Source organism: Longimonas halophila (assembly GCF_002554705.1).
Lineage (GTDB): Bacteria > Bacteroidota > Rhodothermia > Rhodothermales > Salinibacteraceae > Longimonas > Longimonas halophila.
In genome coordinates this window covers 403,379-461,049 of record NZ_PDEP01000001.1, presented here as the reverse complement: position 1 = coordinate 461,049, position 57,671 = coordinate 403,379, and the positions used below count along the sequence as shown (strand labels likewise).

Genomic DNA, 57,671 nt, shown 5'->3' with positions numbered 1-57,671 from the left:
CGTCGTCGGGGGGTAATTCCACACCGCTAACTTGTTTACGCACCAGACGTTGCCAGGCGTACACGCCAAATAAATCCTTATCTCCACTCGTCTATGACCGCTACATCAAGTTCTTCTTCGCGTAGGCTCACCCTTGTCCTAAGTGCCGATGACGCGTATGCACGTCCGCTGGCCGTGACGGCATACTCTGCACTGGTCCATCTACACCCTGACTGGTCCGCCGACGTGTATATTATCGATGGCGGTATTTCAACCGAAAACCGTGCTCGCATCGCCCGAATGGTTGAAGAAGCCCCCGCACCTGCGATGCTTCACTGGCTAACTTCCGACCATGAACGAGTACGGGACTTACCTGTGGTTAACGAATGGGTGAGTACCAGCGCGTACTTACGGCTCTATTTACCAGACTTGCTTCCTGAAACGTGTGAGCGTGTCATCTACTTGGATAGCGACATGCTGATCACGTCCAGCCTGTCAGCACTCTGGACGGAGCCGTTCGAGGGGGCTGCGCTCTGTGCTGTTCAGGACTATTTTATCCCCTATGTGTCATCAAAATGGGGGCTCAACTATTATGAGACGCTCGGTATGGATCCCCGTACGCCATACTTCAACACAGGTCTTATGGTTATTAATCTTGCGCATTGGCGCGAGGAGGGGACCGGACAAGCAGCCCTTCATCATGTCCAGCGGTATCGTGACCAGCTCAATTTTCATGACCAGGAGGGGCTCAATGCCGTGATTGCTGGAAACTGGAAATCTCTCGACCCTGGCTGGAATGTGTTTGTAACGCCCAAAGACGTCAAGCACCTCCCGCCTTCCACCATCCGCAGTGCGCTGTCAGCCCGCCCGCGGTTGCTTCAGGATGCTCAGGTCCTGCACTTTGCAGGACATGCAAAGCCCTGGACGTTGCACGGAACGTATCATCCCATGCAGTACCGATGGTATCGATACCTGTGGAAAAGCGCCTGGCATGCCCCGTTAGAGCGGTGGCGTTCGGTTGTTGTATTTGCTTTGCAGCATGCATGGGGCTGGACTTCTCACCATGCCCGCACCTCTACACGCCCAATTCGCCATTGGCTTCGATCTCATCTGCCGAATACGCTGCGTGTCGCCCCTCAAAAGTAGATGCCCCAAACGAAGGACTCAAAGCTGCATCTTGCGTAAGCCCGAACAGACCCGGCGCCCAGGCAGACGGGGCTCAACACCGCTGCCTCAAAGATCGGGATTGCCCTCTTCGCCTTAGCACTGCATCGCATCCTCTCATCCCCGGTGGCGCGCCGCCCGCGACACGTTTTCCTGCGCCATCTAATCCACGGTTCGTCCTTTCCAGTGAATCGCGCCGAACACGCCGTGCAACCCGGCCCCGACCACGTAGCCCAATTGCAGCAACGAGGCGGGAATGTAGGAGCGCATCAGGTCGCGGTGACCCACGGTGTGCGATGCCGGAAGCAACAGAAGCAGGTCGGCCCCCATCTTGGCGAGCAGTCCGGTTACGGCAGGCTGAGAGAGAGCGTCGGGGTCGGTAGCGCCAACCAGGCAGACGCCCAGCAAGACCGCGTGCACTACGAAAATGCCGAGTGTGCAGAGCCAGGGGACTGCATGGTAGGAACGCGTGGCATGCGCCCAGCGCTTACGCTGCTGCCAGAATGCCGTCCACGACGACGCCGGAGTTGTCGTTACACATGCCGTCTCGTGCCACACGTAGCGTACCGAGTCGTCAGTCCGGTACGCCACATGCTGCAGGAGTAATTCATCAGCGGCCAGATGCGCAGCGATCTGCTCATCCGGAAGCGCCGCAATCAGCGACCGATGCACCGCCATGTTGCCCCCATTGCAGATCGTGGGCCACCCGAGTCCGGCCGTGCCTGCGCCATACGCGTTGAGCCCCAGGAACTCCAGTGCCTGAAAGCGCTCTATCCAGCGCTCAGCGTCCACGTCGTAGCGGACCGGGCCGCACACCACAGGCGTTTCTGCCGTGCAGGCACGGGCCAGCGTAGCCGCCCACGACGGCGACGGCACGCAGTCGGCATCCAGGACGAGGACGACGGTGCCGGTAGCCTGCTCGGCGCCGTATGCCACGGCGGCTTCTTTGCCTGCGCCCCACGCATCGGGCAGCGTATGCACCTGGTGAACTGGGTCCGCAGCCTCATCGCCTCCTGCCACAACGGCGGTGCGCAGGCCGCGTTGGGCGCGTACAAACGTCGCATCGTTCGACTGGTCGTCGACCACGATGATCTCCAGCGTGGTGTGTGCAGGCAGCGTCTGGTTCTGCAGCGCATCGAGGCAGTGGGGGATCGCATCGGCCTCGTTGCGGGCCGGAACGACGACAGAGAGGCGGTTGGGTAGTGCGCGATCAGGTAGGGCGCGGGCACTGCGCATCCGCCCGTAGGCCAGGGCCGCCATGCCCAGTCCGTAGAGCGTGCACACCCCCCCAACGATCCACCAGAGCAGAGAAACCGTCATGCAGGCGAAGAAGACTCGTTTGTAGACGACGAAGGCACCGCCTCGGCCACCGAGACGGCGGTGTGCTGAAGCGAAAGGCCCCGCACGAACACCGCCCCAACCAGCGAGGGCGCCGCGATGTTCAGTGCAAAGATCGAAAGTGAAGCATTGAGCGCCGCTGCCGGATCCGCCCCAAAGAACGGCAGAAAGAACACCGCTGCCCCCTCACGCACGCCCAGATCCATGAGCGTGGGCGAGGGCAGCAGGTAGCGGATGTAGTAGGCCAGCGCTGCTCCCGCCGCGGCTCCGGTGAAGGCAACGGTAGCATCAAACGCCTGCACGAGAAGTGCCATCTGCCCAATGAATACGACGTAGCGAAATGCCGCCCACGCCGTGGCACCAGCCACTTGCCGACGCGAGAGCCGATTCAGAAACGAGAGGTGTGCACTCCATGCCACCCACCGCTCCGGCAGCCGCTTTGCGATACGAAGCACCTGCGTAGGCACCAGCAGTCCCAACGTGACAACCGTGGCAAACCCGATGCCCCCGCCCAGCACTACGCCCCACGACACGCCCCAACCCACCTGTGTGGGGAGCATCCCGCTGTACCAGCTTGCGGCCAGTACAGCGGTGCCCATCCACAGCCCAACCACCAGATCAATGAGGCGCTGCAACAGCACGGTAGCCGTTACCGACCATTTGTTGGGATACGACACGCTGAACGCCCGCCCGGCATACTCACCCACACGTGCCGGGGTAAAGAACCCAACCGCAAAGCCCGCCATCACCGCGCGCCACATGGTACGTGGGTTGAGGTTGGGCATCAGCGGTGCCATAAGCACCCGCCATGTGCGGCCATCAGCCCACAGGTTTGGGACCACCATGAGCGCGGCAAGCATCAGTAGCCACGGATTGGCGGCCTGCGCCGTGGCCCAGATGGAGGCCGGATCGACGAACAGGACCAGGTAGCCCACCACTGCCACTGCAAGCACGGCTTTGACAACAGTGGAAAGATGGGCGCGCAAGTTGGGCATGCAGCAGGCAGTCCGGCGGCGATTATCGATACGTGCTCCCTCCTACGGCAACGCGTCTTACGTGTGCCGATGCGACGAAGCACCAAGCTATGTGCGCTGCGGTTCAGGCAGCCCATACACAGCCCGTGCATTCGCGGTGGTCTGGGTGGCAATTTCGTCGAGCGTGTAGTCAGTGACGTCGGCCAGATACGTGGCCACGTGGCGCACGAATGCAGGCTCGTTACGGTTGCCCCGCTCGGCCTGTGGGGCCAGATACGGCGCGTCGGTCTCCAGCACGATGCGCTCCAGCGGTATGGACTGCAGCATCGCGTCGTGGTCGCTGTTTTTGAACGTGGCAATGCCGCCGATGCCTACGTAAAACCCGAGATCCCACGCGCGCTGAGCCGTGGCAGCGTCGTCTACAAAGCAGTGCAAGATGCCGTGCAGGCGCTCGCCCTGTGGGTGTGCCGCGCGTTCCTCTTCCAGAATCGTCAGCACATCGTCGGTGGCCTCCCGGTTGTGGATCACCAGCGGCAGTTCCGTTTCAATGGCCAGACGGATGTGCTCTCGAAAGAAGTGCTGCTGGCGATCGTCGAACGAGCGGTCCCAGTAGTAGTCGAGTCCACTCTCGCCAATGGCCACGACCTGCTCGTGGGCGCACCACTCGGCCACCGTTGCCATCGCGTCGTTGGAGGCGTCTTCTGTAGTAGACGGATGCAGCCCGGTCATCGCAAACACGTCGGTATTTGCTTCCGAGAGGGCCACCGCCTGCTCAATGGAGTTGAGGTCAATGGCCGGAAGGACAACGGCTTCTACGTCCGCGTTTCGCATGCGGGTGAGCACGGCGTCGCGGTCGTCGTCGAAACGGTCGAGGTAGAGATGAGCGTGCGTATCCACAAGCATAGAATCGGCGGAAACCAGCAATGAAACAGTGAAACGGTGCGGGGCTGCATATCCACGTGCAGAGCGGATGCAACTTCGCGTGTCGTTGTATATACTGTAGATTCCGAGGTTGCCGCCTCGTCATCGCTTCATGCACCTATCCACGAACTGCTCTATTTCCGTGGCTTTCTGGCTTGCCTTTACATACATGCTGCGCACTCCTGCACGCTGGCTGGGATGCAGTGCGATAGCAGTGGGCGCTGTGGGGCTTCTGCTCGTTGGCAGTGCTCCGGTGGCCCAGGCGCAAGACGTACGCGTGCGCATCTTCGACCGGCTTTCGCCGCGTCAGGTGGAGCTGGTCAGCTCCCGCCGCATCCCGGTGCACACGAGTCCCGAACGTGCGCCGCTCTTTCACATCGAACCCGGGTCGATTGCACAGCTAAGCCTGTACCGAGGCGATGTGCGCATTGAGCATGGGTCGCATCGCATAGCTGCATCGACACTGTACCTGAACGCCCCCTCGCGCGCAGCAACGACCATGCGTACGGCAGGCGCACAGCGGTCATACACCGGTGCGTTCGAGGTTCGCCCCGACGGCGAGACGCTGGAGGTTGTGAATGCGGTGCCGCTGGAGCAGTATGTGGCCAGCGTGGTGGCCAGCGAGTATGGCCTTGACGACGTAGAAGGGGCCAAAGCCATGGCCGTGGTGGCGCGTACCTATGCCGTGCGGGGCAGCGACAAGTTCGACGGCGCGTACACGCATGTTGACCACACTATCTCGCAGGTCTATCGCGGCCTGTCGGCCATCACCGACGCCTCGCGAGCGGCAGCGCAGGCCACAGAGGGAGAAGTGCTTACATACAACTCGCACCTTATTGAGGCGGTGTACTTTTCGAGCAGCGGCGGCCACACCGCCAACAACGAAAACGTGTGGGATGCCAGCGAAGAGCTCCCGTATCTGCGTGGACGCCAGGATCCGTACGACTCGGTGGCCCCGCATCATACGTGGCAGACCTCCGTCAGCCGGGCGGCTGTACTTCGTGGGCTGGAGCGGCAGTTTGGCGGGTCGGTACGCGGGTTTTATCTGGGCGATGCATCGCCCAGCGGGCGGTTGCTGACGCTGGAGCTGCTTCGTCCCAGCGGAGATCGGGAGTCGGTTGAGGCGGGTGCGTTCCGCCGGGCCGTAAACCGGGCCGCGGGTCGCGAGGTGCTGCGTAGCACGTGGTTCGAGGCTCGGCGCCAGGGCAGCCGCTACGTGTTCGACGGACGCGGCTACGGGCACGGGGTGGGCATGAGCCAGTGGGGCGCTCATGGCATGGCGCAGGCCGGGCGCTCCTATCGCGACATCTTGGCGTTCTACTACCAGGGCGCCACGCTCACTCAGCTCGACAACGCCGAGCAGCCCCCCGCCCAGCTTGCGCTTGACGAGACGGATCCTGAAGAGCCGCCCCCCGCTTCATCGGCTTCTACCCGGTCGCGCTCGGGGCGTATTGGGTGGTAGCGGCGAATACAAATTCGGGCTGCCCCGCTCAGGGAGCCCCCTGTGCCGACACATCCAGCCCTACCGCTATCAAGTAATCGGTCCCCTCAATGGTGCGCACCGCCCCGTTGAGCATGCACGGACGCAGCGTCCCGTCTTTCGCCTGCAGACGCGCCGCCACCCCGAACTCCGACTGCTCCGCAAACACTGCATTGACCGCTTTGCGGATACGCAGGCGGTCGTCAGGGTGAAAGAGATGCGGCAACGCAGAGCCCGCCAGTTCGTCGTCGGTGTAGCCGGTATACCGGCGTAGCGTCTCGTTCCAGGTGCGCGCATGCCCGGCGTGGTCAGTCATGTAGAAAAGCGCCGGCATGGCGTTGCGTGTGGATTCAAAGCGGCGCACCTTGGCCAGCAGTTCTTGCTGCACCCGGTAGCGCTCGGTGATGTCTTTCATCGCAAACACCACCTGCGACGGACGCTCGGCTCCTGCGGGCAGATGGGCCGCGTTTAAGCTCAAATACCGATGTCCCTCATCGGGCCACGTCACTTTGCACCGAAGATCCTGGATCGGCTCGTGCGTGTCGATCACGTCGCGGAGAGGAGTGCGGGTGCCATCCTCTGCATCTAACGGCTCCATGCGCCACCCAAGCTGCTTGTAGCGCCAGGCTCCCACGCCATGCGGCGTGTCTTCGGCCTCGTCGGTGCGCTGTAGCCCCAGCAGCAACTCGGCCTGCTCGTTCGCATAGGTTACGCGGCCCTGCTCATTCACAACAGCGATAGCAGCCACATCGGTCTCCAAAATAGCCCGCAAGAGGCGGTCGGTGCTGCGCAATCTGGCTTTTTGGGTCGCTGTTTGGGTTACATCGCGCACGGTAAGCACACGCGACACCCCTGCAGGTCCGCGCACCGCCTTCACATGCACCCGCATTACAGTATCATCAGACGGCGGCCATGCAATCACGGCATTGGCGCCCGGTTCGGGCAGCTCGTCAGCAAACGCACGGGGGAGCACGGCCCCTTGCTCAATGGTCTGATTGGGAAAGAACGCGTGGGCCTGTTCGTTGAAGTGCTCAATCCGATAGGTGCTATCTACCACAAGCACGGCCCCATCTATGTGATTCAGGAGCCCGGTAGGCACCTGTGACGGAAGGGCAGTTTTCTCCACCGCATCATCTGATGGAGGCACATGCCCCCACACCGCCGCCAGCATACACGCGGCTCCCAGCGCCGGAATGGCGCCTATCATATCGTTAACAAGCAGCAGCTCATTGGCCAGGTAGAGCACAGAGCACAAGGGATTGATGGAAGAGAATATGGATAACGGCACAGATACAAGGCGTAACGGTTGATCGATGTCTTACGTTGTGCAGGGTCGTACGGCTGATGTGCCAGAGGCGTATACTTTCCCCCAATTTTAGTTTTCCCCTCTGTGCACTGCCCGTCTACGAAGGGGCATCTGGCTCCGCCGGTGGTATCCACACCGACACGGTCGTACCCACCCCCCGTTCAGTTTCAATAGCGACCGTCCCATCCATCACGTCTACCAGCCCCTGCACAATCGCCAGTCCCAGCCCGCTGCCTTCATGCGGACGCGTTGCTCCATCGGCGGCCTGGGTAAACGGCTCGGTCGCATGCGGCACGTAGTCGGTGGGCATGCCCTGCCCGGTATCTGCAACAGAAAGGCGAACACCTGCGTCTTCCATGTCGATCTGCACCGTAATCGTATCGTCTGCTCCGGTAAAAGCTACTGCATTCTGCAGCAGATGCGTTGCAATCGCCGTCACCGCCTGTGCATCGAGGCGCATAGGGGACGCTGTGGCGGGCGCCGTCACGCGAATTGCGGCGCGGGCGTCCGGCTCAACCTTGCGAATCGCTGTGCGCACGGCCTCTTCCACGTCTGTGAGTGTGGGAGTTAGCGTATATGCGCCGGTGTCGAGCTGCGAGAACGTAAGGATGTTATCGAGCGTGCGGAGCAGACGCTGTCCTCCGTTTACGATATGATCGGCAAACCGACGGGGCGGGTCCTCGTCTTCGGCCAGAATGCGGGCATACCCAATCATGGTGGTGAGCGGCGTCCGAATTTCGTGGCTCATGTTGGTCAGGAACGATGTTTTGAGCGCGCTCATGCGCTCAGCCTCGCTGCGGGCTTCATCGGCTTGCTGGCGCGCCTGGCGAAGGGCCTGCTCACGCTCACGCTGCCTGGTGATGTCCAGGCCCATACCTGCGAGGTAGGGCGTATCATCGACCGTGAGCGAGGCTGCGGTGAACACGTATGGCGTAGCGGTGCCCTGCTGCGTGGTTAGCTCCACTTCAAGCGTGAAGCCGGTGCCGTCGGCAAGCGACTCGTGCACGGCCTCTCGGACTCGTGAAGCATCGGCAGGCACCACGAGATCCGCCAGTGTGCGGTGGGCTAACTCGTGTTTGGTGTATCCGGTAACGGATTCGAGGGGAGCATTCCACCGCTGATGCCGTCCCTCCGCATCCACCATAAAGAATAAACCGGGCAGGCTGTTGATGGCCGCGGTGAAGAAACGCTGTTCGTCTTTGAGCTGCTGTGCCGCCTGATGGCGTTCGGTGATATCTTGCACCGAAAAGACGACTTGCGGTACGTCGCCGGATGCACCGAGCGGTGCAGCGTTCAGCAGAAGGTACTTACGGGTGCCGTCGGGCCAGGTGATGGCGCAACGCATGCCCCGAATAGACGTGCCAGTAGACAGCACATCGTGGAGCGGGGTGGTCGTTTCTGCGTCAATGGGTGCAAGGGTCCAGCCAATCTGGTTGTAGGTCCACGTGCCGTGCGAACCACTCTGCAAGCCCAAGATAGATTCGGCCTGCTGGTTTGCATACGTGATGGTTCCATTTGCATTTACCACGGCCACAGCAGCTACGCTGGTCTGCACAATAGCGCGCAAGAGGCGGTCGGTGCTACGCAGTGTGGCTTTGGCGTGCTGAAAGGCGGTGGTGTCGTGGAGCGTGAGCACGCGGTACAATCCGGTAGCGCGCCGCACGGCACGCACCCGAATATGGAGGGCGGCCTGCTCGCCCCGCGGCCAGCGCACCGAAGCGGGCTCGCTGCCGTCGGGCAACTGCTCCACCAGTGCGTGGGGCAGCACCGCACCGGACTGCAGTGTGGGCGTGTTAAGCAGCCTGCAAGCTGCCGTGTTGATATGCTCAATGCGGTATGTGCTGTCGACCACAACAAAACCCGCCTGTAGCGCATCGACCCACTCAGCATCGATTGGTTGAGGCGCCTGTGACTGAGCACGATTCCGCTCGGGATTCTCTGACTCGGGACTCCCTGACTTAGTATCTCTCGGTTCAAGGTTGCTGGGGAGGCCAAGAGATGCAAACCTCGTTTGCGTTGCATGCTGGAGCCAACGCCACAGACGGTCCCGAAGCAAGAAGCCGACAATGAGAAGCAGCCCTACTGCCCCTCCAAGCACGCCCACGCCCCACCCGCTGAGCACATGCTCCAAGAGATCGACCCATACCCCAAACCGGGCGACAAGCACAAGTAGGTATGGCATAATAGCAACGCAGGGGGTGCAGAAGAGAATCGCTGCTTCGACGTTCGTATCGAGGCAAGAGGCCCATACATGTGTCCTTATACGATGCAGGCCATCAAACCAGTCGCGCGGAACTGTTACGAATCCTGTATCTCTTTCGGCAACGGTGGGACGCGTGAACGGTGCTTAGAAAACGCCGTATCTGTGTCATGGGTCTTGGTTGTGCAGCCGTGCCTCATCCCGCCGAAGCGCTCAGCCACAGGAAAAGAGCCGTAGCAAGCGCCAGCAGCACCGCCCCGCCTATTACCATGTGCACAAAACGAATACGCGGCATCCAGTCGGCGACTGCCCCTTCTTCTTCAGATACTTCTGCACCTCCATTTTCTTCCTCCGAAATACGCTCTTGGGCCGTTTCGGGGGATGCCCCGGCGCTGCCTTCTCCATTGCCTGACGCAGCCTCTTTGCGTGCGTTCGGCTTGGAGGGGCGCTCGTTCGGTGACGTTTGTGGGGGAGCCAGTGTGTCATCGGGCAACACATGAAAGGCACGGAGTATGCCGCGCGCCTTGCGCACATCGCGGTTACGCACATATAGCACGGCAGGAGGGACGTTGCGCTGCGTTGAACCGTCGTCTGCGCCCCCCTCCTCATGGTCTGTCTCCGTCTCGAAAACAACCCACAATCCGGCAGCCTGCAAGCGCGTCTTGGCCTGTCGTGCATCGCCCAGGGCGGCATACCGGCCTAACGACGTACAGGCCGACGATGCATCAAGCGATGCTCTGTTCGAAGATGGACTGCTGGTGGCGGATGTCTTCACCATGGGATTCAAACTGTTTGGAGGCTATACGTCACGTGGCAGATGTATCTGCACTGGACTATGTTAAAGCAAAGTGGGGTCAGACACCGAAGCGGTCCGCGTCTGGAGGCACGCCCGCACCGAACGCATTCGGCACACGTTCTCCAGCTACCCGAATTCGTATCAATGCTGTGTTACGTGGCCTAATCCATTTCCACCTGGGCAATGTGCGCATGACGCACAGCCAGGCGCCAGCCCTCGTCGGTCGCCTCCCACACATGCGTGTAGCGTCGATGCACCGTCTGGCCTGCATGAGGGGCTTCGTTACCGTCGGGGCGAACGGACTCGCTGCCCATCACAACAGCGCGGTTGCCCTGCACACGAATGGTATCGCGCGTCTGTGCATAGTGGCTGTACGAGGCAATGCCTGCCTGAAACACCTCCAGCACGGCTTGGCGATTAGGCACGACAACATTGCGCGGGGCATTCACTATGAAATCGGGCTGCCACAACTGCTCCAGCGTCTGCAGATCGCCCTCTACAATCGCCTGCCGCATCTCTTCTTCTGCGTTGCGCACCGCCTCAACCGCTTCAGACGAATCCTGCGCGCGGGTCGTGGACGGCGCAGCGCCGGTTGCGAGAATTAAGAGCAGCAGCATCCACGCCGCCTGATGAGTACGATTCCTCATTGATGGTATGTTGCTTTGAAATCGGTTATTTCGAAGGTGCACATGGCACGGTACCATGAACTACAACTGTACCGCCTACAACGGCACGATTGATGCCTTGCAAGCTACAAAAGCCAAATGAGAGATGCAGCCGTTCTGCGCTTCCACCCTACGCATCAATCAGCCCCACATGTAGATCCATGACGTTAGTGCCTGTGGGTCCGGGTCGATACAAACTGTCGACCTGCTCAAAGAAGGCGTAGCTGTTGTTATCAGTCAGGTGGGATTCAGGGGATAGCCCCTGCCCCGATGCGTAGCGTAGCGTATGAGGCGTGACCCAGGCTCCGGCAGCGTCGGTGGGCCCGTCAATGCCGTCGGTCCCGGCGCAAAGCAGCACAGCAGGAGCCGATTGCTGCGCTAACGGACGCACTGCCGCTAATGCGGCTTCCTGGTTGCGTCCTCCGGTGCCGGTGCCTGTTACCTGCACGGTGGGTTCGCCGCCCCACACAAACGCACACCGCCCGTCTACCCCGGTAAGCTGCTGCGCATGGGCGCGCCCCACTGTGCGGGCTTCTCCTTTCATGAGCGTGTTGGACGTGCGGGTTGTGTATCCACAATCCGCCAAGTGGGAGGCGGTAGCGGCACGTGCATTTTCATTGCTTGCAATAACGGCAGTATGGGCACGGCGGAGCCGCTCGTCGTCTGGAGCCATAGTTTCGGGATGCTTACCTTGCACGCCTTCTCGCAAATAGGTGCGAATCGTAGACGGCACCTCTGCCCACACCTCGGCGCGCTGGAGCACGGCAACGGCATCAGCATACGTGGTCGGGTCGCCCACGGTGGGCCCACTGGCGATGGTCGACAGGTCGTTGCCCGGCACGTCCGAGATGGCCTGGCACCACACACGAGCCGGGTGGGCAGCAGCCGCCAGGCGTCCACCGCCCACCTGCAGCACATGCTTACGCACCGCGTTCACCGCGTCGATGGCACATCCGCTGCGCAAGAGCAGCGCGTTGAGCCGACGCACCGCCTGCATGGACACGCCATCGGGGGGATACGCGGTGCATGCCGATCCGCCGCCCGACAGTCCGATTACCAGCACGTCGCTGCGCGTGCACGCCGATGCCATGTCGAGCAGGAGCCGTCCGGCGCGTGCACTGGCGTCGGTAGGATGCGGATGCCCCGCCTCCACCCGACGCCATGATGCCGGAAGCGTGTCTTTCTCGTGTGTGTCATAGCCCGCAGGCACGATGATGAGTCCGGCATCGGCTACCTCTTGAGCCGCCCACCAGCGTCCCCACGGCGCGGCAGCCTTTCCAATCGTAGCCACAAACACACGCGGTGCCTGGCGTGCTCGTTCAAGCAGCGCTCTGCTTCGGTCGTGCTGCATAAGCGTTGACGGATGCACCGCCTGTACGCCTGCTTCAACGGCCACCCGCGCATCACGGATCAGCGTAGTTATTGACATAGCAACGGTCCTCTTTGATCAGGCAACGAACACGCAGATATCGTGTATGCATCTACGCATCCCTCTTTCCGGTTCCCTTGAACATCGATTGACGCCTCATGTCGACTTCGCTTCCCCCCTCGGCGGTTGGACGCCTGCACGTTATTACCGATTTTCGTCTGCAGCAGCGCTTTTCGCACGCAGATTTGGCTGTTCGTGCCATTGCAGGCGGAGCCGACACCATCCAGTTCCGCGAGAAGCACGGCGGCATCCGCAACCAGTTGATTGCCGCTGAGCGCGTGCAGTCCGTGTGCGAGACGTCTGACGTTCCGCTCATCGTGAACGACCGCCTTGATGTGGCTCTGGGCGTGCGTGCTCGGGGCCTGCATGTAGGGCAGGAGGATATCCCGGTGGCGATGGCGCGCCGCGTGCTTGGCCCCGCTCCTGTGCTGGGGGCCTCAGCCTCTACGATTGCACAGGCCCAACAGGCCGAGGCTGCTGGGGCCACGTACATCGGTTTTGGCCCCATCTACCCGACCCGCTCAAAGGCCAATGCCGGAGCCACGCAGGGGCTGGATCGGCTTCGGGATTGCTGCGATGCAGTGACGTGCCCGGTCATTGCCATTGGAGGGATCACGCACCGGCACGTGGAGGCGGTTCTGGACGCAGGAGCATACGGCATAGCGGTGCTTTCGGCTGTGGCTACCGCCGCGAACCCCCGCCGCGCCACACGCCGCCTCCGCCTGGCTATCGACGAGGCGCTGTAGGTTGCTGTGCAATCAGGGGGATGAAGGACGACTCTGCCCTGACGCCTGGACATCTCGGATCGCTGCAGCCAGTGCATCGGGCGTTGGAGAAGCAGCTACCGCCTGGACCGAGGCGCCTTCGTCGCGCAGCGCGGCGGCGGTGGTGGAGCCGATGGCAGCACAGGCGTAGGCGTCGAGCGCGTAGCCGGAGGCCCGCACCGCTTCGATGCCCGAGGGGCTAAAGAACGCCAACCAAGCAGGCGGGTCCGGGAGCGTGATGTTGCTTCGCAGGCGCGTGCGGTAGACCTCGACCTCGTCGAACACCTGTCCGGCTTCTACGAGTGCTCGCGGCAGCGTATCGCGCCGCCGGTTTCCAGAAAGAAACAGCAAGCGTCCTGGCGCATCCGCCACAATGCGGTCTGCAAGCGCTGCTGCATCTCCTGCCTCTGCACCAGTTGGCTGCCCTCCCCATTCCGACACCGCCCCTGCGGTACGCGGTCCAACCACGTACGTTGGCTTATTGGCCCACGCGGCGTAGAGCGGATGATCTGGGGGAAGTGCTTGCCTCAGTGCCTGCACAGCGCGCGGACTGGTACACACGAGTGCTCCGTAGGCCGCAGCGCGATTCAGTAACACCGAGAGCGTTGGCGGCGGGTCGATGTCAAATGCCAGCACCGGCGTGCACTGCACTGTGGCCCCCTCGCCAGCAAGCGCGTGCTCGTACGGGTCGGGGGTGCCACGCGGATGCCGAAGCAGAACGACAGAGTCAGCCATCATGGCACGCGGTAGGATAGAGAAGCACGAGTCAGGAGAATTCAGAGGTGCGAATGCCATCGAGCACTTCGGCGCCGCCCACATCCAACAGGTCTTGGGCAAGCTCGGATCCCGCGGCTCTCGCCTTGTCGAGCGGGACTGTTCGCCGATCACGGAACGACTCGCTGCCGTCCAGCGCGGCCACGCATCCGTCAATGACAAGCTGGTGGGCTGCATTGAGACGGGCCCAGGCCCCCGTAGGCACCTGGCATCCGCCTTCAATACGTTTCATAAAGCTGCGCTCTGCCGTAACGGCTGTGGCCGTCTCCAGGTCGTGCACCGTGCCGCGCAAGAGGGTGCGCAGTGCGCTGTCTTCGGTACGACACGTAATTCCGAGCGCTCCTTGTCCCACAGCCGGCACCATGATGTCGTGGGGAATAACCGTTCGGATGACATCGCCCCGATCAAGACGTTCAAGCCCGGCTACGGCCAGGACCATGCCGTGCCAGTCGCTTTCGGCCAGGGTTTCGAGACGCGAATCCACATTGCCGCGCACAGGCACCACGGTCAGGTCCGATCGCCATGCCAACAGTTGGGCCCGACGGCGCAGCGAGGCCGTGGCGACGACTGCACCTTGGGGGAGGTCTTGTAGGGTTGTTGTTGTATCAGGATGACCGACGAAGGCATCGAACGGCGATGCTCGCTGCCCCACCGCCGCCAGCACGATGCCACTGGGCAGCCGCGACGGTAGATCTTTGAGCGAGTGCACCGCGCAGTCGATTCGCCCATCGAGCAGGGCCCGGTCGAGCTCTTTGGTGAATACCGACTCATCCCCAATCTCTGAGATGGGCACGTCTTGCACGCGGTCGCCGCGTGTTGAGATGCGTTGCAACGTGCTGTCGTGGTCGTGGCGACGCAGTTGCTGCTGAATGCGGCGGGCCTGCCACAGCGCCAGGGCGCTGCCACGCGTGCCAATAACCAGCGGGGCGGAGTCAGACATACAGTGGGGATCAGGAGTGCGGAGAGCGGAGAAGAGCGCTGATTTCGTCGGCGGCATCAGACATAGCCGCTTCGTAGGGACAACGCGGGGCGGCCTCGTCGGTTGCGGACGCGGGTTCGGTCGGGTCTTCTCCGTTTGCACGGCTTGCGTGGCGCGGGCGGTCGGAAAGCGACGGATGGCCCCCTGCCGAACGTTCAGGGAGTATCTCGTCCGCTTCGTGGTCGTCAGCACGGGTGAAGAGCGCATGGAGCAGCTTGATGCCATGCACAAAGTCGATGCTATCTGGGTCCACGTTCTTCAGGCGCACAATAGGCACAGCCAGCAGCTTCTGCATAATAGACTGCGTGAGGCGCTCGACCTCTTCGCGGTCCATGCTGTCGATGCGATGCGCATGGCGTTCGACTTCTTTGGCTCGAATGCCCTCGAACGTGTGGCGAATGGCCTGGATGGCAGGCTGTAGCGCCTGCTGATGGAATACCCACGTCACAAAGTCACTGAGCAGCTCTTCGCAGATGGCCTCTGCGTCGGGGACTTCGGAGCGGCGCTGTGCATGCACCTCGGCGGTCCAGGCTTCGAGTGCATCCATATCGCGCACCGTGTAGTCCGGATGGTCGTTAAGCGTTGGCGCCACGTTGCGCGGCACCGCCACATCAACGACAAGCGCTGGGAGCGGCTTGTATGGACGCGCAGGCGCATCATCGGATGCGAGCACAGGGTCCGGGGCGCCAGTAGCCACAATCACCACATCGGCCTCTTGCAGCGCGTCGTAGCGGCCACTCCAGTCCACCACCGTTGCGTCATGCTCAGCCGCAAGCGACTGCGCCGATTCGTGGGTGCGGTTCGATAGCACAACCGATTCGGGCGCATAATTCGTGAGCGCGTGCAAGGCCAGAGCGCCCATTTTACCGGCTCCCAGTACCAGCACATGCTGACTTTCAAGGTCGGAAAAGCCGTACTGGGCGCAGAACGACTCAGCCATGGCCACCGCCGCTGTTGAGATCGACGCTGACCCGCTTGCGAGTTCGGTTTCGTGCACCACCCGCTTTGCCGCTCGGAAGGCGGTATGCATGAGGCGATGCATGAGCGAATGCACGCTGTCGTGGTCAATGGCGCGCTGGTACGCTTCTTTCATCTGCGAAAGAATCTGCGCATCTCCCAGCACAACTGACTGCAGCCCACTGGCTACGTGAAGGACGTGCCGAATGGCCGCCTCGTCTTGCACCATAAACGCATCCCCCGAGGGCCACGAGTCCCGTCCAGCTGCCTCGGCTAATACATGCTGGATGTGCATGCAATCGCGGAAACGGCCGTAAAGATATACCTCGGTACGGTTGCATGTCGAAAGCAGCACAACCTCTGCATCAGAGCTTAGGTCGAAGCGCTCATACATGCGATCCTGGTCTGCGGGCGATGCTCGAAACGCCTCCGCAACAGCTACCGCCGACGAGCTATGGTTAATGCCGAACGCGTAAAACGTCATGCAACAGGAGTGTGGATAGAGTACAGAAGATGGTATAGATGACAACGGTCTTGGAAAAAACCAGGTTCAATAGGCCGGGGTGAATAAAAAATGAACGGGCATATATAATGTGTTTTTTGGTGATACATGCCTATGGGCTGCCTTATTCAGGATTGCAGGGAAAGCATGGGCAGGATGTAGCCGTCCCGCCCCTGCACTCAAATTATCTGCGTGTACACCCTGAAAGTAGACCACTGTATGCGCCAATGGATGAGTTCTTTAGGTACTAACTATGCATCTTCGCAAGTTCAGTTGGCGCATGCATGCATACACAGGAGCGTTGTATGTTGGGAAGCAACAGAATAAGCCGGACCAACCGGCTCCAAGGCCTACGCAATGCAGCATTCGTTACCCAACTCGCTGCACATACGCTGGGCTTTGCATCCCCCAACGCATTGACCCCCTGACTCCTATGAATCGTATACTTAGCACGGTCGGCCTTTTCCTGGGCTTGTCGGCCCTTGTGTCGCTGCTTGGCATGTTCGCCGACGGAGCAAACATCTCGTTTTGGGCTACCGGGTTCAGCGTTAGTATTATTTTGGTCTTGTTCTGGGCCCCTACATACCTTTATCTGCTGTCGCGCCAGATGAAAGACAGTGCGCAGCCGCAAACAGATGCATCCCCCGTTCTGGCGTGGCTCAGCATTATTCCGATTGCCGCGTTTGCGGTCTTCTTGTTCAGCGTAATGCAGATTATCCTGGGCGGCGTAAACACGAGCTGGATAAACATCGGCATTGGGGCCTTCGCTGTTGCTGCAATTACCGCGCCGATCCTCATTTTCATGCGTGGATTGCGTACGTATCAGCAGATGCCTGCTCCTGAAGAGGCCGAGCCGTTTATTGAAGAGGAGGCTCTGCCGTTCTCGCTGTCGGACCTACCGAAAGCCCCCGAAGACGAAAAGGAGCTCGACTGGCCGTACACGGACGAGCCCGATGCCTCGCGCTCTGCGTCCCCAGACGCGCCCGAACAGGCTATGCGATAAGCAGCTTACATCTGCCCCCGTCGTTGAGACGCGCGACTATGCTTCGTTCGCCTCATTGTTGGCGGGGGTACGCAAGGTAAGCACCGGACACGAAGCCATGCGCAGCAGTCGCCGGGTGGTACTGCCTAAAAGTAGCCGCTCAAGCGCCGAGTGGCCACGCGTTGCAATGACGGCCAGTCCAATGCCCTTTCGCTCGATAAGGTCGAGCACCGCGGCAGCAGGTTCGCCCTTCTCAATGTGGATCTTGTGCTCAACGGAGGGACCGTCGGCATGATCGATCATGTGCTGAAGCGCCGCCCGGCTGTTGTCGACGATTTCAGAAGGCATGTCTATCGTCCGAAGTCCGGGCAGCCCGGTGTCGCTAAATAGCGGGACTGTCCGCGACTCGGCGACAAAGACCAGATGCAATCGTGCTCCGAACGCTGCTGCCAGGTACCGAGCATGCGCATACGCCTGGTACGACGGCTTCGAGAAGTCAATCGGGGCTACAATGTCGCTTAGCGGCTCGCTCGCCCCCATCCACGGTGCGGTTTCAGCTACGGCAAGCACCGGGCATGGGGCCTCCTCGATCACCTGGCTGGCTACCCGGCCCAGCGCATATGCACTGCGGTCGGTCTGCCCGCGACTCCCTATCACGATCAGATCGATGTCGCGCTCGGAAGCATATTCGTTGATTGTGGCCGACACATCGAAGCTGAGCTGCATCGACACATGCGTGTTTACCGCAACCCCTGCATCATCGGGCACCATCTCGACCAGCATCGACTGCGCCTCCTGCTTGATTGCACCTCGGAGCGCATCGGCCCGTTTTTTCGCGTCGTCAACGCCATACCAGCCGGGCTCCAACTCGTCTACCACATGCAGAATGTGAACGGTTGCGCCAAAGGTATTTGCAAAGCGCAGGGCCTGCTTCAAGGCCGACTGAGAGGCGTCAGAAAAGTCGGTGGCAATGAGGATGTTTTCTATGGTCATAGCGTGGTAAAGTCAAGTCTACGGTAGCAGTGAATCTCCTCGGCCAGCTTATGCGGGGAGAATAGAACGGCTGTTTTCTTGCAACGTAAGCACAGGACATGGGGCGTGCCGTACAATACGTTCGGCTACGCTGCCCATGAGGAGCCGGTTAAGGCCCTGCCGCCCGTGCGTGCCCATCACAACCCAGTCGATCGACTCGTCGGTGATGGTATCCAGTATTTCTTGCGGCGGGTAGCCCACCCGAATCTCGGCCCGCGCGTGCTCTACCCCCACATGCTCGGCCAGCAGGTCGGCCAGAGCGGTTTCGACGTTGGGACGCACCGCTTCTGCATCTACCTGTTTGGGGGCCATGCCGTAAGCCATGGGCAGCACAACCTCCTCAATGGCATGCATCGCCACGATTTCGGCCCCATACGTAAGCGCCAACTCGCGTGCATGCTTGAGTGCTCGCTTCGATGCATCCGAAAAATCGATAGGCACCATAATGCGCCGTACGGCATCGGAGGGGGCCGTTTCGAGGGCATTGCGCACCGTGCAGACCGGGCAAGACGCCTGCCGCACCACTTCTTCGGCTACGCTGCCCAGCAGCATGCGGTCTACGCCGCGCCGCCCGTGTGTACCCATCACAATCAGGTCGGCAGGGGTTTCTTTAGCATACGACAGAATGTTGGTGCCTGGAGCCGCACCTTCTTCTTGTACCTGCACAATTGCCAGGTCGGCGGCGGCAAACTGACTGATGCCCGCATCTTGTACCCAGGTATTAAGCGTATCACCGTCAATCGGGTAGCTATCACGCAACTCCTCAAAGTTGTGCTGGTGGCGGCCTGCTACGTTAAGCATGTGCAGCTCAGCATCGTGCCAGTTTGCAAGCGATGCCGCGTATGCAAACGCCCGGCGTGCGCCTTCTGAGAGGTCGGTGGGATGCAGGATGCGGTCAATGGCAAGCATGGGGCTGGGGGCTAAATGAATATATGAAGGAGGTGCGAGCGTAGCATCAAGAAGGTCACTTGAGCGACCTTCCTACGCTGGTTCGGCGGCCAGCAGGCTCCGTCCGTGTACTTTTACCGTGAGTACCGGGCATGCCACATGGCGCACCACTTTTTCCGTGACGCTGCCGAGTTTAAAGTCGGTCCCCCCGGTACGCCCATGGGTGGCCATGGTAATCAGGTCAACGCCTTCGTCTTCAGCCACTTTAGGGATGACACGCGACGCCCGTCCCACATCCACGCGGGTACGCACCGTAAGGGCTTTGTGCTCAGGCGTATGAAGCGCCTCGTTCACAAAGCGATCGAGCTTCGACTGCGCTTTGGTCTCAATGTCGGGATCAATGTCGTGCACCGATTGCACACCCCCTACGTAAAATGCCGGGTGCAGCGTATCTTCAAGCACATGATGCGCAAACAGGTCGGCATTTAGCAGGTGTGCAGCAGCGGCGGCGTGGTGCAGCGCCTCACGCGCATGCTTCGAGAAATCGACGGGCACGCCAATCGTGCGCACTGGAGCCGGGGCGTCGGCCAAGTCAGTAGAGCCGTCTCCGCGCACTGTGAGTACGGGGCAAGAGGCATAGCGCACGACCTCCTCCGACACGCTGCCCAGGATCATGCGACGCATGCCCCGGCGTCCGTGCGTGCCCATCACGATCAGGTCAATGTCGTGATCATCGGCATAGTCGAGAATGGCGGGAGCAGCAGCCACGTCGCGCACCACCGCCTCCTCAAGTTCCATCTCGCGGTCGGTCATCGCATCGCCCTGTAGATGGCGTAGCCGCTCGCGCAGGCGCTCCATGGTTTCCCGCTCACCCTGTACCGTTTCCTCATCCAGGGTTTGGTGTAAGACTTCGGCATGCACGACATGCAATGTTGCTCCTGTGCGACGGGCCCAATCAACCGCGTACTGCACAGCACGATTTGAGGTCGAAGAGAAATCGCGAGGAACGAGAATCCGGTCAATGTCAAGCATGCCAATGAAGCGCCTTATGACACAATAGACGAATGGTACGTTATAGCCTCATGATAGTGCGTAGACTCCTGTTTTGCAATAGGTGAGGCCGCTGTTATCCCGTGCTGTGTCGTGGGGGATTCCCCGACTGGACGTGTGGGTCGATTGCTTCGGTATGTTCATTGGCCTTCGTCTGGTCCACGCTCCACATGCACCTGTACCAGCGCGGCATGCCCACGCAGCACCGGTCCCTGCTGCACCGTGCGGTCTACCGGCGCGCAGGTGTGCACGGTGTCGGCGGCGAACGCTTCGCGGATCTCGCGCTCATGCACATACCGGTCGGGCTTCGACGGTCCGATGCGGTCGTATGCGTCGCCGCCGTGCCCATCGCGAAACCACAGTCCGATGATTGCGCCCCCCGGACGCACCGCTGCCCGCAGCTGATCGTAGAGCCGGATGCGCTCATCCGGCAGGAGTTGTACGAAGGCAACGACAGCCGCATCGTAGCGGCGCTGGGGCGTCCACGTGCGCACGTCGGCATGAAGCGCGGTAGTGGCGATGCCGTGCGCGCTCGCGTAGGCCGCCGCCGTGTCGAGCGCATGCGGTGCAAAGTCGAGCACCGTCACCTCAAAACCATGCTCGTGCGCCAGGGGAAGGGTGTTGCGCCCATCGCCGCCTCCTACATCCAGCACAGAAGCCCCAGATGGAAGACTGCTCAGCGCATCCGCCAAGAACGGATCGGGGGCGGTGCCAAAGAGGCGATCATGCGCCTGGTAGCGTTCGTCCCAGAACGCCGGCTGGCTACTGGCGCGTGAGCTACTGTTTTGGGGGGATGCAGCAGGATTATCCGGCATGAGCAGGAGTAGATGCAGATTCGGCAAGCGATTCGGCTCGATCGATGAGGGCCTCAATCTCGCGCAGTCCCTCTTCCCAGAACGCAGGATTCGTAAGGTCTACGCCCATGCGCTCCATAAGGCGATGCGGCCACTCGGATCCGCCTGCTTCGAGCACCGACAGATAGCGGTCAGCGAATCCGTCGGGGGCGTCCTGGTAGCGGGCGTGGAGCGCCAGCACAAGCAGTTCGCCAAAGGCATAGGCGTAGACGTAGCCCGGCGTGTGCAGAAAGTGCGGGATGTAGCTCCACCAGTGGCGGTAATGATCGCCAAGCGTCACACTGCCGTCGAACATGGCGCGCTGGGTCTCCATCCAGTGCGCAGAAAAGTCATCAGCCGAAAGCTCCCCCTCGGTGCGGCGGTGCGTGTGGATGCGGTCTTCGAAGCGGTTCATGGCCACCTGACGGAAGACCGTGGCCATAGTGTCGTCGATCTTGCTGATGAGCAGCGCCAGCTCGTCTTCGGGCGTGTCTTGCGTCTGCATCAGCTCCTGGAAGACAAGCATCTCGCCAAAGACGGAGGCGGTTTCGGCGGTGGTCAGCGGTGTGCTCTGTTGCAGCGCGCCCTGCCCCCGCGCCAGGTACTGATGCACGCCGTGGCCCAGCTCGTGCGCCAGGGTCTGCACATCGCGGGCCCGCTCGGTGTAGTTGAGCAGCACGTATGGATGCGCACTCGGCACGGTGCTGTGGCTGAACGCCCCGCTGCGCTTGCCCTCGCTCAGGGCCGCGTCGATCCAGTTTTCCTTAAAGAAGCGGCGCGCTACGTCGGCCATGCGCGGGTGGAAGGTGCCATACGCATCCAGCACAAGCGAGCGGGCGCGGTCCCACTCGTATGTGGTGGTGGCCTCTTGGATAGGTGCGTAGCGGTCGTAATCGTAGAGCGTGTCGAGACCCAGGAGCTTCTTTTTGAGCCGGTAGAAGCGCCCGGCCAGATCGTAGCGCCCGGTTACCGCGTCGATGAGCGCCTCGACCATCTCGTGCTCCACCTGATTCGACTCGTTGCGCGACTGCAGCCAGTGATCGTAGTCGCGGAGGCGGTCGGTGGAGGCTTTGTCGGCCAGCACGGTGTTGAAGACGAAGGTAAGCGGACGCTGCAGTTCGGTGAGTCCATCGGTGAAGGCCAGGGCCGCCGTGCGGCGCGTGTCGCGGTCGGGCTCGTAGAGATTGGAGAGAATTTCTTGCTGCGAGAGCGCCTCGCCGTCAACGGTGTAGCGCTGATCGCCGAGGGTTTCGTCGAAGAAGCGCGTCCAGGCGCTGTGGCCGGTCACATTTTTCTCGGAGAGCACCTGCTCCTCGCGCTCGGTGAGCACGTGATCGGCGCGAGCATGCTCCACCTCCAGGTAGTGTGTGTAGGGGGCCAGCGCGTCGTGCTCCAAAAGCTGGGCGACACGCTCGTCGTCAACACGCGTCCACTCGACCTCCACAAACAAGAGCTGCTGCTGCAACTGCGCATACTGCTCGCGCACATGCTGGAGCAGGGCCCCACGCTTTTCGTCGCCGGTGTTGGTGGCCCAGCGCAGAAAGGCGTAGGCATGGGCGCGTCCGGCGCGGTCGAGCAAGGTCTCGTACGTATCGAGCAGTTCGGCAAGCGCCGGGGCCTCACAATCTGCGATCTGTCCGCGATGCGCATCGGCAAACGCCTCTGCATCCGCCTGTAACGCCTCCATATCAGCGCGTAACGCATCGGGGGTGGCATAGAGGTCGCCGAGTTCCCACTGCACCGTATTCGCAGAATTCGTACGTTGTGCCATGATCAAATTGAGCGCCTAAAGATAAGCATGGTTAGATCGTCCCCACCAGGGTAGTGATACACAACGTTTATTGCTACGCTTTGTTGATTGGTTTTTGAGATTGACTTCTTTTTCTATGGTTTCTGAAATGACTTCGGTAGCGGACTGGAACGCTGCGCGTGAGGCGTCTTTTGAATATCCTGTGTTGGTGTACAAGCACAGCGCTACGTGCCCCACCAGTGCCTGGGCGCAGCGCAACATTGACACATGGAGCGATGACCATGCCGACTGGCCGGTGTACCGCGTTACGGTGCAGTCGTCGCGCCCGGTATCGAACCAGATTGCAGAGGATTTAAGCCTGCGCCATGAAACGCCTCAGGCAATCATTGTGCATAACGGCAAGGTGGTACAGCATCTGAACCACAACCGCGTGTCGCCAGATCGCCTCTCCGATGCCCTCCACAAACTTGACCTGCCCGCGTAATGGATATGCGTCTTTTCTCTACGGTACATCCTTTGCGTGCTGCAGTCCCCACATGTCTGCTCGCCCTCCTACTTGCTATGGGGGGATGCGGAGGCGATACATCCGACCGCATTGACCCCGCAGAAGCCCCGCGGATTAGCGCCCCAAGCGACACGGCCCAGGGCTACCCGTCGATTGACGAGTCGGCCCTCAACGATCCGTTTCCGGCCCCTGACCTGACGCTCACCACGTTGGAGGGCGAAGAGATTGCGCTGCGCAACACCGAGGGGCCCGTCGTGCTCAACTTCTGGGCAACGTGGTGCCCCCCGTGCCGCAAAGAGATTCCGGATCTCATTGATCTCCAGAACGAGTACGGCGATCGCGGGCTTACGCTCGTCGGCGTTTCGCGCGATCAGGAGGGCGAATCGGTAGTTACGCCCTTTGTAGAAGACATGGAGATCAACTACCCAATTGTGGTCGAAAAGGACAACCAGCTGGAGGAGACGCTCGGCACGGTGTACGCCCTGCCCACGACCGTGCTCATCAGCCCTGAGGGCCAGGTCACGCACAGCGTCATGGGCCTGTTCGACGTAGATTCGCTTCGCGATCAGCTGGATGCATGGATCGACGCGGAAGAGGCCGTGGCCGACCGGTCGTGAGGGTTGAGAGAGGCAAACGGAGTAGTCATACCATCTGCGCTTAATCATCATACAGGTGTTTGCAATCGGTGAGCGACGAAACTCGCCTTTATGTCGCCGGGGACGCAAGCGGTCCCCGGCTATGGGCTGCAAATCCTTAGCCCGGGATCAGGAGCGAAGCGGATATCCCGGGCGGCCTCCAACCTAACGTGTACATCGAAGTCTCGCACCTGGTATCAGGCGCTAAGTAATTTCATGCACACGGGATTTTTCCACCGAGCCGTCCGCTACCGTCATGCTGAACGCAGTCAGTGAAGCAGCTCAGGTCACGCGGTCAGAGGGCCTACCTCATAGACGCGCGATGGGCGCTCCAGCGGGAGGCGTGATTCCGAGCGTGCAAGGTCAGCGTTGAGATCCTTCCCTCCGACAGTCGTCGGAGGTCAGGATGACCTGCCGATGAGGGCTCTTCAGTATCAGGGGATTCCCAAGCTGCATGGCGAAGACCGTATGCTGAAGGCAGCAGTCCCTTAACAATACAACCACTAACCCGGTTTAAACCGTGTGGATATGTGGAGGCGAGAATAGCTGATACGTTATTCCCGTTCAGGCAGATATCGGTACACGGTGTAGTTTTCTTCGCTGTATAGGAATAGGTCGCTGGAATTGCTGACTACTTGCTTTCCCTTGGCAGGCAAGGCGATCGAGTTCAAAATTTCGTTGGCGGTCCAGTCATAGATGTAAAGATTATCCAGCGAGTAAGAGCCGTTGCGTCCGCCCTCTCCTTCCAACAGTTTTGCCAAACGTGTAGGCTCGTTGGGAACGCCTGCAGTATTATGGAGCAGCAGATCTACTTCCCCAGGAGGGACAACTGCCCGCATTCCGCTCTCGCTCTGCGCACTGGATGCGTTCGAGCGCACATCGCTCACATCTTCGTAGGTAATCGTCTGGTTATGCGCGTTGGAATCGAGAGTGTATACCACATGCATGGGCATGTACTGCGCGCTAAACACCGCGTGCTCATCAGAGGTCGTGATGTGCCCCGCTTGCAGAAACGGATTGGGCCCGAAGACGTCATCTATATCCAGTTCGTCTCCGCCGAGCGCAATCTCACGGCCTCCATCGGTGGGCAATCGTACCATGAGCTTATCAGGCGCATTGAGCGTTAGGGCTACCAGGTCATGGCCCGCTGCTTTTATCCGTGCAGGTATTTCTGCAAGTTGCACTGTTTCAACCCCTTCAAACTGGGCTGCATTTAGACGGAGCACACGCGGGTCGTTGGGACGCGTAATAAAAATACGGTTGTCTGGGCTTATAGCCAGACTGAACATCTGCTCGGCTTCTCCAGGCCCTTCTCCTCTCGGAATGCTGATTTGATGGGCTAAGCTATCCGCATTGAGATCATACACAAACACCTGATTTTCATACATTTCGATCCAGGCAAGATACCGGTCATTGGCATCGAAACTTGCATAAAGACCATATTCGCTCAGTTCAAGATTTGGAAGCGGCTCCCAGGTACCCTCGGAATGCACCTCGCTGGCCTGCTGCTCAGTACCACAGGCGGCGAGCAGCAGGCCAACCACAATTATCAATATTTTTCGACTCAACATGCGCGTCTTTTATCGTTTTGCCTCAGTTTAATACAACCCCTCATCACGCACTACTAAGGAGTCACCGTAACTGGCTGACCGAGATAAAAGACGATCTTATTTTCATAAACTTCAGCCAAGCACCAGTCTTCTGCGTCTGGGCAATCTGGTGATGACATTCGCACGTCTGATGATTGAACTGCTGCACAGCTCGTTGAAACCATTGTTTCCCCGGCTTCATGGCCACTAATACTTGCAACAGTCACGAATAAAAGAAGACCGAATAATACACTCGCCACACGAATCATAGCGGTTATGCACTTTGAGAGGATTATAATGAAGTGCGTACGAAGATGACTGATCATCACGCACTCGCATTTACCCCCCCAATCTAATTTTCAAGTCGGAATTGCAACTTATTCGTAACGAAGCACGGGAAGTAGCCCTTTTCTTCAACAGCAAAACGCTCGACCCTCCACATAGTGTGGCAGTCGAGCGTTTTCGTTCAGCACAGCCGACATGGTAGCGGGGCGTGCTATTCTTCTTCCTCTTCGCCATTGCCTTCGCGGCGGCGCATATAGTCTTCGATGCTGCCCACCACGATGCGCGTCTCTTCGTCGACTTCGACATCCTTCACGTCGCCCGCCCGGATGAGCTTCTTGATCTTCTTCCGGTCGATCTGTTTCAGGATGTGGCGCGCTTCCGTACGACTTACCACGTCTTCGCGGTAGTCTTCAGCAAACGACCGCAGGAAATCCAGCGAGTCGTCGGTCAGCGTGATCATGCGCACCTCCTCGTTTTCGTCCGAAAGGGCCCAGTCTAACTCTGCATCAATCAGGTGGCGGTCAATCCACCGCACGATGGTCTGCTTCGAGAGCTGTACATCGTCGGAGAGTTCATCCAGCGGGATGGTCTGCACGTTCTGCGTCATGGAGCACGTAATCCGTAGGAGCGTAAAGTATAAGCTATAAGCAGCCGCATCCTATGAGGAACCGTGTAATTTGTTCCGTTATTTCCTGTGGAGAAAACGGGAGCCGTATGCATCCCAATAGCAAAATGGGGTAGAGCAGGCAGGGCATGTCTATCATACCTCTGGAACGACTTTACCTGTACTGAAAGCCTTCCCTGGGGCGAACAGTCCCCCACTCGCTCCTACCGGAGACGTCCGCGCCGGGGCACTCCCAGTCTCCGGCTACAGGCCCATTCCTTTCGTCACTTAGCATTAGACCGTTACTCGTGTGCCCATTCGGGCTTCATGCGCCTTCATTACGCTGATCAAGACTTCGGTTCCAGCTCGGCTTTCAGAGCGGTAAGGGTATGTCCAGGCAAGCGCAGAATGCCGCCAGGGGCGTACTTGGTCTGCGCAGTAGCCAGCCCTTCGCGCAGCTCTGACACCACCGTCCACCGCACACAGGTCTGCTGCAGAGCGTCCTTTTCGGGCAGATGCACCACCTGCTGATCCTCGCCCTGGTTCATAACGATGAAGAACGTGTCATCCCGGATGGCCTTGCCGCGGCTGTCTTTTTGCACCAGCGTGCCGTGTAAGATAAACCCGAAGGTGGTAAGGTGGTTGTGATCCCAGTCTTCGCTCTCCATCTCGCGCCCGTCAGGATGCCACCAGATGGCATCGCTCACGTTTTCGTCTTCCGGCCCGCTTAGGAAGTGGCGCCGCCGGAAGCTCGGGTGTGCTTTACGAAAGTCGGTGAGTCCCTTTACAAACTCCAAGAACTTCTCCTTGCGGGGCGTCAGGTTCCAATCGTACCATGTGGTTTCGTTGTCCTGGCAGTATGGGTTGTTGTTGCCCCCACGCGTGTGCGAGAGTTCATCGCCTCCCAAAATCATGGGCACGCCTTGCGAGAGCAACATGGTGCTCATAAGGCTGCGCTTACGGCGCTCGCGGCACGCCAGCACCACCGGATCTTCGGAGGGCCCCTCTACGCCGCAGTTCGTACTCAGGTTGTGGTCGTGGCCGTCCTGGTTGTTTTCGAGGTTGGCTTCGTTGTGCTTGTGTTCGTAGCTTACGAGGTCTTCGAGCGTGAAACCATCATGCGCAGTCAAGAAATTGATGGAGGCAAAGGGGCGTCGGCCTGAGCGTTCGTAAAGATCGCTCGATCCGGCCATACGGGTAGCAATTTCGCCATTCAGTCCGTGGTCGCCGCGCCAGTAGCTGCGCACCGAATCGCGGTAGCGTCCGTTCCACTCGGCCCACTGCCACGGAAAACCACCCACCTGGTAGCCACCCGGCCCCACGTCCCATGGTTCGGCAATGAGTTTCACCTGACTGATAACCGGATCCTGCTGAATAATTTTGAAGAAAGGCGCCAGCATGTCAATGTCGTACAGCTCACGGGCCAGCGTTGAGGCCAGGTCGAACCGGAACCCGTCAACATGCATTTCCTCGACCCAGTAGCGCAGGCTGTCCATAATCAGCTGCAGCACGTAGGGGTCGCCCGGATCGAGCGTGTTGCCGGTACCCGTGTAGTCGATGTAATAGCGCGCATCGTCGGGGTTCACCTTGTAGTACGTGCGGTTATCGATCCCGCGGAGCGACAGCGTGGGTCCAAGTTCGCTGCCTTCGCAGGAGTGGTTATACACCACGTCAATAATGACTTCGAGGCCCGCCGCATGCAGCGCACGTACCATCATCTTGAAGTCGCGCACCGCCGAAACAGACCCATTGCTTGCATACGATGGCTCTGGTGCAAAATAGCCTAACGTGTTGTATCCCCAGTAATTTGTGAGGCCCTTTTCAACGAGGAAGTGGTCGTTCAACTTGGCATGTACAGGTAGCAGTTGCACCGTTGTTACGCCAAGGCTCTTGAAGTGGTCGATCATCGGCTCGGACGCCAGCCCCAGATAGGTGCCACGCAGCGCAGGAGGCACATCGGGGTGCCGCTTGGTAGCGCCCTTCACATGCGTCTCGTAAATGATCGTCTCCTCCCACGGAATGCCGGGCGACTGGTCGCGCTGCCATGCAAAGGTCTCCTCGACCACCGCGCCAAGCGGCGCATAGGGGGCGCTGTCGGTTTCGGAGAACGAAAGATCGCCGTGGTCGCTATCCACATCGTATCCGTAGAGGCTGTCGTCCCATTGCAAGGGACGTCCAATGGCTTTGGCGTAGGGGTCGAGCAGCACTTTGTTTGGGTTGAAGCGATGTCCATCCGCTGGGTTGTACGGGCCGTACACGCGGTAGCCATAGAGCTGACCCGGACGCAGGTTCACGATGTAGCCGTGCCACATCGGACCGGTTTGCTCGGGCAACTCGAACACATGACTGGGGGCGCCATCCGACGCGTTCTCGAACAGCAGCAGTTCTACTTTTTCGGCATGGGCGCTGTGCAGCGCAAAGTTAACGCCGATGCCATCCCAGGTGGCGCCGCGTGGATAGGGCATGCCCGCGCGAATGCGCAGCCCATCTTGCACACGCTCTTTCTCGCCAGGCTCAGGATGTGAACTCGTCTGTTGGTACATACGTCCTGCTCGTAATCCGTAAAACATCAATTCCGGGTGCAAGGCTCTAAGGCCGTGCCCCAACTATCTTGCAATCCATATGCCACAGGCTCTAATCATGACGCAACTGTGGACCTTTGGTGTATGGAGCGATACGGCATAGCGCAAACACAACATGCGCGTTGACGCACGAATGAGATACGCAGCTTCGACACTCCTATTTAGCGTTTTTGGCTCACGCTCTTACCTCCTTTGACGGATGCGCGTGAGCACATACGTTCATTATGATAGACATGCCTCTCCACTGCGTGTACTATTTTCCGAAGAAATCGGAAGGCTCTGCATCCACAATGAAATGCAGGTAGCTGGGCAAGTGGCTATACATCGCATGTGAGTCGGAAGCAGTGGGTTTGCTTACCGACTGGTCAGATAGAAGCGGTAAAGCGGCCAAACGCGCTGTACGGCATCGAGTGCTTCAGCAACAAGCTCTGCTCCCCATTCCAGCACCTGCTCACGTGGCATGAAGCGGCGCAGCCAAATTCCATCGGCCTTGAGGACGGCCTCGGGGAGGGTGTCGAGCGGATCGGTGTGCGTGGTGGGCGTTCCGCTTCCCGAACGATAGTAGAACCGCCACCCGTCGCGCTGCAAGCAAGCGTTGACGTGCTCCACGTACGTATCGGGGGCCTGCTCAATGCGCTGCTGCGCCTGGTGGAGCAGGTCGGTAGCGTGTGCTCCCACAAAAATGCCGACCTGAAAGCCGTCGGGGTCGATGCGATGGGAGATCTGCACATCATTCAGGCGCTTCGTGTGCGGACGGTAGAACGCCATCCACAGGTTATCGTGACAGCCGCCTGCCCCGAAGTCGTTCTTGAGGAGACGGCTGAACACGTACCGCTCGGTTTCGAAGTCGAGGCGGCTGGGCAGCACCCAGTTCACCACCAGGTCGTCACGGTAGCGCTTAAACGGATCCTTTAGGATCTCGTGTAGATGCGGCTTCTCGTTGTTGTACTGGTCGATGTGCGGGGTTTCGCGGAGCCGCCCAAGCATCTCAAACACGTCAGACGTCCACCCGCTAAATGTGCAGTCGGGCGGGTCAGTGATGGTGAGTGCTTCGGCGGGCACCGTTTCCGGCGCCCGCGTGGGCAAGTCGGCAATATCCATACGGCCTCAAACAAGCACCGAGGGGGGAGCGATCACACGTACCGGGGTACGCCTGCTACGATGTTCGCTGCTGCGGCGCGTTGCCTTGGAGGAAAGCGTGCGCACGGTCAACCATGTCGGGGCTGCCGATAAAGAGCGGCGTGCGCTGATGCAGAGACTCCGGCTCAAGCTCCATGATACGCGTCTTCCCGTTAGTTGCTTTGCCGCCCGCCTGCTCGATCAAGAACGCCATCGGGTTCGCCTCATACATCAGGCGCAGTTTGCCGTCGGGGTTGCCCTGCGTGGACGGGTACATGTAGATGCCCCCCATGAGCATGTTGCGGTGGAAATCGGATACGAACGACCCAATGTACCGTGTTTTTGCTGGACGATTGGGGTCGTTTTCGTCGTATTCTTGCAGCCAGTTGAGGTAGTCGCGCAGCCCTTGATCGAAAGCGTGATAGTTGCCGCTGTTGATGGAACAGATGCTCCCACGATCGGGCGTCTGGAGGTTGCGATGCGACAGCAGAAACTCGCCAATCGACGGATCGAGCGTGAACCCGTTTACGCCGTGCCCCGTCGTGTACACAAGCATCGTCGAGGAGCCATACACGATGTATCCCGCCGCTACCTGATCGGTGCCGGGCTGTAGCGCGTCGTCGAGCGTAGCTTCTTCCGGCGGCACGTCGTCGGGGATGCGGTAGATGCTGAAGATGGTACCCACCGACACGTTCACATCGATGTTCGAGGAGCCGTCGAGCGGATCCATCAGCACAATGTAGTGGCCGTCCGACTCGCTACTGGCATCAATCGGGATCGCCTCCGCATGCTCTTCCGAACCAATCAGGCAGCACTCCCCGCCACGGCGCAGCGCCAGCACAAACTCCTTGTGAGCCAGCGCATCCATCTTCTTCTGCACCTCGCCCTGCACGTTCGTTATGCCCGTCTGCCCATAAATGTCAAGCAGTCCCGCACGACGCATGTCACGATTCACAATCTTGGCTGCCACGCTCATATCGCGCAGAAGCCGCGAAAACGAACCACTGGAGTGTTCATACTCACTTTGCGTCTCCAGAATAAATTGCTCAAGCGTCTTAAAATCGCCCAGGTCGGCGTGTTCAGCAATCGAGGAATCACTCATAATGTCTGACGAACCAAGTCACGAAAACGAAAGGAAACGAAGCCTGCGCGACACCCTTCGGTAAGCGCCGGGTTCCTAATGTGCACATCAGCGGGCTCGATTGCAACGTCTTTCTGCAAAAAATGGAAGCGCTTCGCCACGTTTCTGTCTCCGCTTGCCCGCCAACCGGCGTCGTATAGGGCCTTGCGGACCGTCATCGGTTGCCTTCGCCCACCCCCTTTCGTATCCTACGAATGCTCTGCTGCCTCTGCCAACCCCTTGCCCACATGATTCGTCCCTTCTTAGGTAAAGCGCCCCAGTACGACGCCTCCAACTACATTGCCGACACCGCCGTGGTCATTGGCGATGTTACGCTTGGCCCCAAATCCAGCATCTGGCACCACTGCACCCTGCGCGGCGATGTGAACTTTATTCAGATCGGCACCGCCTCCAACATCCAGGATAACTCCGTCGTGCACGTTACCCACGGGACCGCCCCCACTACCATTGGCGATTACGTGACGGTGGGCCATGGCGCCATTATCCATGGCTGCACCATCCAAGATACGGTGCTTATTGGCATGGGCGCCACGGTCATGGATCACGCCGACATCGGATCGCACAGCATTGTAGGCGCCGGTACGCTTGTCACGAAAGGCACTACGGTGCCGCCCCGCTCGCTCGTGCTCGGGCAGCCCGCCACCGTGGTGCGCGAGCTGACCGACGACGAAGTCGCCACCATCCGTCCCTACGCCGATAACTACGTGCGCTACAGCGCCATCCACGACGGACGCGACACGCCCGAAGCAAACCCGTTCTATGAAGCGGATTAAGAGGGAAAGAGAAAGCCTCTGCCTCCGCAACACTCTTCCGTTTCGATGCGGCCCCATGGCTGCGTCTCCGTTCCCCGGCCTCTACCGCTAATGCCTGCTGCTCCCCCGCTCATTCTGGCCAACGCAAACGCCGGCGGCGGCACCGCCCTCGCCGACCTGCGTGCCGCTACCGAAGCGCTGGCAGACCGTGCCCTGCTGCGCATCACCCACAGTCCCCACGAAGCCAAGGCCGCCCTCCGCACCCACTGGGCCGATGGCACGCGCCGCTTCGTAGCCGCCGGGGGCGACGGCACGCTGCATCTCCTCGTCAATACGCTCCACAACATGGGCGTGCTTCCGCAGGTCGACGCGGTCGGACTTGCGCCGGTGGGCACGGGCAACGACCTCGCCCGCAGCCTTGCCCTACCTGAGTCGCTCCCCGAGGCCCTGCGTCTTGCCTGCACCGCGCCCCCGTGCCCTATGGACGTCCTCGCTATTCAGAATCGCGGGGTCACCGAGCGGCTTGCGCTCAACGTGTGCGTGGGCGGCTTTGGCGGGTACATCGACAAGGCGTTGTCGCGCGGCCCTAAATCGCTGCTTGGCCCGCTGGCCTACGTGATGGGCGCAGCGCAGGTGCTGCCCAAGCTGCGCCGCTACGACCTCACCCTCACGCTCGATGGCACTACCGTGTCGCGCCCCGATGTCTTGAATGTCGTCGTAGCCAACGCCGCCACCGCTGCGGGCGGGATGGAGGTAGCTCCCGGCGCCGACCCGTTCGACGGACAGCTCAACGTGGTGACCGTGCGGGCCGGTTCGCCCTCGCAAATCACAAGCGTCGTGCAGCAGGTCCTTACCGGATGCTACACCAACCACCCGCTGGTCACGGCCTACACTGCGCAATCCATTCAGGTTGAAACCGACCCGCCGCTCGTGTGCAACGCCGACGGCGAGCTGCTCTCGTATGCCCCCGACACCTTCGTAGTAAAGCCCGGCCTGGTGCCCATGGTCGCCCTTCCTTCTACCACGACGTGAGTACGTCGGGGCCACGAGTAGAGCAACCCACGCGCGTGATGAGGAGTAGGCCAAGGCGTAGCAGAGTCGTTCCAAACCCGCTTTTCAGTGTGGGGTACAGATACATCCACGCGCATCCCCCAAACACCCTGCAATGATGGCCCGTCCTGTTACAGCATCTCATCTCACTCCACTTCTGCTTTTTCTACTGGTTCTGGCCGGATGCACAGGCTGCGGCTCCATTCCGATTGCCGAAGAAGACGTGTTCATGCCCAAGCCGTCCATTACCCCGGCCACGTTCAGCATGGACGGTGTGACGCTTGATGAGCGTACGATTGTCTCCACCACTGCGGAGCCCGACTCGGTGGTCCTCGATGCCTGGTGGCTCCGCCCCGACAACACCGACGCCACCGTGCTCTTCTTTGGCGGACAGGGCTTCTACCTTGTGCAGTCGAGCGGCTATGTGAAGACGTTTGCGGAGCTACCGACCCGCGCTCTGATGTGGGACTATCGCGGCTACGGCAAAAGCGAGGGCGCGCCCACGGTTGCGCATCTCAAGCAAGATGCCCTGACGGTGTACGAGTACGTGACAGGCGAGCTTGGGGTCGATGCCGAACGCCTGGTCGTGCACGGGCACTCGCTGGGCACCTTCATGGCCACGTATCTGGCCAACGAACGCCCCGTGGGCGGCGTGGTGCTGGAGAATCCGGCCACGAATGTTGAGGCGTGGGAAAAGGCGCTTCTGCCGTGGTACCTGCGCCTGTTTGTGGGCTTTGACTTTGCTGATTCGCTGCGCCAGGAAGACAACCGGGCGCGTATTGCAAGCATTGAGGTGCCGTTGCTTATTGTGGGCGGCTCCGACGACGGCATCACCCCGTCCGAGATGGCCGAGACGCTTTACGATGACGCACGCACCTCCAGCAAAGAGCTTGTTATCGTAGAAGGCGGCGGGCACAATGAACTGTATGCCTCCGATGCCATGCGCACCGCTTACCGGTCGCTGCTTGCCGACGTGCAAAACAGCGTGCACGAGTAGCAGCTATGCGACCGCAAACACGTCGGCCAGGTCGATGGTGATCTCAAGATTGGGGTCCGTCACCGATCCGTCGGCGTAGGTGGTGTGCTGCATATCGCCATGATATATCGTAATCGTGCGCAGCTGCGGCTGCACCAGCCAGCACGACTGCACGCCCTCGCCCAGCAGAAACCGAATCTTGTCAATCAGGGGCTGCACGCCCTGCGTGGGCGAGGCAATTTCGACCGTGAGCAGCGGCGGCTCGGTCATGCGCACTTCGTCAAACGTGTAGTCCATAGCACGCTCTTCGTACACCGATATGTCTGGTGTAAAGTAGCGCTCAGAAAGCTCGACTGTCAGTTCACTAAATACGGTGTATGGAGGCTCAAACTTGTGAAGCGCGACGATTAGTTTCTTTTGGGTAATACTGTGCAGTTTGCTGGGCATAGGCTTTCCCCGCTCCTGCTCGTACTCGGAGACAGGCGGCGTTTGGGTCGTGCTTTGTTGGGATACGCTTGGCGTGTCCATAGCATCAGAAGCTGCAAGGGTGCAGGATGTAGACATCTTGTTATATGAACGACGGGTGCAGAAGTGCCTGCCCAATGGCATCCCAAGAGCCTAAATCAGCTTTATGGGACGCCCCATACACGCAAGCAGCCCGTAGCCAACGTCACGAGCTGCTTGCATGAAGTCGATATGTGAGTTACCGTGCCCGAACGTCAAAGCGTATGGGCTTCAGTCGCTGCCACTTCGCTACGCGCGTCCGCGCAGCATGCCGTGCCAGTACATCTGCGGCAGGCCGTACGCCTTGAGTGCGTACATGCTATACCGCTCCTGGCTGGTATCGAACGAGAAGCTGGGGTCGGGTTCGTTGTTGTAGTCGAACTCGGCCAGCACGAGCTTCCCGTATCCGGTAACGAGGGGACACGACGCGTAGCCGTTGTACTCTTTTGGGGCGGTGATTTCGCCGTCGTGCATCAGCTGGAGCAGATTCTCTACCACGGTGGGGGCTTGCTTCCGCACTGCCGCGCCCGTCTTGGCGTTGGGCGTACTTCCGGCATCCCCCAGACTAAAGACGTTCTCGTAGGTGGTGTGCTGAAGCGTGTACTTATCCACATCGACCCAGCCATCCTCGTTGGAGAGCGGGCTCTCTTTGATGAAGTCGGGCGCACTCTGCGGCGGCGTGACGTGCAGCATGTCGTATGGCACTACGCGCTCAGAGGGCGCGCTGTCGCCGCCCGTCGCTCGGAAGACCGCTTCGTTGGACGCCGAACGCACTTCCACGAGTTCGCTGTGCAGGTTCACGTCGATGCCGTAGCGGTCAACCACTTTTCGAAGTGTGCGCGCAAATTTCTCGACGCCAAAGATGACGGTCCCCGGCGTGTAGAACTGTACCGACACGTCGTCGAGAATGCCCTCGCGACGCAGATGGTCGGCAGTCAGGTACATGATCTTCTGCGGGGCCCCGCCACACTTAATGGGCGTGGCAGGCTGTGTAAAGACCGCATTGTCGCCCGGTTTCAACTGCTGCATCACGTCCCACGTGTCTTCGCAGTACTCGTAGGCATAGTTGCTCACCACGCCCGAGTTGGGATCATCAATAGATTCAGCAAGCCCAGGCACCGCGTCCCAGTCAAGCTGCAAACCCGGAGCCACGACCAGGTAGTTGTATGCGACCGTGTCGCCGCCTTTGGTGGTGACGGTATTTGCTTCGGGATCGAACGAGGCCGCAGCATCCTGCAGCCATGTGGCGCCTTCGGGAATGTAATCGGCCATCGGGCGCTCGGAGATCTCCTTGTCGAAGACGCCTGCGCCCACCAGCGTCCAAATGGGCTGGTAGTAGTGCGTGTCTGAGGGTTCAATGATGGCAATGGATTCGGGAGCGCGGTCGGACTGCTGGAGCTGAGCAGCAACGGTGATACCGGCGGTGCCGCCGCCTACAATGACGACGTCGTATTGGCTGGACGTACTCATAATTCAGAGAGGTTAGGTTGGAAAGAGTAAGCGTGTGGCGTTACGATTGCAGTTTGCGGCCAAAATGCTTGCCGAAGCTGGTCAGGAAGCCCAGGGCGCGGCGCGTATCGGGATCGCGAAGTGCCTTGAACAGGCCCCACAGCCCCACTTGCGGCGGCTCATCACCGCACTCACGGCGGCAGTCGGCCAGCGCATCCCCCGCTTTGCCGACCACTGATACGGCCTGCGGATCCAAAATACCGGAGTCTTTGAGCGCGGTAAACTCGTCGGAGCCGACAAAGGCGCTCAGTTCACTGAGGGCTTCTGCGGTGCGGCGTAGCACCAGTTCAGGATCGTGCCCCGAGGCCTCGGCAGCGCGATAGGCATCGTCGAACATATCGACGAGCATGTTGGCTGCCTGAGGCGCCTGGTCCGCCAAGTCAATCAGGCGGTCCACGTCGTCCATCCGGTTCATGAGCCGCGTGAGGGTCTCGACCGTCTTCGGTGCAGTAAGGCGCTCGGTGAGCTGCAGCGCCAGATGCATCCGCTCGTCCAGATCCACACCGTGGGCCTCGGCCGTGCGGTAGCCGTCATCGACCATGTCGGTGACCATATTCGCGGCTTGCGGCGCCTGATCGACGGCGGTAGCAAGCCCGTCGACAGCGTCTTCGATCGCGTCGAGGCGGTCCAGGATGCGGTGCAGCGCTTTTGTGGTTTGGGGATCGTTGAGGCGCTCCTCAAGCGAGGCCGCGCCATTGGCGGAAGGCGTACTCATAACAGGATTGGGTTGCGTGCAACAAGTGGCGAAAAAGCGCTTTCAGTCGAATCCGGCTTGGAAAGGTGTGTCGGGATTCGCGGGGCCGGACTGAGTAGGCCATGCCTGTCTGGAACCATCTCAGTGCTGGGCCGCGGTCAGGAGGCTGTCGGGGACGAACACCGCATAGAGCCCACGCAAATCGCCGGTTTCGAACCCGTAGGCTCGGTCATTCGGATAGCCCGATTTCACAAAGGCGGGCCGGTCGCCCTTCGGGCCGTGGCAGGCCAGGCATGTCTCTTCTACCGTGATGCGCTGAAAGAAGCGCTGCCCCGACGTGCCGTTAAGCACCGTGTCCTCATGCCACACGCGCTGCAAGTCCGGATTTTCAGCAAAGCGCTCGTGCACCGTGCGCGCCTCATCGTCGAGCGTGTGGGCCGGATTGCGGTTACGCTCGGCCAACTGCTGCACGACCCAGCCGTTTTCTTGCGCAAGCGCCTGCGCCCGCCGTCCCACCGGTTGGCAGACCCGCGCAAACGTGGACTGATCGACCGCGTCGGGATCATCTATCTGCCGGGCAAGCGACGAACGGAGCACATCGAGTCCCTCAACGCTGGTCTCGACACGCGCCTGAGCGGCAACCACCGATGCGTTGTAGGCTGCCTCCTCAGCATCGGATGTGTCTTGCACACAAGCTGTCAGCATGAGGCTTCCCCCAAGCAGTGCCAACAGCGCAATCTGGCGTATGGCCCCCTGTCGTCTCATAGCGTGTCTTCGTGTCCGCGTATGTATGTGCTGCGGGGCTCGTGCTGAAGGTTCAGCACTGCACGTCACAGCTTGTAATTACATCTTGTTGTAACTACAAGTGACAAAGATGTTTCGCAGGAGAGTGGAGAACTGTACGGTGGAGCACCGTAACGCCCCGACTCCGAAGTGATGGTCTACAGATACGGTGTATTGTGCTACGAAATCGTCAGCGCAGGCCCCGTGCAGAGCGCCAGGCTACAACTCCACCACGCGTTGAACAAATGCCTCTGTATCTTGCAGTGTATCGAAAAGCACGTTGGGGCGGTGCGGCTCCAGCATGGAGCGCTCGTACGAACCCGTGCACACGCCCACCGAAAACGCCCCAATGCCGCGTCCGCACTGAATGTCGTGGGGCGTATCGCCAATGATCACGACATCGCTCCCCACAAAGGTGCGACCGGTGTGCTGCTGTGCCCGCCGTACGGCGACCGGCGGCAGGTTGTGGCGATTGCCGTCGTCAGAGCCAAACGCCCCAAACGCGAAGTGCCGATCCAGCCCCACCGCATCCAGCTTCCAGAACGCCGTTGCGCGCACATTTCCGGTAAGCAGCGCCAACGTCACGTCAGTACGCTCGGCAAGCTTGTCTAATAACGGCGGTATGCCCGGAATGAGCGTCACATCGCCCGGATTGCCCTGCTGAAGCACCACCTCCTGGTACGCATTCAACGCACGCTTCACGTTGGCCGTGCTGGGCGCAATGCCGTTGGACTCCAGGATGTCACGCATAATGCCAGGATCGGTACGCCCCGAAAACGAAATCTCGTCCGTCGCAATGGGCCGGTCAAATACGTCGGCAAGGGCATGCTCAATGGCCACGCGCCCCGATCCGTTGGCGTGGAGCAGCGTACCGTCGATGTCGAAAAGCAGCAATTTCATGGCGCAAGTGTGCGGATAGGGGCAATATGTGTGCGGGCAATGTACAAACCGGCGCCTCGAAAACGTACGAATTGCCCTCTCGTTAAGGCATCGTAACAGCCCGTTTGTAATAGACAGAGGAAAGCATCACGACTTGCCCTCCTGCTTATCTCATCTCAACTCCGCCATCCACCGCGTTGCACAACATGGCGGTCTTGGTCGTTACGTCTTGCTTTCACGTCTCCATTCGTTCGCAAAACGCTGTGCAGATGCTCTCCCGGCTCTGCAACCACACTTCATGCCGCTACGTGTGGCACGGCTGCAACCGCCTGTGCTGCGGCTCGTTGACGAAAACACGCGTTCACCCGCATCTGTTATAGCCGTTATTTAGCATCCTCTATGCCGGAGACTGAGTCCATCTCACTGCACAAAACCGCCCGCAAGCGGTATCTCAACTACGCGTTGTCTGTTATTACCAGCCGTGCGCTGCCCGACATCCGCGACGGGCTGAAGCCGGTGCAGCGGCGCATCTTGTACGCCATGTTCACCAACTTGAACCTCTACCCCGACGGGCGCCACCGCAAGAGCGCCACCATTGTGGGGGAGACGATGGGGAAGTACCACCCGCACGGCGACACTGCCATCTACGACGCGATGGTGCGCATGGCGCAAGATTTCTCGTTGCGCGCCCCACTGGTCGACGGCCACGGCAACTTCGGCTCGCTCGACGGCGACAATCCCGCCGCCATGCGCTACACCGAGGCCAAGCTGCGTCCGCTCGCGATGGAGCTGCTCACCGAACTACGGCAGGACACGGTGGAGTACCGCGACACGTTCGACGGCACGCTCCAGGAGCCGGTGGTGCTTCCGGCCAAGGTGCCCAACATGCTCGTGAACGGGGCGAGTGGCATTGCCGTGGGCATGGCCACGAACATCCCGCCGCACAACCTGGGCGAGGTCGTGGATGCCTGCTTGCATCTGATTGACGACCCCGACGCCTCGGCCGAGGCGCTCTGGCAGCACGTGCCCGCCCCAGACTTCCCGACCGGCGGGGCTATCCTGAACACCAAAGAGGAGCTGCGCGAGATTTATGCCACCGGCAAGGGCACGATCGAGATGCGGGGCGGCTACCGCATGAAGGGGAAAACCCGCGCCATCATCGAGTCGGTGCCGTACGGGGTCGACAAAAGCAAGATTGTGGAGTCTATTGCCGACCATATCGCCGATGAGAACGTGCCGCAGCTCTCGAACGTGCGCGACGAGTCGACCGACGACGTACGCATTGTGCTGGAGCTGAAGCGCGGCTCCGATGCCGAGGCGGCCATGGCGTATCTGTTCAAGCACACGCAGCTGCAGCACCGCTTCCACGTCAACATGACGTGCCTGGTGCCCACCGAGCGCGCCGACGTGGGTACGCCTGAGCGCGTGAACCTGCGCACCATTGTGCAGCACTTCTTGCAGTTTCGGCTGGGCGTCGTAACGCGGCGGCTTCGCCACGAATTGCAGAAGCTGGAGACGCGCATCCACCTGCTCGAAGGCTTCGAAACCATCTTCGATGCGCTCGACGAAACCATTGCCATGATCCGCGCCTCCACCAACAAAAAGGATGCGCAGGATCGTCTCATGGACCGGTTTGGACTCGACACCACCCAGGCCGATGCGGTGCTCGATACGAAGCTCTACCGCCTTTCCCAAATGGAGATCGAAGCCATTGAGGAGGAGTTGGAGGCCAAGCGCACCCGCGCTGCCGAAATTCGTGCGCTGCTTGACGACAAATCCGCGCGGTGGGACATGGTGCGCGAGGAGCTGGTGCAGGTGAAGTCCGACTACGCCGACGACCGCCGCAGTGAGATTCGCGGGCCCGATGCCGCCATCGAATACACCGAAGCAGACTACATCATCGAGAGCGATGCCTACGTCATCGTCACGCGCGACGGCTGGGTGAAGCGCCAGGGCTCCTACACCGACCTCGACTCGATTCGCGTGCGCGACGGCGACGAGGTCGGCTGGGTGCTCGAAGGCTCCACCCGCGCCACGGTGGGCTTCTTCACGAACTACGGCACCTGCTACACCGTGCGCATCAACGACATTCCGAGCACCACCGGCTACGGCGATCCGGTGCAGAAGCTGTTTTCGTTCGACGACGGCGAGCGCGTAGTGGGCGTGGTGAGCTTCGACGACCGTGCCTTACCGCCAGGGCGTCCCGAAGAGCCCGACCAGCAGCAGCTTTTCGACGAGAACGGCGTGGCCGAGGACGAAGAGCCGCATCCGCCCTACGTTGTTGCACTCACCAAAACAGGCCAGACCACGCGCTTCACGGTCGAAGGCTTCATGGAGCCGTCTACTCGATCTGGACGCATGTTTATGCGGCTGGAGGGCAACGACGAGGTGGTGCGGGCGCTGCTGGCGCAAGGTCATGAACACGTCTGTGCGGCCTCGCACGGCGGGCGCGTACTGATCTTCCCGGTCGAGCAGGTGTCGGTCTACAAAGGTCCGGCCAAAGGCGTTATTGGCATGCGGATTCAGGACGACGACCGCCTCTTGGGCGCTACGCTGTCAGACATGGCACGCGAGGGCCTCACTGTGGTCACGAACAACGGACGCGAGGAGATTGTGCGCACGACCAAGTACGACATCACCAATCGCGGCGGCAAAGGCCATGTGGTCATTAAGCGCGGCTACTTTGCGGAGGTGCATTACGAACCCATTGAGGTGAAGGTGGGCTGAGACGTTGCGTGCTGTAACTGGACGGAGGACCGTCCGCGCAGAGCGCCAGCGGGGGACCATCTCCGGCTCGGTTGGCAGGTGCCTGGTGGGCTGGAAGGTGTGCTGGAGTAGAGGAGACCTTTCGACTCCGCTGCGCTTCGCTCAAGGCGACAGCCGTTGAGGGGGCGCCCCTTCTCCCATCGATGTCATGGTGAGCGGACGGCGACGCAGGAGCCGGGAGTCGAACCATCTCCCGCACCGTTGATGGAAGCCCACCAAACGAAGGCTGTGCCCAGCATGGAGGAGATCCTTCGACTGCGCATCTGCTGGGCGCAGATGCTGCGCTCAGGATGACAGCCTATGTATAATGTCATGGCGAGCGCGGTCGTGCATATCCCTTTGCACTGTGCCGGACGGGCGGGCGGGAGCCGAGAGCTCAACGTGCGCGATTCCAATCCCTCGTAACCGGGATGGAGCCTGTGAGATGCGCATCCGTATGTCGGGATGGCACGACGATTCGCATCCCCCTGTATTCTACCCCATACGAATAGACGGTTCATGCCAGACACAACAACCTATACCGGCAAAGACATTCAAGTGCTCGAAGGGCTGGAGCCGGTGCGCAAACGGCCCGGAATGTACATTGGCGGCACGGGCAAGCCGGGCCTGCACCATATGCTGTGGGAGGTGGTCGATAATGCTGTCGACGAGGCCACCAATGGCTATGCGTCGTACATCGATGTGGTGCTGCATGAGGATGGCCAGAGCATGACGGTGCGCGACAACGGGCGGGGGATTCCGATCGATGTGCATCCGGAGAAGGGCATCTCGACGCTGCAACTGATCCTGACCACGCTGCACTCCGGCGGCAAGTTTGACGGCAGCAACTACATCACCTCGGGCGGACTGCACGGCGTGGGGGCCTCGGTCGTGAATGCGCTCTCGGAGGAGATGATTGCCACCGTAAAGCGCGACGGCGGGTCGTACCGGCAGCAGTACCGGGCGGGCACGCCGCTGGGCGATGTGGTGCGGATTGAGGACGATCCGCATGGCACCGGCACCGAGATTTTCTTTCGTCCGGATGCGGAAATCTTCGAATCAACCACGTTTGACGCGGCCTGGATCAAGGAGACGCTGAAGGTGAAGACCTTCCTGAATCGGTCGCTCAAGATCGTGTTTAAGGACGAGGTGAACGACGAGCGCCACGTCTTTCAGCACGAGGGCGGCATTGTGGAGTATCTGGAGCACATCCTGGAGGACTTGCAGGTGGCGCCGATCCACGACGATGTCTTTTCGCTGGTCGACGACGACTTCGAGGGCGACGGTCGGCTGGAGGTAACCTTGCAGTGGACCGATGCGCCGAAGCCGAAGATTCTGTCGTACGTGAATGGCATCCCCACGCAGGACGGCGGCACGCACGAGCAAGGCTTGCGCCGCGCCGTGCGCACCACCTTGCGGGCGTACATGGATACGCACGACCTGGTGCCACACCGGCTCGACATTGCCAGCGACGACACCCGCGAGGGACTCGTGGCGATTGTGAACCTCTTTCATGTGGATCCGCAGTTTCAGGGCCAGACGAAGGACAAGCTCAACAACCCGGAGGTCCGCTCGCAAGTGAGCAGTTCGGTGCGCGTGGAGCTGGAGCAGTACCTGAACGATCATCCGACCACAGGCGAGGCCATTGCGACGCGCGTGATTCAGGCCGCGAAGGCCCGCAAAGCCAGTCGCAGTGCCGCCTCGCGCGCTCGGAAGAGCAGCAGCACATCGCGCCGTCTGAACCTGCCCGGCAAGCTGGCCGACTGCTCCTCGGACGTGCCCAGCGAGTGCGAGCTGTTTATCGTTGAGGGGGATTCGGCAGGCGGATCCGCCAAGCAGGCCCGCGACCGCGCCACGCAGGCGGTGCTTCCGCTGCGGGGAAAGGTCCTGAACGCCGAGCAGGCCTCGCTGAAGCGGGTGCAGAACAACAAAGAGCTGTCGAACATCGTGCAGGCGCTTGGGTGCGGACTGGGCGAAGGCTTCAACCTGAATCACCTGCGCTACTACAAGATTATCCTCTTGATGGATGCGGATTCGGATGGCCATCACATCTCAACGCTGCTCCTCACGTTCTTCTACCGCTACCTGACGCCGCTGATTGAGGGCGGCTACGTCTACATCGCCCAGCCGCCGCTCTACCGCATCGACGCGGGCAAAGACACCCACTGGGCCCTCGACGACGCCCAGCGCGATGCAATCATCGACGAGATCAAGAGCGACGGCCGCAATCTGAACGTCGACATTCAGCGCTTTAAGGGACTCGGCGAGATGATGCCGAAGACGCTCAACGCCACGACGCTGGACCGCGACAAGCGCCGCCTGCTGGAGGTTACCATTCCGGACACCGAGCGCCTGCACACCGAGCAGACCATCACCGACCTGATGGGCCGCGACACCTCCGCGCGCTTCAACTTCATCATGCAGCACGCCACCGAGGCGGATGAGCTGGATGTGTAGGGCGTGCCCTAAACCATGAAGCTCTTGAATAAAACACGCCCCGTGCGATAGAGAGGGGATCAAAATTAGGGTTTGCATGTGCATAGCGCTTGCAAAAACAGAGGCCCGTAGCTCAACTGGTAGAGCAACAGACTCTTAATCTGTGGGTTGGGGGTTCGAGACCCTCCGGGCCTACTATCACGAAGCAGAACGCCCCGAATCACCTGGCACCGGGTGGCGCGGGGCGTTTTGCGTTTGGGTCAATCTATAGGAGTTCATGCACTTGATCCGGTCCTCTGCTATTTCTTGTTCGGAATCGGGGCAGAGCCCCTGAACTGCTGTGTCACGAGGCAGAGCCTCGCGACGAGATCCTCTTGTGAACGCAGTATCTTCGTATGTCCTCATCTAACTCCGTCGATGAGAACGATGGGGAACTGTTGGCCCGTACAAAAATAGGCAACCCTGCTGCGAGCTACTGGGGTCGTCCGTTGCATCCGCGCCGCAGATACGTCAGAGCTGGGCTGGAGGGATGCACGCCAGCCCCGTGCGCAGCGTTTTTGTGTACTGCTCTTTCTGGCATCTCTCTTTCGGCCTTTCCGTTGTCCTTGCGGGACGGGCATCCCCCTTTGTCGCTACGCGACATATACTCCGCTTCGCTTCGTCAGTCGCTAACGCTCGTGTCCCCCCTTCGCGAAGGGGGAAACGCCCGAACGGCGTGAGGGAATGGGGGATGTTGGGATTGCGTATGTTGCCACAAGGCGATCAACAACGGAGGAAGGAAACCTGCACATGCCGCCACATAGGTACGGAATCCATCAGGCAGATCGTTTCATGTCGCGTGTCGTCAGGCGGATCGAAGCCATCGCGCCTGGTTACCCAGTAACGCGAGCCTAACATACGCCTCACACGCCACAAACGCCGATCTCGGGCTTATCCCAGGAAAGCCCACAACTATTCTGGCTCATTCCGAATCGTTACCCCCTATTTCATCTCGTGTGGCACCGTACAGCATCCAACGACCTCGGCACACCTGTTACGTTCCTCCAATTCCTGCCTAACGCCTCTACACAGCGAAAACTCTCCGCTTCGTGCGAGTTGTATAGCGTGCAGTACGGACTTGTATTGCCGCCTCACGCACACTACGTGCTACAGGCATTCTGCTGTATCCTCGCTTATCGTACATGCTCCCTTATGGCTACTTCCCCTCCCATAGAAACGGTCACAACCGATGTGCTCATCATTGGCGCCGGTGCGGCTGGACTTCGCACCAGCATTGAGCTGGCCGAGAAGGGCATCGACTGTCTGGTGCTGGGCAAGCGCGACCATGGCGATGCGCATACCATCTGGGCCGCGGGTGGCATCAACGCCTCGCTGGGCAGCCTCGATCCTGAAGACCGATGGGAAATCCACGCCGCCGACACCTTCAACGAAGGGCACCTCGTCAACGACGCCACCGCGGTGGAACTGCTCTGCCAGCGGGCGCCTGAGCGCATCCGCGAGTTGGATGCGTGGGGCATAGACTTCAACCGCACCGACGATGGCACAATCAATCAGCGCTACTTCGGTGCGCAGTCGTTTCGGCGCACCTGCTTTGTGGGCGACCGCACGGGCAAGGCGCTGATGGAGACCCTCGTGCAGAAGGCCATGACCTTGAACGTGCCTTATCGCCAGAATCTCTACATCACGGATCTGGTGGTGGACGATGGGCGCGCGACGGGCGCAGTCGGATTCGACATGGAAACCGGCCGTCCGGTAGCATTTGATGCGGATGCCGTGGTCATTGCTGCGGGCGGACACACCTCGCTCTTCCGCCGCAGTTCATCGCGTCCCGATGAGAACACGGGCGATGCGCAGGCGCTGGCCTTTCGGGCGGGCGTGTCGCTGCGCGACATGGAGTTCGTGCAGTTCCATCCCACCGGCAAGGTGCATCCGGAGGAAGAAGCGGGGCACCTCGTCACCGAGGCCGTTCGCGGCGAAGGCGGACGCCTCTATAATGCTGAGGGCGAGCGCTTTATGGAGCGCTACTCCCCGAATCAGATGGAGCTGGATGCGCGCGACGTGGTGGCCCGTGCCATTGAGCAGGAGGTCCGCGAGGGCCGTGGCACCGAGAACGACGCCGTCTTGCTCGACATCTCGCACCGCGACGACGCCTACATCCACGAGCGGCTGCCGCGCATGGTGGAAGAATTTGCCGAGCAGGGCGTCGACATCACCAAAGAGCCGATGGAGGTGGCCCCCACTGCCCACTACGCGATGGGAGGTATCGAAGTCAACTTTGAGACGGGTCAGACCGCGGTTGACGGGCTCTACGCGGTGGGCGAATGCACGACGGGCGTACACGGCGCCAATCGCCTGGGCGGCAACTCGCTTGTGGAGACGATCGTCTTTGGCCAGATTACGGGGCAGCACATCGCTGAAACGCTGTCTACACGCCCCCACACGCCACTTTCTGAGGCCCAGGTTCGCGAGTATGTGGCGGCGCAAGATCACCTTGCTGCCTCTGAAGGGACCCACACGCCTGAGGAGATCATGACGCACCTGCGCAATCTGATGTGGGATCATGCGGGCATCCTGCGGAACGAGGACAGCCTGCTCACAGGGCTGCATCAGCTCCAGCAGTTGCAGGAGGCCGCCCGCGACCTGGACGTGCAGGCCGACCGCACCACGCTGCGCTACGAGAACGCGCAGAACGTGCGGTCCATGCTGATCACGGCGGAGACCATTCTGCGCGGCGCGCTGGAACGCACCGAGTCGCGCGGTGCCCACGCCCGTACCGACTACCCGGACAAAGATCCGGCCTGGAAGCAGAACATTCGCTGCGTTCCTACCGGCAACGGCGGCATGGACGTCGCTATCCATGCAGTGGATGCGCCATCGGCTCCGGTTCAGCGGGCGATCGACGAAGAGCACGAGCTGGATTACCATCACCTGGAGTAGCTCCAGATGCCTATCTGCGGCGCTTTATCGCTGGCTTACAGCGCACTCGGGGCTGCGGAATCAAGACTCCATTCCCACACACCGCCCGCCCCATGACGCCTGCTCGCCGCCCAACACACATCGCAACCGTGACCGTAGCCGCCGCTGTCGCCTTGCTTCTGCTTGGCGGAAGCGGCGGCGCGTTTTTGCATGCAACTGCTCCCCCTGCACCTATGCCAACTTCCTCCGACTCGCTCCCTGCCCCGTCGCCCGATTGGTCGCCCGAAGACGTCGTGCGCCTTCAGGTGGATGCGCTGGGCGATAACGATGCCCCGCATGCTGATGCCGGGATTGAGGCGGCGTTCCGCTTTGCCTCGCCCGCTAACAAACGCGCTACGGGTCCGCTGGAGCGGTTTCGGCTGCTCTTTGAAACGGAGGCGTACGGTCCCATGCTCGACCACGACGGCGCTCGATACAGCGCGGTGCAGCAGACCGATACGCAGGCGCGCATGGGCGTGATGCTCTCTACTGAGTCTGGATCCGTAGGGTATGTGTTTCGGTTGTCGAAACAGACGCAGGCGCCGTATCAAGACTGCTGGATGACCGATGGCGTGCGGCGCGTGCCGGTGTCGTCGATTTCGGCATGAGCCTAACGGATTTGAACGGAAGGATACAGCAACCATGCCTCCAATGACACTCCAGCGCATCGTATCGGGCGGGCAGACGGGCGTCGACCGGGCCGCCTTGGATGCGGCGCTGGACGCTGGCGTGCCTGTAGGTGGGTGGTGCCCGAAGGGGCGGCGGGCCGAGGACGGACCCATTCCCGCGCGCTACCCGCTCACTGAAACGCCCACCGAACGCTATGCGCAGCGCACCGCCTGGAACGTGCGCGATAGCGACGGCACGCTCATCCTGCACCAGCAGCCGCTTGCAGGTGGCACCGCGCTCACCCAGCAAGAAGCGAAGGAGCGGGGATGTCCGTGCCGCGTTGTAACGCTGGATCCCTCCCACGCCACCAACGACGCCCTGCAGTGGATGCACACACACGGCATTGCGGTGCTGAATGTCGCCGGGCCGCGCGCCAGTGAGGAACCCGGCATCTACGCGGCCGCCTACGCCTTCGTTAAATCGATCTGCGAGCAGGCTGCATAGCTCAAAGAAGCGGGATCTGCACGCGGGCAGAAGCCGTGCCTATGCATCCCTCTATCTTCATCTTGACCAGCCCTTGCCCTATGTCTGCCCCTATCGATGCCTCCGCCCTCCAGATTGAGCACGACGAAGCCAACCAGCGCTTTGTGGCGGTGCTTGACGACGAAGGCCGCGAAGCGGTGGTTACATATCGGCGCCTCGATGGTCAGCTCGGACTCACGCACACGGGGGTGCCCCCGCAGTACCGCCGCCAGGGCATTGCGGGCGCTATGGTAAAGCATGTGCTGGAACACGCTCGCAATGAGAATATGACGGTGGTGCCGTACTGCTCGTACGTGGTGCACTACATCAACGAGCACCCGGAGTACAAGTCGTTGCTGAATAAGTAGATATCGAGGCTACGCCTTGTCCTCTGGCGACCGATATAGCTCCAGCAGGCGCTGCGCAGCGGTATAGGCGCTTCGCGTGCCCGAGGCCACATCATCCTCCAGATCTGGAAGGGCCTGCTGCACCCGGTCGTTTGCGTAGAAGTCTTGTTGGAGCGCGTGGTCGATCGTGGCCCGCAGCCAGTGGCGCGCTTGCCGGGCGCGGCGCTCCTCAAAGGCGCCCGTCTTGCGCAAATGGTCGATGCAGTCGCGCACGGCCTGCCACACATCAGCAATGCCATTGCTCTTGAGGGCCGAGCACGTGAGCACCGGCGGCGTCCACCCCGACGTGCGCTCTGGAAGCAACTGCAACGCCTGCCGCAGCGTCTGGCGTGTCTGCTGCACGACGGTATCCTCGTGCGCGTCGGCCTTGTTGATGACAATGGCGTCGGCCATCTCCATAATGCCGCGCTTGATGCCCTGCAGTTCGTCGCCCGTGTGCGCCAGCGCCAGCAGCAGAAAGCAGTCGACCATCGCGTGCACAGCGGTTTCGGACTGCCCCACGCCTACGGTTTCCACCAGAATGTGCGTAAACCCCGCGGCTTCGCACAGCAGAATGGTCTCGCGTGTGGTGCGGGCCACGCCGCCCAGCGAGCCGCCGGTGGGTGAGGGACGAATGAACGCATTCTCGTGCGTGGCCAGCTTCGGCATGCGCGTCTTGTCGCCCAAGATGCTGCCGCGACTGCGCTCACTACTCGGGTCCACCGTAAGCACGGCGACTTGCTTACCCGAATCTGCCAGGTGCAGCCCCAGCGCTTCGATGAAGGTGCTCTTGCCCACCCCTGGAATCCCTGTGATGCCAATGCGAATGCTGTTGGTACGGGCAGATGCGCAGGCATCCAACACAGTGCGTGCCTGCTTCTGGTCATCGGGACGCGTGCTCTCGATGAGCGTGATGGCGCGGCTGAGCATCACGCGGTTCCTGTTGCGCAGCCCGCGCAGGTAGTCTTCCGTTTCGAACTGCTGCGTGGACTGCACGTGGCGCTTTAGATTCGGGTTCATTGACGACGCGGCGCGCTCGGCGCGGTGCTCAGACAAGGCAGAGTCGGCGTCAGACATAGCAGGGTAGGGGGATTCGCAGGCGAAAGGTGCTCGGTAGAATGCGTACGTTGGGGCGGTAGGTCCGCTTTAAAACGCTGTTTTGCAGATGGGACTCATGAAGATGCCTGCACCAAATGTACATCCAACACGCAATAAAAAGAAGCGCCAGGAGCAGACCAATAGATTAACACACCGTTGTCAGATTCTAACCGACTGGCTGGGACTTTGCCGTATCATCTACCCCCAGGTTCCTCCCCTTCCGTCCCCCGCTACCCTGTCATGAATGCAACTACTCTACCTCATGATGAACACAACCACCGTTGCATTTGCTGCTGACGAACAAGTGGCCCCCGGGCTGTACGTAGCCCTCTATTCGGTGCTCTACCATGCATCGCCCGATCATGCGTACCAGATCTACGTGTTAGATGGCGGACTGCAGGTTGGCACCCGGCATCGGCTGCAGGCGCTCACCGAGATGCATCCGCTGGCCACCCTCTCTATCATAACGGCTGCCACGCACCGCCTGGACGCACTCAAAGCACCACGGCACGTAGGGCGTGCAGCGTATCTATTGTTGATCCTGCCAGAGGCCCTCTCCTCCTGTGAACGCATCTTGTATCTGGATGCAGATGTTCTGGTACTTGCCGACGTGCGCAACCTATTCCATGTGCCCTTGCACGGCGCCATTGCCGGAGCTGTACAGAACTTTTCGGCTCCCACCATGGCCGAGAGCCGCCGGTTTACGCAGTTGAGCGACGTTGTGACGCGCTCCCCCACAGCCCCCTACTTCAACTCCGGCATGATGGTGATCGACGTAGAGCGGTGGATAGAAGCCGACATCACCGCTCGCGCCATCGACCTGCTGACCGACCATTTCGAAGAGCTAACTGTCGATGATCAGGATGCCCTCAATGGCGTAATGGGAGACGCGTGTACGGTGCTTGATCCAGTCTGGAATGCTCAACTCCACTGCGCAATCGAGTCTACCAAAACCGTATGTTACGATACTCTCAAAGGCAATTCTCGTCCACAGAATATCTTTCACGACGCTCAGATCCTGCACTTTAATCATACCCCCAAACCGTGGCATGTCGGATACGCCGGTCCGTATCGGCGGCGGTACTTGCGGTATCTGCAGATGAGTGGCTGGTACACACCCGCCCAGTATCGCCGCTATCTTACCTCAAACTGGCTCACCTACCTGTACACCAAGCCGCTGCACGACGCACGACGGTGCAGGGCTGCCTTGGGCCGTATATCTCGTCCTATTCGGAAGCGGTTGCAGTCCACAATATCATAGCGTACGTCATGGTTCAAACGGTCGCCTTCAGAGCCGTTAACCAGCAGGTGCAGATATCTCCAGCAGCGCGGGCAATAAAGCTGCCATTTTGAGCACCCCGCCACATCCCCCGGTATCAGGCGGATGCAGAGGCGATCGCCGCGGCGCAGGGCCTCTCGCAGTCGCCCCGGCAGTCTCCGCGCTTCGCTGCCCCGTATCCGGCTGCCACCGTACAGCAGCTACCGCACGACCGTAATGCGCTGCGTATCCACCACGCCGTCTTCGGTCTGCATCCAGATGAAGTAGGTGCCGCTGGCCAGGCGCCCTACATCGAGTGTCTGTTCGTGACGCCCTTCGAGGTCGGCGTCCACAACCGTGCGGATGCGCCGTCCCAGAATGTCGTAGAGCGTGATGCGCACCGCCTGCCGCTCGGGAATGGCAAAGCGCACCGTTGCTTGCCCCCGCGCCGGATTCGGGTACGTCGGCAGAAGCTCAGCACCGATTACCGGGCGGGCGATGGTCACCGCTTCGCTAAACGACTCGGTGCCATCGGTGTCCACCTGCCGCAGGCGGTAGGCGAGGCTGTCGGCGGCGTACGGCAGGGCCGTATCCTCAGCCCGGTAGCGCTGCGGCACATCGGTGGTCCCGGCCCCGTCGCGATGAGCCACCGTCTCCCACACGGCCGATGCCGCATTCGTTTGCGGCGCGCTCCCTGATCGCACCTGGCGCTGCACCTCGAACCGGGCGTTGTTACGCTCGGAGAGGGTCTCCCACTGCACCGTAACCGCGTCGGGACCTGCGCGCTGGGCCTCCAGCCCCGCCAGCTCAACCGGGAGCGGATTGCCTGGATTGCTGCTGGCCACGGCAAACTGGCTGAACCCCGTCAGGTCTTGCACGGCCACCAGCTGGCGGTCCTCGCTCAGCACAAGCGTGCCCCCCAAGTCAGTAACACGGTTCCATGTGGCTCCGCCGTCGCGCGAGGTGTACAACAGGAGTTGATCGAAGGCCTCGATGCCAGGCACGCTGCTCACGTCCAGCACAAGGTCGTACGTCGGAGCCGCACTCAGCGACGCATCAACCGTCCATGTAACCGGCGCCACGCCAGCGGGTAGGTCTGGACTTTCTGGTCGAACCTCGGTTCGGGTGAATACCAGGTCGCCGTCGACAGCATCGCGCAACAGCAGCAATCCTCCAAATCCGCTGGGCTCGATGTATCCAGACAGACCCGTTGCGCCGACAATCTCACGCTGGGTTGATGCGACCTGGTGAAGCTCGTACGGTCCAAGATCGGGAAAAAGCCCGAACCGGCGTGCCTGGCCGGTAAGATCGGTCGTCACCTGTTCAGCGCTTCCCCCCGGCTCGAACGGCGCGTAGGTGCCCAGGGCAATGGCGGGCGATGTGGGCTGCAGGCGCAGCCCGTCATCGCTCGTGCCGAACACGCCATCAGGGCCGAGCGGTGCATCGGCATCAGCAAAGCGCGGATTGGCCTGCGTGTTGGATGCCCCGTCGGTTCCTGTCGTGTAGCGCGCTTCCTCGACAATGGAATAGCGCACGGCTACTGCAGCATCCGGTTCGGCAACCGATCCGCTACTTCCTGCAATGCCGCCCGGTCCGTTATTCCAGAAGACCGAGTTGATGGCCTGAATGGGCGTTTGGCCAGTGTCGTAGTAGAACACATCGACTGCCTGTTCGCTGGCTCCGGTAAAGGTGGAATGGATGAACTGCGGCTGCTGCCCGGCATTGCCATCATCGAAGCCAATGTGGCTGGCGGTATTGTCGACAAATACGCTGTTCACCACGCGGGTCGCAATCGAGCCGTTGTCACCCGCAAAGTAGATGGCGCCACCACTTTCTGAGGCATCGTTCTCGAAAAATGAAGCGCGTGCTATCTGCATATGGCTTGCCCCGCCGCCTGAGGCGATGCTGTAGATCGCTCCGCCAAAGCGGGCTGCGTTGCCGATAAACTGGACATCGGTGAGTGTGGGGCTACACGCGTTGCCAGCCCCCGCGCCGTTGGTGCCACTGCCATCGCAGTAGAGTCCACCCCCACTGAGGTCGGGAAAGTTTCCGTTCGCGTTGCCTGCCGTGATGGTTACGCCGTCCAGCACGGTTTCTGCGGTGATATTGGCGTCCACGTCGCCCCGCATGGCGTTCCCCCCGTCGAAGACGACTACGTGGTAGCTGTTGTCGGAGGCATCGCCTTCGCCTCCGATATCGCCCGAGAGCACGGTGGGGTTAGCCGCCCCCTGTCGCTGTGCGCGCTCGGTTTCCCCGCCTGCGAATCCGCCGTATACCTGCAGCCCATCTTGGTCTCCGGTAATGCGAAAGCTGGCCTCACGCTCAGCCGTGGTAACGTTAGCCGGGTCAGCCGGAACGACCGGCGTGTACGTGCCGCCCGCAACCCACAGTTCGTTGCGCGGGCCGGCCCCTCTCAGGGCGGCCTGCAGGGCGGTGTGCGCATCGTCCCACGAGGTCCCGTTGCTGCTTCCGCTGGCTGGCGCAGCAGCGTTCACCCGCACGACGAGCGCATCGGTAGCGGTGGCTGGGGCTACGTCATCGGTATAGCTGGCTGTGCCTGCGGTCTCCCCAGGATACAAGCCGGTGTAGTCGGCAGCGTTGCCTTCAAACCGATAGTGGGCAACCAGATTTGCCAGGTCGAACGTGTCACCAAGTGTATTTTCTTCCTCCAGCGACACGGTCATACCATCCTGAACGTCAGCCTGCGTGCGCGCCATGCCCCACACGCGCATCTCATCGATGCGTCCCTCGAAAAAATCGCCGGCGGTGGGACCGCCATCCCACTCCTGCCCAATCGAGAAGCGCCCCCCTGCCTCTGGACGTACACTCGTGGTGAAGGTCGCCTCACGGCGGCCATTTACATAAAGCGTGGCTGCATTTGACGCGTCGACCGTGAAAGCAACGTGGTACCATTGCCCAGGCGGGAAGGCGTTGCGACTGAGTTTGTAGCCGGTAGTCCCATCGTAGTACTGAAACTGCCCGTCTCGGTAAAGGAGCAGATTGCGGTTCCCCCCGGTGGCATTGTGGAACGTCGCCAGCCCCTGCTGACCGCCCGATTCGGTGGGATACACCCAGGCCTCTACCGTGAATGCCTCGGCTCCAGCCAGCGCATCAGCTACGCCATCCGCCCCGATGTACGTGTCGATGCCGTTGAACGTAAGGGCCTGGTTCGGGATGGACGGAGCCAGATTGCCTTCGTATGCGCCAATGTCGACCCGTGCAGCGCCGTCGCCATCGTCATCCTGGATGCGCGGGTTACCGGCCAAGTCGGTCGCGATGCCGTCCGGAATCGCACTCCCGGTACCGGCATCGCGTGCGGGCGAGGTCGCGGCAACGCGTACGTTGTCGTCAAGCGTCCCGATTACGTTGTCAGCCCCATCGGCATCTATAAACTGCGGGTTTGCATTCGTGTTGGTGCCCAGGTCGTCTAAACTTGCACTGCCCTCGTTCTCGACTCCGTCAGCCTGCACAATGGTGTGATCGATCACGACGGTAGCGCCATCGCCGGCATTCCAGATGTCGCTGCCATTGCCCTGATTGTCCCACAGGATCGTGTTAGCAAACGAGACGGTTTTCTCGCCACTGGAGCGCCCGTCGTTGTATAGCGCTCCGCCGAAACTGGATTCGTTGCCGGTAAAGGTGGCCCCGACGATGTTGAGCGTGACATCAGACGAGCCGCCTGTGTAGATGGCTCCACCCAGCGCATCGGAGCGGTTGCCCAGAAATGCTACGTTGGTCAGCGCTGCCGTGCGTGTGCCTTCGATGCGGAGCCCCCCTCCGTTGCCCTCGGTGTAATTGTCTGCAAACGTGACGCCGGTTAACGTCAGCGCGCCAGATCCTTGTGCGTGAATGGCCCCGCTACTGTCTGTTGCGCGGTTGCCAATGAACGTCGCCTGGGCGATTTCAGCTTCGCAGGTGTCATCGAGAAACAACGCGCCGCCGAGGTTTCTAACGTTGGCGAGTCCAGTTGAAGAAACGTTGCCCGAGAACGTGACCTCCCGCAAAGTCAGCGTTCCACGACAGTTGTACACAAGGCCGCCCGATCCAATGGCCCCACCGCTGTCCGCGGCACGGTTGTTCTCGAAGGCGCTGCCCGTAATGGTCGGACTGCTGGTACCACCGGCACGTGCTCCCATGAAGAACGCTGCGCCGTAGTTGGCTCGGTTTGCAATGAAGTCAACATTGCGGATGGTAGGGCTGCACATCCCCTGAGTCGCCTCGCAGCGAATGCCTCCGCCAACTAAGGCACCGCTTCCGCCCGCTGTGATGATCATGCCATCAACCACGGTGGCCGGAGTGATTCCGGTGCTTGAGTAGGAGCCGTCAAGGTAGAGTACATGCCGGACGTTGGTACCTGACCAGTCTCCAGTAGTGCGTGTAACGCCACGCGCATCGACCTGGTCGTTTCTGCCAATATCACCACTCAGAACCGTTGGATACCGATCAGGATCGCGCTGGTCGCGATGGGTTTCTACCCCCTGAAAGCCCCCGTACACCTGCATCCCGTCTTGCGCGCTCGTGATGCGAAATGACGTATCGGTCCCCGGCGGGGTGTACGCACCTTCGGCAACCCAGACCTCGGTTTCCCCAACGGCGCCCCGCAGTGCCACGTCCAGGTCGCGCAGCGCTGTCTGCCAGGTAAGCCCATCGCCGCCCGATGCAGCATCTGCGTTCACGTATAGCTGCTCGACAGAAGCCAGCCCGACATCGACGTCGGTTATGTTTTCGTTCTCCGCCACGGTTATCGCTTGTGGGGATGCTGTCGTCGGATTCAGAATGAGCGCACTGCCCCGGTTTGCGACGTAGCGCACCAGATAGGTGCCCGGATCAACGCCGATGAAGCGATAACGCCCGGGTTGCGCTGTTGTGCTCGTACCGCTCTGCGACGTGGTCTGCGTTCCAACCACCGGCTCGCCCGGATCGCGCTGTCCGTTGGCATTCGTATCTTCGATGAGTTCAACCTCAATGCCATTAAGGATGGATTCGGAGGCATCGCGCTCGCCATTGCGGTTCCCATCGCGAAACGCGATGCCGCCTATGCGTGCTCCGCTGAAGTCGAACGTGACAGGCACGGCTACGCTTGCCGTCGATGGGTTCTCTGCCATGAAGCGGAGCGTGCCGCGGTAGGTGCCCAGGGGCAAGCCTTGAGGCGCAAACCCAACGGTTACCTCCCGTTGCTCACTCGGGAAGAGGGTTCCTGCCTGGGGCGTCGCATTCAACCACTGCGTGCCCACAGCAAAATCAATGGCCAGGTTGTCTTCCAGATACGAGCTGTTGTGCGTCACCTGTACACCGCCGGTACCCGCGGCGTCTGCGATCCCGACCGTAGCCGACGTGACGGATCCCGTCATCTCCTTGTACTGGTAACGAATCTGCCCATCAGGATGGATCAGCACCTGAAATGTGTACGGTCCATCACCGTCAACGCGGCGCACGTTCTCCCACTGCACAACAAACCATTCCGTCTCGCTCATGCCTGCATAGACCGCCCCGCCTGCGCTCAGGTCGATGGCGTCCCAGAACGGGGCCAACATGCTACGCTGTTCCCCTGTCACCACCGGGCGGTTGAACTCGGGAAGTGACGTACCGGACGCAAACGTCAACGCCCCGTTGGGACTGACGTAGGCTGTGTTATGCGTTTGGTCGTAGAACGAGACGTCGAAGGGAAGGGCAACCTCTGCACGGGCATCCTCCGCAAAGGACAGCGGCGTACCTGTCGTGGATATGTCACGCCACGCAAACGCGGGCCCTTCGGCATCCCGGCTATCCTGCCACACATACGCATACGGGCCCTGGTCTCCAGCTGGAGGCGTACGCTCTTCCTGCTTCTGGCCTATCGACCAGTTGAGAACTGCATCTGGACTCGTGTTTGTGAGGGTCGTGGTTAGCGTCTCCGACGCTTCTCCCTGCAACGACAGCGGGGCTACGTCGAACGTGGCTACGGCTCCCCCTGATGCCTGATAGTCAGCAATAAGCGGTGCAGTGGCATTCAGCACCCGTGTGTTGTGGCGTTCTTCGGTATCGCCTGTAGCTATACCGTCGTATGTCACATCCGGGCTCGACCAGAAGGGCACCCGCGTGCAATTCCCGTCCGGGCACTGATCGGCGTCGTTGTATGCCATGACCGTACGAAATCCGTTTTCGGTGTCTGTTTTGCCATGCCCGTAGGCGAACGGCGTGGTTGTGGGATCTGCCTCTGGATTATGGCGTGCGCCTTGCAGGTGACCTACTTCGTGACCAAAGACGTAGCTCCCCGTCAGGCAGTCGCCTGCGGTGATGGCAAACGCTTCATCCGGTTCATCCGCATAAATGAGATTGGCCACACCGCAGAATCCGAAGTTTTGACCGCGTCCGCCCACGAGCATGGCGATGTCGGCCCCGTAAGTCGAGCGCAGTCCGTGCACTTCGTCGAAGTAGCCGTCACCGGGTGTTAGGAAGCGCTCCAGATCATTGAATGACTCCTGCAGCCGTGTGGGAGTCTCGTATGCGAGCGCCAGACGGACGCGGGCCTGTATGTTGCTGTTTTCGTACGTGATGTTGGTTTCGTCGATGGCCAACTGGATCGCTGCAGGAGCATCTACAAGCATATCCACAGCATCCGACGTGTAGGCCACGATGATGTCGATGACCGGCAGGTCTTCAGTTGCTGGGGCTGGCGCCGCTCCCTCTTGGGGGATGCGGATCTGCTCATCGCCTGTAGACTTGAGGACACCGCCCTCCAACCCTTCAGGGTCGGTGGGTGGAAGCGCGGCCTCGTCAACCTGAATTAGCGCATGCCCTGCCCCCGGAAGCGGACGCAGTTGGTAGAGGCGGCCCTCAATACGAATCGAACCGGTTACGCGCCCCGATCGCACCACGAAGTGCGCATGGTTCATCAGGTCGCCCAGGACGCCAATCCACGAATAATCGTCTGCGCTGCGCTGTTCGAGGCGCCCGCGATCGATCTTCAGCACGTCCGTCTCAGATACATTGAGGTGCACGCGCTGTTGCTCAGCCAGCCGGTCCACGCGCACCCGCACCATCTGGATAGAGGCAGTCGTGGGCTGCGCCGCGATACGATTGTACACGCGCTGCTGCGTTTCGCTGAGGCTCGTGGCCGGTACCCGCTCAAAGAGCCCTTCGCCCGACTGGCCCTGTGCATTGGGAGCGGCAAACAGAAGCAACGCCATGAAAACTCCCACGCCGATCCGCCTGCTATCATCCATCCGCCCAGGTCGCACGATCATCATGATGGCAGCACGAGCCAGAACAGTATGCAGTAAGGCGAAAGCGGATGACAGCGTGAAGATAAC

The 57,671-nt window shown here is 60.7% G+C and carries 46 protein-coding genes and 1 tRNA gene (1 of these 47 cut by a window edge); 18 read left to right on the top strand and 29 right to left on the bottom strand.

Annotated elements, in window-relative coordinates; all coding sequences use genetic code 11:
• Positions 1-30, top strand: partial view of a hypothetical protein gene (locus tag CRI93_RS01840; protein WP_098060893.1) — the end only. Its footprint begins 1,941 nt before the window's first position; the window shows 30 of its 1,971 coding nt (coding positions 1,942-1,971); the start codon falls outside the window, past its left edge; its stop codon occupies positions 28-30.
• 63 nt (positions 31-93) lie between these two features.
• The gene (locus CRI93_RS01835; protein ID WP_098060892.1) at positions 94-1,125 is read left to right on the top strand and encodes a glycosyltransferase family 8 protein; all 1,032 of its coding nucleotides are present in this window, start codon (positions 94-96) and stop codon (positions 1,123-1,125) included.
• A 180-nt stretch (positions 1,126-1,305) separates the two neighbouring features.
• On the opposite strand, the gene CRI93_RS01830 is transcribed toward CRI93_RS01835, so the two are convergent.
• From CRI93_RS01830 to CRI93_RS01820, 3 genes are all read right to left on the bottom strand, one after another.
• The gene (locus tag CRI93_RS01830; RefSeq protein WP_098060891.1) at positions 1,306-2,463 is read right to left on the bottom strand and encodes a glycosyltransferase; all 1,158 of its coding nucleotides are present in this window, start codon (positions 2,461-2,463) and stop codon (positions 1,306-1,308) included.
• Positions 2,460-3,476, bottom strand: coding sequence for a lysylphosphatidylglycerol synthase transmembrane domain-containing protein (locus tag CRI93_RS01825; protein WP_098060890.1), 1,017 nt, complete (start codon positions 3,474-3,476; stop codon positions 2,460-2,462). Before CRI93_RS01825 ends, CRI93_RS01830 begins: the two co-directional genes overlap by 4 nt.
• A gap of 87 nt (positions 3,477-3,563) precedes the next feature.
• On the bottom strand, positions 3,564-4,358 hold the full coding sequence (locus tag CRI93_RS01820; RefSeq protein ID WP_098060889.1) for a TatD family hydrolase: 795 nt from the start codon (positions 4,356-4,358) through the stop codon (positions 3,564-3,566).
• 160 nt (positions 4,359-4,518) lie between these two features.
• Between CRI93_RS01820 and CRI93_RS01815 the strand changes: the two genes are divergently transcribed.
• Positions 4,519-5,838, top strand: coding sequence for a SpoIID/LytB domain-containing protein (locus CRI93_RS01815; RefSeq protein WP_176521620.1), 1,320 nt, complete (start codon positions 4,519-4,521; stop codon positions 5,836-5,838).
• Between the two features lie 28 nt (positions 5,839-5,866).
• On the opposite strand, the gene CRI93_RS01810 is transcribed toward CRI93_RS01815, so the two are convergent.
• The 5 genes from CRI93_RS01810 to CRI93_RS01790 all read right to left on the bottom strand — a co-directional run bounded on the left by CRI93_RS01810 (position 5,867) and on the right by CRI93_RS01790 (position 12,252).
• A complete protein-coding gene (locus CRI93_RS01810) occupies positions 5,867-7,102 on the bottom strand; it encodes a PAS domain-containing protein (protein ID WP_098060887.1) in 1,236 nt (411 codons plus the stop codon).
• A 157-nt stretch (positions 7,103-7,259) separates the two neighbouring features.
• Positions 7,260-9,344 carry a PAS domain-containing sensor histidine kinase gene (locus CRI93_RS01805; RefSeq protein ID WP_098060886.1) on the bottom strand — a complete coding sequence of 695 codons (2,085 nt, stop codon included), beginning with the start codon at positions 9,342-9,344 and terminating at the stop codon, positions 7,260-7,262.
• Between the two features lie 214 nt (positions 9,345-9,558).
• A complete protein-coding gene (locus CRI93_RS01800) occupies positions 9,559-10,140 on the bottom strand; it encodes a hypothetical protein (RefSeq protein ID WP_098060885.1) in 582 nt (193 codons plus the stop codon).
• A gap of 179 nt (positions 10,141-10,319) precedes the next feature.
• Positions 10,320-10,805, bottom strand: coding sequence for a nuclear transport factor 2 family protein (locus CRI93_RS01795; protein WP_176521619.1), 486 nt, complete (start codon positions 10,803-10,805; stop codon positions 10,320-10,322).
• A 148-nt stretch (positions 10,806-10,953) separates the two neighbouring features.
• A complete protein-coding gene (locus CRI93_RS01790; protein WP_098060883.1) occupies positions 10,954-12,252 on the bottom strand; it encodes a glycerate kinase type-2 family protein in 1,299 nt (432 codons plus the stop codon).
• A 98-nt stretch (positions 12,253-12,350) separates the two neighbouring features.
• On the opposite strand from CRI93_RS01790, the gene thiE reads away from it, so the two are divergent.
• The gene (gene thiE, locus CRI93_RS01785; RefSeq protein ID WP_098060882.1) at positions 12,351-12,998 is read left to right on the top strand and encodes a thiamine phosphate synthase; all 648 of its coding nucleotides are present in this window, start codon (positions 12,351-12,353) and stop codon (positions 12,996-12,998) included.
• Positions 12,999-13,010: 12 nt separating this feature from the next.
• Here the strand turns inward: thiE and CRI93_RS01780 are convergent, their stop codons facing one another.
• The 3 genes from CRI93_RS01780 to hemA are packed head-to-tail and all read right to left on the bottom strand — an operon-like array spanning position 13,011 to position 16,210.
• Positions 13,011-13,754: a uroporphyrinogen-III synthase gene (locus CRI93_RS01780; RefSeq protein WP_176521618.1), complete on the bottom strand. Its 744-nt coding sequence runs from the start codon at positions 13,752-13,754 to the stop codon at positions 13,011-13,013.
• Between the two features lie 28 nt (positions 13,755-13,782).
• Positions 13,783-14,730, bottom strand: a complete 948-nt coding sequence (gene hemC, locus CRI93_RS01775) for a hydroxymethylbilane synthase (protein ID WP_098060880.1) — start codon at positions 14,728-14,730, stop codon at positions 13,783-13,785.
• 10 nt (positions 14,731-14,740) lie between these two features.
• The gene (gene hemA, locus CRI93_RS01770) at positions 14,741-16,210 is read right to left on the bottom strand and encodes a glutamyl-tRNA reductase (RefSeq protein ID WP_098060879.1); all 1,470 of its coding nucleotides are present in this window, start codon (positions 16,208-16,210) and stop codon (positions 14,741-14,743) included.
• A gap of 451 nt (positions 16,211-16,661) precedes the next feature.
• Between hemA and CRI93_RS01765 the strand changes: the two genes are divergently transcribed.
• Positions 16,662-17,231: a hypothetical protein gene (locus CRI93_RS01765; RefSeq protein WP_098060878.1), complete on the top strand. Its 570-nt coding sequence runs from the start codon at positions 16,662-16,664 to the stop codon at positions 17,229-17,231.
• A 36-nt stretch (positions 17,232-17,267) separates the two neighbouring features.
• Here CRI93_RS01765 and CRI93_RS01760 read toward each other — a convergent pair whose 3' ends face one another.
• From CRI93_RS01760 to CRI93_RS01740, 5 genes are all read right to left on the bottom strand, one after another.
• The gene (locus tag CRI93_RS01760) at positions 17,268-18,203 is read right to left on the bottom strand and encodes a universal stress protein (protein WP_098060877.1); all 936 of its coding nucleotides are present in this window, start codon (positions 18,201-18,203) and stop codon (positions 17,268-17,270) included.
• Between the two features lie 48 nt (positions 18,204-18,251).
• Positions 18,252-19,151, bottom strand: a complete 900-nt coding sequence (locus CRI93_RS01755; RefSeq protein ID WP_098060876.1) for a universal stress protein — start codon at positions 19,149-19,151, stop codon at positions 18,252-18,254.
• A 72-nt stretch (positions 19,152-19,223) separates the two neighbouring features.
• On the bottom strand, positions 19,224-20,162 hold the full coding sequence (locus CRI93_RS01750; RefSeq protein ID WP_098060875.1) for a universal stress protein: 939 nt from the start codon (positions 20,160-20,162) through the stop codon (positions 19,224-19,226).
• Between the two features lie 158 nt (positions 20,163-20,320).
• The gene (locus CRI93_RS01745) at positions 20,321-20,995 is read right to left on the bottom strand and encodes an SAM-dependent methyltransferase (RefSeq protein WP_098060874.1); all 675 of its coding nucleotides are present in this window, start codon (positions 20,993-20,995) and stop codon (positions 20,321-20,323) included.
• Entirely contained in the window at positions 20,985-22,784 is a 1,800-nt protein-coding gene (locus CRI93_RS01740) for a M3 family oligoendopeptidase (RefSeq protein WP_098060873.1), read from the bottom strand. Before CRI93_RS01740 ends, CRI93_RS01745 begins: the two co-directional genes overlap by 11 nt.
• 115 nt (positions 22,785-22,899) lie before the next feature.
• On the opposite strand from CRI93_RS01740, the gene ytxJ reads away from it, so the two are divergent.
• Together ytxJ and CRI93_RS01730 are read left to right on the top strand one after the other, a co-directional pair.
• Complete coding sequence (ytxJ, locus tag CRI93_RS01735) at positions 22,900-23,247, top strand: bacillithiol system redox-active protein YtxJ (RefSeq protein WP_098060872.1); 348 nt, start codon at positions 22,900-22,902, stop codon at positions 23,245-23,247.
• A gap of 77 nt (positions 23,248-23,324) precedes the next feature.
• Positions 23,325-23,885 (top strand): TlpA family protein disulfide reductase, encoded by a 561-nt coding sequence (locus tag CRI93_RS01730; RefSeq protein WP_176521617.1) that lies wholly within the window; start codon positions 23,325-23,327, stop codon positions 23,883-23,885.
• 572 nt (positions 23,886-24,457) lie between these two features.
• Here CRI93_RS01730 and CRI93_RS01725 read toward each other — a convergent pair.
• The 6 genes from CRI93_RS01725 to fbp form a co-directional block, all read right to left on the bottom strand.
• Entirely contained in the window at positions 24,458-25,474 is a 1,017-nt protein-coding gene (locus CRI93_RS01725; RefSeq protein WP_141491519.1) for a hypothetical protein, read from the bottom strand.
• A 53-nt stretch (positions 25,475-25,527) separates the two neighbouring features.
• Positions 25,528-25,761, bottom strand: a complete 234-nt coding sequence (locus CRI93_RS15020) for a hypothetical protein (protein ID WP_141491518.1) — start codon at positions 25,759-25,761, stop codon at positions 25,528-25,530.
• Between the two features lie 227 nt (positions 25,762-25,988).
• Positions 25,989-26,384: a hypothetical protein gene (locus CRI93_RS01720; RefSeq protein ID WP_098060869.1), complete on the bottom strand. Its 396-nt coding sequence runs from the start codon at positions 26,382-26,384 to the stop codon at positions 25,989-25,991.
• 344 nt (positions 26,385-26,728) lie between these two features.
• Complete coding sequence (gene glgX / locus CRI93_RS01715; protein WP_342752062.1) at positions 26,729-28,846, bottom strand: glycogen debranching protein GlgX; 2,118 nt, start codon at positions 28,844-28,846, stop codon at positions 26,729-26,731.
• Positions 28,847-29,317: 471 nt separating this feature from the next.
• On the bottom strand, positions 29,318-30,064 hold the full coding sequence (locus CRI93_RS01710; protein ID WP_098060867.1) for a hypothetical protein: 747 nt from the start codon (positions 30,062-30,064) through the stop codon (positions 29,318-29,320).
• A 55-nt stretch (positions 30,065-30,119) separates the two neighbouring features.
• Positions 30,120-31,184, bottom strand: coding sequence for a class 1 fructose-bisphosphatase (gene fbp / locus CRI93_RS01705; protein WP_098060866.1), 1,065 nt, complete (start codon positions 31,182-31,184; stop codon positions 30,120-30,122).
• A 266-nt stretch (positions 31,185-31,450) separates the two neighbouring features.
• Between fbp and CRI93_RS01695 the strand changes: the two genes are divergently transcribed.
• The 3 genes from CRI93_RS01695 to CRI93_RS01685 all read left to right on the top strand — a co-directional run bounded on the left by CRI93_RS01695 (position 31,451) and on the right by CRI93_RS01685 (position 34,022).
• Entirely contained in the window at positions 31,451-31,996 is a 546-nt protein-coding gene (locus CRI93_RS01695) for a gamma carbonic anhydrase family protein (RefSeq protein ID WP_098060864.1), read from the top strand.
• Between the two features lie 90 nt (positions 31,997-32,086).
• Complete coding sequence (locus tag CRI93_RS01690) at positions 32,087-33,007, top strand: diacylglycerol/lipid kinase family protein (protein ID WP_176521615.1); 921 nt, start codon at positions 32,087-32,089, stop codon at positions 33,005-33,007.
• A gap of 136 nt (positions 33,008-33,143) precedes the next feature.
• Entirely contained in the window at positions 33,144-34,022 is an 879-nt protein-coding gene (locus CRI93_RS01685; protein WP_245850254.1) for an alpha/beta hydrolase, read from the top strand.
• Positions 34,023-34,025: 3 nt separating this feature from the next.
• Here the strand turns inward: CRI93_RS01685 and CRI93_RS01680 are convergent, their stop codons facing one another.
• The 5 genes from CRI93_RS01680 to CRI93_RS01660 all read right to left on the bottom strand — a co-directional run bounded on the left by CRI93_RS01680 (position 34,026) and on the right by CRI93_RS01660 (position 38,391).
• Entirely contained in the window at positions 34,026-34,529 is a 504-nt protein-coding gene (locus CRI93_RS01680; protein ID WP_176521614.1) for a Uma2 family endonuclease, read from the bottom strand.
• Between the two features lie 225 nt (positions 34,530-34,754).
• Entirely contained in the window at positions 34,755-35,975 is a 1,221-nt protein-coding gene (locus tag CRI93_RS01675) for an NAD(P)/FAD-dependent oxidoreductase (protein ID WP_098060860.1), read from the bottom strand.
• Between the two features lie 40 nt (positions 35,976-36,015).
• A complete protein-coding gene (locus CRI93_RS01670; RefSeq protein WP_098060859.1) occupies positions 36,016-36,729 on the bottom strand; it encodes a helical membrane plugin domain-containing protein in 714 nt (237 codons plus the stop codon).
• Positions 36,730-36,849: 120 nt separating this feature from the next.
• A complete protein-coding gene (locus tag CRI93_RS01665; protein WP_098060858.1) occupies positions 36,850-37,473 on the bottom strand; it encodes a Tll0287-like domain-containing protein in 624 nt (207 codons plus the stop codon).
• A 237-nt stretch (positions 37,474-37,710) separates the two neighbouring features.
• Positions 37,711-38,391: an HAD family hydrolase gene (locus tag CRI93_RS01660; protein WP_098060857.1), complete on the bottom strand. Its 681-nt coding sequence runs from the start codon at positions 38,389-38,391 to the stop codon at positions 37,711-37,713.
• Between the two features lie 378 nt (positions 38,392-38,769).
• On the opposite strand from CRI93_RS01660, the gene CRI93_RS01655 reads away from it, so the two are divergent.
• The 7 genes from CRI93_RS01655 (at position 38,770) to CRI93_RS01625 (ending at position 48,005) form a co-directional block, all read left to right on the top strand.
• Positions 38,770-41,097, top strand: coding sequence for a DNA gyrase/topoisomerase IV subunit A (locus tag CRI93_RS01655; protein ID WP_098060856.1), 2,328 nt, complete (start codon positions 38,770-38,772; stop codon positions 41,095-41,097).
• 537 nt (positions 41,098-41,634) lie between these two features.
• Positions 41,635-43,572 (top strand): DNA gyrase/topoisomerase IV subunit B, encoded by a 1,938-nt coding sequence (locus CRI93_RS01650; RefSeq protein ID WP_098060855.1) that lies wholly within the window; start codon positions 41,635-41,637, stop codon positions 43,570-43,572.
• A gap of 101 nt (positions 43,573-43,673) precedes the next feature.
• Positions 43,674-43,746: transfer RNA gene (locus CRI93_RS01645), tRNA-Lys, on the top strand.
• Between the two features lie 996 nt (positions 43,747-44,742).
• Complete coding sequence (locus tag CRI93_RS01640; RefSeq protein WP_098060854.1) at positions 44,743-46,488, top strand: L-aspartate oxidase; 1,746 nt, start codon at positions 44,743-44,745, stop codon at positions 46,486-46,488.
• A 212-nt stretch (positions 46,489-46,700) separates the two neighbouring features.
• The gene (locus CRI93_RS01635) at positions 46,701-47,114 is read left to right on the top strand and encodes a DUF4864 domain-containing protein (RefSeq protein ID WP_098060853.1); all 414 of its coding nucleotides are present in this window, start codon (positions 46,701-46,703) and stop codon (positions 47,112-47,114) included.
• 43 nt (positions 47,115-47,157) lie between these two features.
• Positions 47,158-47,619, top strand: a complete 462-nt coding sequence (locus CRI93_RS01630; protein WP_217992485.1) for a putative molybdenum carrier protein — start codon at positions 47,158-47,160, stop codon at positions 47,617-47,619.
• 80 nt (positions 47,620-47,699) lie between these two features.
• Positions 47,700-48,005 carry a GNAT family N-acetyltransferase gene (locus CRI93_RS01625; protein WP_098060851.1) on the top strand — a complete coding sequence of 102 codons (306 nt, stop codon included), beginning with the start codon at positions 47,700-47,702 and terminating at the stop codon, positions 48,003-48,005.
• A gap of 9 nt (positions 48,006-48,014) precedes the next feature.
• Here CRI93_RS01625 and meaB read toward each other — a convergent pair whose 3' ends face one another.
• The gene (gene meaB / locus CRI93_RS01620; protein WP_098060850.1) at positions 48,015-49,100 is read right to left on the bottom strand and encodes a methylmalonyl Co-A mutase-associated GTPase MeaB; all 1,086 of its coding nucleotides are present in this window, start codon (positions 49,098-49,100) and stop codon (positions 48,015-48,017) included.
• 283 nt (positions 49,101-49,383) lie between these two features.
• Between meaB and CRI93_RS01615 the strand changes: the two genes are divergently transcribed.
• Entirely contained in the window at positions 49,384-50,382 is a 999-nt protein-coding gene (locus CRI93_RS01615; RefSeq protein ID WP_176521613.1) for a glycosyltransferase family 8 protein, read from the top strand.
• Positions 50,383-50,600: 218 nt separating this feature from the next.
• Here CRI93_RS01615 and CRI93_RS01610 read toward each other — a convergent pair whose 3' ends face one another.
• Positions 50,601-57,548: a LamG-like jellyroll fold domain-containing protein gene (locus CRI93_RS01610; protein WP_176521612.1), complete on the bottom strand. Its 6,948-nt coding sequence runs from the start codon at positions 57,546-57,548 to the stop codon at positions 50,601-50,603.
• Positions 57,549-57,671 lie beyond the last annotated feature (123 nt).

Excerpts from the sequence above, each read along its gene's own strand:
- CRI93_RS01760 (WP_098060877.1), bottom strand. The coding sequence starts at position 18,203 with ATGACCATAGAAAACATCCTCATTGCCACCGACTTTTCTGACGCCTCT.
- CRI93_RS01650 (WP_098060855.1), top strand. The coding sequence starts at position 41,635 with ATGCCAGACACAACAACCTATACCGGCAAAGACATTCAAGTGCTCGAA.
- CRI93_RS01830 (WP_098060891.1), bottom strand. The coding sequence starts at position 2,463 with ATGACGGTTTCTCTGCTCTGGTGGATCGTTGGGGGGGTGTGCACGCTC.
- CRI93_RS01635 (WP_098060853.1), top strand. The coding sequence starts at position 46,701 with ATGCCAACTTCCTCCGACTCGCTCCCTGCCCCGTCGCCCGATTGGTCG.
- meaB (WP_098060850.1), bottom strand. The coding sequence starts at position 49,100 with ATGTCTGACGCCGACTCTGCCTTGTCTGAGCACCGCGCCGAGCGCGCC.
- CRI93_RS01805 (WP_098060886.1), bottom strand. The coding sequence starts at position 9,344 with ATGCCATACCTACTTGTGCTTGTCGCCCGGTTTGGGGTATGGGTCGAT.
- CRI93_RS01685 (WP_245850254.1), top strand. The coding sequence starts at position 33,144 with ATGGCCCGTCCTGTTACAGCATCTCATCTCACTCCACTTCTGCTTTTT.
- CRI93_RS01730 (WP_176521617.1), top strand. The coding sequence starts at position 23,325 with ATGGGGGGATGCGGAGGCGATACATCCGACCGCATTGACCCCGCAGAA.
- CRI93_RS01725 (WP_141491519.1), bottom strand. The coding sequence starts at position 25,474 with ATGTTGAGTCGAAAAATATTGATAATTGTGGTTGGCCTGCTGCTCGCC.
- CRI93_RS01790 (WP_098060883.1), bottom strand. The coding sequence starts at position 12,252 with ATGTCAATAACTACGCTGATCCGTGATGCGCGGGTGGCCGTTGAAGCA.
- CRI93_RS01680 (WP_176521614.1), bottom strand. The coding sequence starts at position 34,529 with ATGGACACGCCAAGCGTATCCCAACAAAGCACGACCCAAACGCCGCCT.
- CRI93_RS01710 (WP_098060867.1), bottom strand. The coding sequence starts at position 30,064 with ATGGATATTGCCGACTTGCCCACGCGGGCGCCGGAAACGGTGCCCGCC.
- CRI93_RS01820 (WP_098060889.1), bottom strand. The coding sequence starts at position 4,358 with ATGCTTGTGGATACGCACGCTCATCTCTACCTCGACCGTTTCGACGAC.
- CRI93_RS01675 (WP_098060860.1), bottom strand. The coding sequence starts at position 35,975 with ATGAGTACGTCCAGCCAATACGACGTCGTCATTGTAGGCGGCGGCACC.
- CRI93_RS01630 (WP_217992485.1), top strand. The coding sequence starts at position 47,158 with ATGACACTCCAGCGCATCGTATCGGGCGGGCAGACGGGCGTCGACCGG.
- hemA (WP_098060879.1), bottom strand. The coding sequence starts at position 16,210 with ATGACGTTTTACGCGTTCGGCATTAACCATAGCTCGTCGGCGGTAGCT.
- CRI93_RS01800 (WP_098060885.1), bottom strand. The coding sequence starts at position 10,140 with ATGGTGAAGACATCCGCCACCAGCAGTCCATCTTCGAACAGAGCATCG.
- CRI93_RS01835 (WP_098060892.1), top strand. The coding sequence starts at position 94 with ATGACCGCTACATCAAGTTCTTCTTCGCGTAGGCTCACCCTTGTCCTA.
- CRI93_RS01745 (WP_098060874.1), bottom strand. The coding sequence starts at position 20,995 with ATGCCGGATAATCCTGCTGCATCCCCCCAAAACAGTAGCTCACGCGCC.
- CRI93_RS01670 (WP_098060859.1), bottom strand. The coding sequence starts at position 36,729 with ATGAGTACGCCTTCCGCCAATGGCGCGGCCTCGCTTGAGGAGCGCCTC.
- CRI93_RS01665 (WP_098060858.1), bottom strand. The coding sequence starts at position 37,473 with ATGAGACGACAGGGGGCCATACGCCAGATTGCGCTGTTGGCACTGCTT.
- glgX (WP_342752062.1), bottom strand. The coding sequence starts at position 28,846 with ATGCCCTATCCACGCGGCGCCACCTGGGATGGCATCGGCGTTAACTTT.
- CRI93_RS01615 (WP_176521613.1), top strand. The coding sequence starts at position 49,384 with ATGATGAACACAACCACCGTTGCATTTGCTGCTGACGAACAAGTGGCC.
- CRI93_RS01755 (WP_098060876.1), bottom strand. The coding sequence starts at position 19,151 with ATGCTTGCCATTGACCGCATCCTGCATCCCACCGACCTCTCAGAAGGC.
- fbp (WP_098060866.1), bottom strand. The coding sequence starts at position 31,184 with ATGAGTGATTCCTCGATTGCTGAACACGCCGACCTGGGCGATTTTAAG.
- CRI93_RS01655 (WP_098060856.1), top strand. The coding sequence starts at position 38,770 with ATGCCGGAGACTGAGTCCATCTCACTGCACAAAACCGCCCGCAAGCGG.
- hemC (WP_098060880.1), bottom strand. The coding sequence starts at position 14,730 with ATGTCTGACTCCGCCCCGCTGGTTATTGGCACGCGTGGCAGCGCCCTG.
- CRI93_RS01610 (WP_176521612.1), bottom strand. The coding sequence starts at position 57,548 with ATGGCGTTGCTTCTGTTTGCCGCTCCCAATGCACAGGGCCAGTCGGGC.
- CRI93_RS01690 (WP_176521615.1), top strand. The coding sequence starts at position 32,087 with ATGCCTGCTGCTCCCCCGCTCATTCTGGCCAACGCAAACGCCGGCGGC.
- CRI93_RS15020 (WP_141491518.1), bottom strand. The coding sequence starts at position 25,761 with ATGATTCGTGTGGCGAGTGTATTATTCGGTCTTCTTTTATTCGTGACT.
- CRI93_RS01720 (WP_098060869.1), bottom strand. The coding sequence starts at position 26,384 with ATGACGCAGAACGTGCAGACCATCCCGCTGGATGAACTCTCCGACGAT.
- CRI93_RS01740 (WP_098060873.1), bottom strand. The coding sequence starts at position 22,784 with ATGGCACAACGTACGAATTCTGCGAATACGGTGCAGTGGGAACTCGGC.
- CRI93_RS01825 (WP_098060890.1), bottom strand. The coding sequence starts at position 3,476 with ATGCCCAACTTGCGCGCCCATCTTTCCACTGTTGTCAAAGCCGTGCTT.
- CRI93_RS01660 (WP_098060857.1), bottom strand. The coding sequence starts at position 38,391 with ATGAAATTGCTGCTTTTCGACATCGACGGTACGCTGCTCCACGCCAAC.
- CRI93_RS01780 (WP_176521618.1), bottom strand. The coding sequence starts at position 13,754 with ATGATGGCTGACTCTGTCGTTCTGCTTCGGCATCCGCGTGGCACCCCC.
- CRI93_RS01695 (WP_098060864.1), top strand. The coding sequence starts at position 31,451 with ATGATTCGTCCCTTCTTAGGTAAAGCGCCCCAGTACGACGCCTCCAAC.
- CRI93_RS01795 (WP_176521619.1), bottom strand. The coding sequence starts at position 10,805 with ATGAGGAATCGTACTCATCAGGCGGCGTGGATGCTGCTGCTCTTAATT.
- CRI93_RS01765 (WP_098060878.1), top strand. The coding sequence starts at position 16,662 with ATGAATCGTATACTTAGCACGGTCGGCCTTTTCCTGGGCTTGTCGGCC.
- CRI93_RS01750 (WP_098060875.1), bottom strand. The coding sequence starts at position 20,162 with ATGCTTGACATTGACCGGATTCTCGTTCCTCGCGATTTCTCTTCGACC.
- CRI93_RS01625 (WP_098060851.1), top strand. The coding sequence starts at position 47,700 with ATGTCTGCCCCTATCGATGCCTCCGCCCTCCAGATTGAGCACGACGAA.
- CRI93_RS01640 (WP_098060854.1), top strand. The coding sequence starts at position 44,743 with ATGGCTACTTCCCCTCCCATAGAAACGGTCACAACCGATGTGCTCATC.
- thiE (WP_098060882.1), top strand. The coding sequence starts at position 12,351 with ATGTCGACTTCGCTTCCCCCCTCGGCGGTTGGACGCCTGCACGTTATT.
- ytxJ (WP_098060872.1), top strand. The coding sequence starts at position 22,900 with ATGGTTTCTGAAATGACTTCGGTAGCGGACTGGAACGCTGCGCGTGAG.